The organism is Pedobacter sp. CAN_A7 (assembly GCF_015752175.1).
Lineage (GTDB): Bacteria > Bacteroidota > Bacteroidia > Sphingobacteriales > Sphingobacteriaceae > Pedobacter.
Genome location: NZ_JADOUW010000002.1, coordinates 1 through 57,671 on the forward strand (window position 1 = coordinate 1; position 57,671 = coordinate 57,671).

Genomic DNA, 57,671 nt, shown 5'->3' on the forward strand with positions numbered 1-57,671 from the left:
TTTAGCTCTTCAAATCAACCTTCTCTCTATCCTTTTCCCTGTTTCCCTTCCTCCGAAGCGGGATGCAAAAGTAGGAAAATAATCTATCCCTGCAAAACAATTGTAGCTTATATTTGTATAGACTAGCTAAGTCGCTCTGTTACTGATAAAAGAATTACGGTTTTACATTCTTATAACTGCCTATCGTAGATGAATAAAGTAAATCACTACCAGGTGATAGCCAACCTTTATATATAACTGTATTAATAAGTAAAAAATAATAGGCAATTGACTTACTTATAATAACGTATACCTTTATAATATACTGGCCTTCTACAACAGGCTTGTCAATAACCCATACTATATATAAATCAACACATTTATATCCCATAAGGATTTTTATATGCTTTTTAGAAAAGCCAGGTTAAAGAGACATTAAACACGCATATCTTACGGGAGTTGCCGGATGAAAAGTGTGCAAAAGGTGTCTCTAACAAGTCGCGGATCCGCACTATAGAGAAACCTGATCCTAATTTTTAAACAAAAAAAAGAGCGGCCAATCCTGGAACGCTCATTTTTAACTAACTTATTATTCATAAAAAAACTGGCTGTTGGGGAAGGAGTCGAACCTTCAAGGGGAAGTTAGCCGCAGTTCAAAATTAATTTGTGGTCAACCCATAAACTGTGTTTATCCCATGATCCCCACCACCGAGACAAGAAGGTGTGTCTGCCAATTTCACCACCCAACATTAAATAAAGAACTCACTCTTTAGCTGTAGGGGAAGGAGTCGAACCTTCAAGGAGTAGTTAGCCCTTACGGGTTTTCTATAATCTCCACCACCGAGACAAGGAGGTGCGTCTGCCAGTTCCACCACCCTACATTGTTAAGCTACGTTAAAGAACTTACTTTTTTTCCGTTTGCTTGATACAAATGTAATCGAAACTCCAATACGTTGCAAATATATTAAACAATTAATTTTATTATTAGTAATTTTATAATTAAATTAGCAATTCATTATTATATATTCAAATCATGATTAAAAAAGAAACCCAAAATTCAGAAATTGATAACCTGGATATTGACATCTTAAAGCAACTGATGGTGGATGCCACAAAGCCCTATACCGAAATTGCAAAAGACCTGATCGTTTCAGGAGGCACTATTCACGTTAGGATGAAGAAATTGCAGGAAATGGGTATCATCAAAGGTTCGCATTTAATCATCGACCCACAGAAAGCCGGTTATGACATTTGCGCTTTCCTGGGTATCTACCTGGAAAAAGGGATACAGTATAAGGATGCCGTTGCCCAATTGAGTAAAATAAAGGAAGTTGTAGAGTTACATTATACCACAGGATCGTATAGCATGTTTGCTAAAATCATCTGTAGAGACACTAGTCACCTGCGTCATGTATTAAATGAAGAGATCCAGGCAGTGCCAGGTATACAACGCACAGAAACGCTGATCTCTCTTGAAGAAAGCATAAAACGGCAGATAGAATTATAATTCCACCTGCCGTTCTGTGCCAGACCCTATAAATGGGTTATTTGAATTTATTTTTTAATGCTTCCAGCTTTAATTGCAAATCACCTTCTGCATTTGCTTTAGCACGTTCAGGTTTTGCAGGAGGGCGCGAAGATTTGGCTAAAGGCTTTACCGAAGGTGCAGCTTTAGCCGCAGGTTTATTAAATGACTGCTTGGATGGCTGCGCTGACTTTGCCCTTGGCTCTGTTTTTCCAGTTTTCATCGATAAGGAAATACGCTTGCGGGCAACATCCACTTCCATCACGGTAACCTCAACCTTTTGATGTACTTTAACCACATCATTGGGGTTAGCCACAAATTTATCCGCTAGCTGGCTGGTATGTACCAGACCGTCCTGATGAACACCAATATCTACAAAAGCACCAAAATTGGTAATATTGGTTACAATTCCAGGTAGTTTCATGCCTAGTTTCAAATCTGCAATTTCATTTACCCCATCTGTAAAGCTAAAGACTTCAAACTGCTCCCGTGGATCGCGACCTGGTTTAGCCAATTCCTGCATAATATCTGTAAGCGTAGGTAAACCCACCTGCTCGCTTACATATTGCTGTAATTTAATTTGTTTCTGTTTTTCTACATCTTTAATTAACTCGGCCAGGCTACATCCAAGATCTTCCGCCATTTTGTTGATTAAAGGATAACGTTCCGGGTGCACCCCACTCGCATCTAATACATGTGCAGCATCGCGAATGCGGAGGAAACCAGCCGCCTGTTCAAAAGCTTTATCTCCTAAACGAGGTACCTTCTTCAAACTCTCCCTGTTTTTGAAAGCTCCATTGGTATTTCTATAGGTCACAATGTTTTGCGCCAGTTGCGGACCCAGGCCAGAAACATAGGCTAATACCTCTTTTGAGGCAGTATTTAATTCTACACCTACCGCATTTACACAACTCATCACGGTGTCATCCAACGATTGCTGTAATTTATTTTGATCAACATCATGCTGGTACTGCCCTACCCCAATGGATTTAGGGTCAATTTTTACCAGTTCCGCTAAAGGATCCATTAAACGGCGTCCGATAGATACAGCACCCCTTACGGTAATGTCATGATCAGGAAACTCTTCACGCGCCACATCAGAGGCAGAATAAATGGAAGCCCCATTTTCATTCACCATCACGATGGTTACTTCTGGAATGGATAAACCACGAATAAAAAGTTCTGTTTCCCTGCCGGCCGTACCATTGCCAATGGCAATCGCTTCTACCTGATGGGCTTCACAAAGTTTCTGAATGATTTCGCTGGCTTTTTTTACATTTCCTTGTCCGGTATGAGGGTAAATGGTCGTGTTTTCTAAAAGTTTACCTTGTTTATCCAGGCATACCACTTTACAGCCGGTACGGAAACCCGGGTCAATGGCCATCACATTTTTTTGTCCCATTGGAGCAGCCAGTAGCAACTGGCGGGCATTTTCTGCAAACACACGAATGGCCTCTTCATCGGCTTTTTCCTTTGCCAATACCCGCAGCTCGTTAGACATGGATGGTGCAAGCAAACGTTTATACCCATCCTGTATGGCCAGTTGCACTTGTTTACCTTGTGCGTTCTGCTTTTTAATAAACTGCTTTTCGAGTAAAACCAGTGCCGCTTCTTCAGGAGGCAAGACTTCTAATTTTAATATCGATTCATTTTCTGCACGTCGCATGGCTAAAACGCGGTGCGATGGTGTCGATTTTACAGGCTCTTCCCAGTTGAAATAATCTTTATACTTGATGCCTTCATCTTCTTTACCTGCAACCACCGCTGCCTTAAAGCTGGCTTGTTGCTGGAAATACTTCCGCATGGCAGTTCTGGTTTCCGCATTTTCATTTACCATTTCGGCAATAATATCACGTGCGCCTGCCAGCGCCTCAGTTGCTGAAGCTACACCAAGCTCCGTATTCAGGTATTTAGCAGCTTCCGTTTCCGGATCGGCATTGCCCTGATCTAAAATAGTTAAGGCCAAAGGCTCCAAACCTTTTTTCCTGGCTTCGGAAGCCCTGGTTTTACGTTTCGGTTTATAAGGAAGGTAAATATCCTCGATGGCCTGGATGGTCACCGCAGCATTAATTTGAGCTTCGAGTTCAGGTGTTAATTTAGACAAGGCCGTTAAAGCCTTTAAAATAGCCTCACGTCTTTTGTCCAAATCACGTAATTGCTGGAAACGATCACGGATCGCAGCGACCTGCACTTCATCTAAACTTCCGGTCACTTCCTTGCGGTAGCGGGAAATAAAAGGAACTGTAGCCCCCTCGTCTAATAATCCGATGGTAGCTAAAACCTGTTTCTCGGTAGTCCCTAGTTCCAGGGCAATGGTTTTTGAGTGTTGACTCATATTGATATCTTTTAAAATAAAAAAATCCCGAACGACAGTAGCCTTCGGGATTCATATTTCAGTTTATGACAATAACTATTTTGCTACGTACATTACTTCTTTAACAGCTTTCACTACACGTTCTGCATTTGGCAAACTCGCTGCAATTAGCGTTGGTGCATATGGAAGCGGCACATCGGCACAAGTAATACGCAATACCGGCGCATCAAGGTGATCGAAAGCATTTTTCTGTACATTGAAAGCAATCTCTGAAGAAATAGAAGCCAATGGCCATGCTTCTTCAACAATGACTAAACGGTTGGTTTTCTTTACCGACTCGATGATGGTTGCATAATCGATAGGACGAACCGTACGTAAATCGATAACTTCCACATTAATTCCTTCTTTTGTTAATTCTTCAACAGCAGGATTAACGACACGGGTTAACATTTTACCAAAAGTAACGATGGTTACATCAGTACCTTCTTTAGTAATTCTAGCTTTTCCAAGAGGGATGTAATATTCTTCTTCAGGAACTTCACCTTTATCACCGTACATTACCTCAGATTCCATGAAAATAACTGGATCCGGATCAATGATTGATTGTTTTAATAAACCTTTAGCCTCATAAGGCGTAGAAGGAACCACTACTTTTAAACCAGGACAGTTAGCGTACCAGTTTTCAAAGTTTTGGGAGTGTTGTGCACCTAATTGTCCGGCGTTACCAGTTGGGCCACGGAAAACAATAGGAATAGAAAATTGTCCACCACTCATAGACAACATTTTTGCTGCACCGTTAATTATCTGATCAATAGCAACTAAAGAGAAGTTAAAGGTCATAAATTCTACGATTGGAATTAATCCGTTCATTGCAGCACCGATACCGATACCAGTAAAACCAAGCTCAGCAATAGGGGTATCAATAATGCGTTTGTCGCCAAACTCATCCAACATTCCCTGACTAACCTTGTAAGCACCGTTATATTGGGCAACTTCTTCACCCATTAAAAATACGTTTTCATTTTTACGCATTTCTTCACTTAAGGCTTCACGCAGGGCTTCTCTAAATTGAATCTCTCTCATTGTATATTCAAATGTTAACTGTGGCAAATATAAGTATTGTAATCTAATTAAAAAGTAGTGTTTTAATTACATACCACATAAAGTAACATATGGGGAGTAAGTGAAGCTACTTTCCACTGTAGTGGCCTTGAAGGGCACATTTTGGTCATATAACTGCGACAGTTTAAGGCGAAGCAGCTGTAAAAACTCCTGTTTTACCTGGTGTAGGTGCATGCCGGTCAGCTTAGTTTTCTCCTTACCTTCCATAAACAGGGCACCATCTTTACGCATGTTACGCACGCTGTATATATTGGGTTCTACCCAATCTTTAGCATTGGCGGTTTCATAAACATGGGTATAAAAGAGCGTTTGTACCAGGGCTTTATTTTGTTTTTTACCATCGGTATCAAAAACATCATCAAGACAGCTGTAACGCAAATCATCACTACCCGTTTTATAATCGACAATGCGAATGACCCCGCCTTTCTGGTCAATCCTATCAATAATGCCATGCAGGTAAATGGTTTTCTCTACGCCATTTACCGTAAATTTAAAAGGAATATGGTCTTTCTGCTCTAAAGCAAGAATTTCAAAAGGAGCATGGGCCTCATCATAATCTAAAATAATACCTGCATATTCCTGTACAATGGCCAATACCACTTTCTGCATGCCGTTATGGGCCAGCGCATGGTGCTGGTCTTTAAACACCACTTGCGCAAAAGCACGTTCAGCTAAAGTATCGAGGGTTTTACGGTGCGTTGCAATCCGGTCCTTCGTCATCTCCGGATCCACTTTCCGCAGCTCCTGGTAAAAGGTTTCCAGCACCCAGTGCAACATCAAACCGATGATATTGGCTTCCACATTTTCGATCACCTCTTTAGGCTCTTCAATTTTGGCCACATAGCGGTAAAAGAACTGGAGGGGGCAGTTGATATAGGTAGTGATGGCTGACGCCGAAAGCCGTGCCTCCCCACTAAGGTATTTATTGAGCAGGCTCATCACCTGTTCGTCTTTAACAATCTCTACGGTCACTTTACTTTCAGTCGATATATTCTGCTGGTGCTCCAGGTAGTTAAACTGGTAACCACTTTCATATTCCAGCTGCCTTAAAAAGCGACTAGGTTCGCCGGTATTGGTATCATCGGCCTGTGCGTTATACACCAAACTGATTTTTTCGGCACGTTGAAGCAGGCGGTAAAACATATAGGCCGAAATGGCATCCTGGTTTTCCAACACCGGTAAACCATGTGCTCTGCGGATGCTATCGGGAATAAAACTTGGCGAAATACTCACCTGTGGCAAGATCCCTTCATTTACCCCTAAAATATAAACGGTCTCAAAATCAAGGTTCCTGCTTTCCAGTAAACCCATCACTTGTACACCTTGCAAAGGCTCGCCAGACAAAGGCACCGCAATTCCCTGCACAGCCCGCTGAATTAAAGACAATACAAACGTCAATTCTTTATTGACGGCACCACTTTGAAGGTGATCTTCTAATGCATCATGCAGCTGGTTCAGCTCTTTGATCACGGCCACAAATAAATCTGTTTCAGTCTGTTTAAGTGTTTTTTCTGCCAATTGCTGCTCCAGTACATATTTTAATACACGCTGTAAGGCATTTATAGCTTCACCGGCATCAGTTACTTTGGCAAAAAACAGTTCAAATAATTTCTTTTGTCCCTGCAGGCGCGAAAGTGGCACTTCTACCAGTTGCTCCTCTACCAGCTTTTGCTGTATTTTATCGCGGGTCTTTTCTCCGATGCCTGTGAGGGGATGAGAAAGGAAAGCTTCCACTTCTTTAAAACTAACGGTTTCTTTCTCTCCTTCGCTAAGCTGCGCCTGCACGGATAACCATAAATCCGATAGGCCAAAAATAGAACTGGCCACCAGTGGATAACCCATGGTGACGTTGAGGTCTATAGGAAAAGTGGTTCCCCCATCCTGATATTGAGTGGGGATGGTTTGCAAAACCGGCAACAGCAAACTCTCGTCGGCAAGGATAATGGCCATTTTACCGGGTTCATCAGCCGCACTCAACTGTGGATAATCGGCAGCCAATGCAGACTCCAGAATCTTGGCTTGCGCTGTTTGCCCCTGTGTCTGGTACACATCAATAGTTTTAACAGCGCTTTTGATCAGCGGCCTGCTGGCACCCAAAGCATTTATTAAACCCGTTTTCTCAAGGTTTTTACGTAAGAACAAACCTGCTTCCTGGGTTTTATCGTCTATATAATAAGTATCAGTATCAAAATAGAATAAGGCCTTATCTTCTTCCTGCCAACGTTTAAATACCCTGGCTTCGGCCTGAGTTAAAGCATTAAAACCTACAAACACCAATTTACCTTGTGCAAAAGCATTCGTAAAATCAGGTTGTGAGGCCGTTCCTTCTGCCAGCTGGCGATACACCTGCCCCATGGTAATCATCCCCTTTTCTTGCAAGGCGGCATGGTAACGATAGTAAAGGGTGGGCATACGGCGCCACATTTTGATAAACTGTTCCTGCTGTTTCTTTTGCTGCCCCTCGTTATACGATTTCCAGAAATCTTTTAAAAACTGCTGCTGCTCATCGGTCAGGTAGTCGAACTGGAAATCGATCTCTGCGATGTCTTTCAACTCCTGAAACAACTTTTCTGCGTTCACCAAGTCGTTATCAATTTGCGAGAAGTCGCCTAATATAATTCTGGCAATGGGATAAAACTGATGTAGTGCCATCCCGGAACCACCCTCTTCTAGCAGCAATTTATTGTATTGCTGGAACAAGGTAAAGAACTGGGTATAGGGATCGGCAATCTTTAAATTGGTAGAACGGCCAAAAAACTCCTGGATGGTAAAAAAGGAAGGGCTCCAAAAAGGTTTCTGGATAATGTTGGCCAGGTGACTTTGCAAATAGGCGGCTGGTCTTTTATTGTTAAATATAATGGCCGACTGTTGTAATTGACCGTCAAACCGCGTCACTAAATCTTCAGCTACTTCTTTTAAAAATGGTTTCATATAGGGTATAGATAGCGTATTGCGGATTAAACTGCTTTTAATTTACCGGTTACGGCATAAAACAAATAGGGGGTGACCTGCGGATAGCCCATGGCCAGCAACAGACTTTTGTAATGGTCTACCTGCTCCATATGTTTATCGCTTTCCTCCAAAGTAAACTTATAGTCGATGATGATCACCCCCTCTTCCTTCACCAATACCTTATCCGGGCGATAACTTTTGCCCTTAGTATCAATAATGGTTTGTTCGATTAAACTGTATTTGGTATCGCGCAACACATTTTGCAAGTCTTCGTTTTCCAATACCGCCAATGCGCGTTTTTTTAAGGCTGCAATTTCATCCTGTTGGAATAAACCTTCAGCCTGCATATCGCTTAATACCTGGTCAACTTCTTCCTTATAGGTAGCCCTGGCCAGAACTTCGTGCAAAATACTACCCGTACGGCCAGCATCGGGACCAATCAGCAATTCCAGGTTCTGACGTTTTAAACCTGCATCAAATATTTTAGTGAGGCGGTTAGACACCGGATATTCCTGCAATTCGATAATACGCTCTTGTTCTGCTGTCGATTCTTTTGTTAACACCGGTTCATCTAACACATACTCTTCCTCATGACTGATCTGTTCGCCAAGCGACCTGATCAGCAGATCACCGATATTGGTCATGGAGTCAGCCTTTTTCCAGGGTGCACTGATATATAGGTATTCTTTAGAACGGGTGGTGGCCACATATAACATGTTCAAGGCATCCATATTATTATACAGGAGCTCTTCGAAATACGACTTCGCTACGGTAGAGTTGCCAAGTTCTTTATTGTATTTTAAAGGAATGCTGTTTAAATGGTGATAAGGTGTGCCTGCTGCAGGTACCCAGAATATACTGTTTGTTTTACCATTGATGTCCCAATTGCAAAAGGGTACCATAACCGCTTTAAAGGCAAGGCCCTTTGATTTATGAATGGTCACCACTTGCACGGCATCGGCACTGTCTGATGAAGGCAAGGTTTTTTTAACGCCTTCTTCTTCCCAGTAACGTAAGAAAGCCGTAATCCCCTTCTCCCCCTGACGGGCGAAGTTACCGGCAAAGTCGCGCAAAGCAAACAGATAAGGCAAATGTGCTTTCATGACGTTCAAGCCATAAGCTTCCATAATTTTCTCGAGCAGCTCAGGCAGGGGCTGTTGCATCCAGTGCTGCCAGTTAAGGCATAAATCAGGAGGCAACACTGCAGTCAGCTGCGAAAGCTTTTTAAACTTTAAGCCGAAATAATGATGGGTGGCTACTTCCCTTTGTTGTAAGCGGTTATATAAGCTTATGGCATTGGCTTTATATAAAGCGGTATTTTCAGGCAAGCCAGCCAGCACCTGCATGGTATTTAAAATTAACTTCACCGCACTGTTATTGGCAATAAGCAAGGCTTCGCCAGAAATCACGTTGATGCCATTTTCTAACAGGGATTTCACCGCAGCAATGGCCTCCGAGTTTTTACGAACCAAGACACAAATGTCTTTACGTTTGTATTTTTTCACCTCCAGCAACCAGGTAATTTCTTCCATCATCTTCTGAATGGCCAGTTCGGTAAAAGTCAGCTTGCTCTCCCCCTCTTCATTTTTAAGCACCAGGCATTTAATCGTTCCACCTTTTAATGTTTTAGGTGTTGACTTTTGTGTGGCACCGCTATATACATCATTAATAATATGGTCAAAACCTTGGTCCGTCCACCAACCCTGAATATCATTGCTGGTTTCCTGGGCCGCTATGGTTTGGTTTAACTGCATTTGCAGCAAGGCTGGCAATTCTTTATATAAGTTATTGTTAAAATCTATAATGTTTTCGGTACTGCGATAGTTTTCTTCCAGGCTGTCGTCCATAATATGGTGTGCACCCAAATCAGTTTTCGCCTGCTGGTGCAGGATGTTCCAATCGCCGTTACGCCAGCGGTAGATCGACTGTTTGGTATCGCCTACAATTAAATGATCAATCAGCTGCTCACTTGGTGCCGCCATGGCATTACTGAGTAAGGACTTGAAACTACCCCACTGGTTGGCCGAGGTATCCTGAAATTCATCAAACAGAAAGTTCTTGTAAAAACTCCCCATTTTTTCCCAAATAAAGGAAGGGTTATCATCGGCGTCATCGGTAATGCCTTTAAGAATGTTCTGTGCGTCGCTAATTAGCAAATTCGGACTCTCCTCACGGTAGCTTTTTAGCAGGGCGGCCATTTCCTGCATAAGGCGTAAGTAATAAAGGTTTTTGTTAAACCCTTGCGCCAACACATATGCTGCAAGACCATCCTGATAAAAAGTGATCAGATCTTTTAATACCGGATTTAGCTCCTCATACAGGGTACTGCTTTTCCCTTTCTGCAGCCACTCTTCAGGTTCATCAATTAACTTCCCAAATTTAGGAATGACTGAGAAGTCGCCATTAACCACTTTTTGCAGGTTATTTAATGGTGATCGTGATTTCCCTTTTAAAATTGCCGGATCAATATCAAGAACCTGGTAAATCTCCCAGGCATCTTTTGCTTGCTGCAATAAGGTACTTTCAAATAAATCAATTTGCTGGCGGGTAAGTACTTTGTAATCATTGAATAAATCATCGAGGTTAACTGACTGACTTAAAGTTTCCATGGCCATTTCAAAGGGCTGATAGCGTTCCTTAAAAATCTCACTTGTTAATTCAAGCAACTCCCTACGGTAGTTCCAGCTTACATTATTTTGTATGCGGTCTTTTGCCAGGTTAATGATCCATTGTAACAACTGTGGCTGATCGTCCAAAGCCTTGTCCAGTTTATCGGCAAGCTCATTTTTAACTTTGTCGTAATTCATTTCCAGGCCGTATCCTGCATCTAAACCCAATTCGAAAGCGAAACCCCGGATTACCTTTTGCACGAAACCATCAATGGTACTTACTGAAAAGCGACTGTAATCATGTAAAATTTTACGATAGATCACATCAGCCTGTTGTTTGAGTTGTTGGGCGTTTAGTTGAGGGTGTGCCTGCAGCACCAGCTTCCTATAGTCGTTGATTTTATTGCTTTCATCTCCAGTAGCTAAACCCCTTAACACTTCCAGTATTCTGGTTTTCATTTCTTCGGTAGCCTTATTGGTAAAGGTAACCGCCAGAATTTCCCGGTATTTGGTTTCGCCACTAAACAGCAGGATCAAATAATGTACGGTTAAACTGAAGGTTTTTCCGGAGCCAGCAGAAGCTTGAAGTATTTTTAAAGGTTTTAGCATGAGCGTCAAGTTAACAGGATAAATATCCAACTTATGGGCAATTGGCTATATAAAGCTTATAGATTACCCTTTTTAAGCATTTTTAATGGTTGCAATAAAGGTATTTATATATTTAAACTAATGCTATACCTACAAAGATTAAACAGAACCTATAGTCCTAAACGCAAAAAAGACCAGCTTGATGTAAAGCTGGCCTTTTTTGCTATGGTTATTGATGGTTATAGGCCATCACCATATTTATAAAATCCATTTACAGAAATTGGAAGTCTGCCAGTTGCAATCAGTTCATTTGTAAAAACCTTTGCTGCAGCTTTCTGCATAAAATCTTCTTTTTGGTAAGCCACTAAAAGTGCTTTGCTGTTTTCCAGACCTGCCCATTGCGACAAGTTATATGGATTAGCAAATACCGCGAAGGCAGCATTTTTCTTAGACATGTCCTTAATAAACATTTTCAGGTCTGCACTAAGTACCATACCATTTCCAGGGCGTGTACGAGAATCGTGTATACCAATAATTACTTGATCGAATAAATTAAGCTCTCTTAATACCTTGGCAACAGCATTGGCGTTGGCGTTTTTATCAAGCGTGAAAAATACCGAGTTTTTATAATAAGCACCTAATTCCTTTTGAAAAGTAGTGGCTTTAGGGGTGCCTATGCTAATGATAGCCGTTCTTTTACCTTTTGCTAAGGTTTTGATGTATTCTCTTCCTTTCAGCATGGTCATAGAGGCATCGGCAAGTTGCTGCACTAAGGCATGGCTCTCCGGTCGGTTAACTTCTGCCGCTACATTTCTTTCATCAAGTGTACCCCTTTGGTGTAAACCCGCATAATATTTGGCCATCAGGATTTTTTTAACGCTATGGTCAATTTGCTCCATGCTGATTCTTCCTGAACGAACAGCCCTACGCACTAAACGAATGGCACGTTCACTATTTTCTGATAACTCCAAAATGTCGTTGCCAGCAATAATACCCATCACATCAGCTTCACCATCTTTAAAGTGTTTCACCACACCTTTCATTTCCATGGCATCAGAGATAATCAGCCCCCTAAAACCTAACTCTTCTTTTAAAAGACCAGTTACAATGGGTTTAGACAAAGTAGATGGCATGTTAGGCGTAGCATCTAAGGAAGGGATATTCATGTGGGCAATCATAACACCTGACGCACCCTGCATAATCAACTCGCGGAATGGGAAGATTTCCAAGCTATCCAGGCGTTCTTTTGTGAAGGTTAGCTGTGGCAAATCGTAGTGAGAATCTACGTCCGTATCACCATGACCGGGAAAATGCTTAATACTTACCAATAAACCACCGTCTTGCATGCCCTTCATGTAAGCAGCACCTTTGGTGGCTACGTTATATTTATTTTCGCCAAAAGAGCGGTAATTGATTACCGGGTTCTTTGCATTGTTATTTACGTCAACATCTGGCGCAAGGTTCATGTGCATGCCAATCCGTTTGTAGTCTTTAGCTACTTCCAATCCCATTTTATAGATAAGATCTGTTCCCTGAATAGCACCTAAGGCCATTTGGTATGGGTAAGAAATGGTGCTATCTAAACGCATGCCCAGTCCCCATTCGCCATCGCTGGTCATCAGTAAAGGTACTCTGGACAAGTTTTGGTATTTGTTGGTGAGGATTGCCTGACGGCCTGGGCCTCCTTGAAAAAATACAATTCCACCGATTCTTTCTTTCTGGATCACCCGCCCGATAGAATCTTCATACGCTTTTGTCGAGTTTGTTAGTCCCCTAACAAAGAACATCTGCGCAATTTTGCCACGTCTGCTTAATTTATTAAAAACTGAGTCTACCCATTCATTGGGTTCAGACAAGCTTTCGATATAAGATTTTTGTTGAGCATTTACAGTAGTGAAGGAAGCTACGGCGGTAAGCGTAGCGATAGCTAATAATTTAATGTTCATTCTTAGTGTGTTCGTTTAACGGCTTATTTCTTTTGGTGTCGGCGCAAAGTTAGTCAAAAGAGTCTTTAACTAAATTATAATTTCCGGCTTTAAGAGGTTTGCTGGTGCTACAGGGTGTTCTGCGACTAGAAAGCCCGCAGCTTAATCGTTTAAGGCGGAGCAGCGGAGTAAAAGCTACCTTTTAAGTGATAATGTATCAAATTTAATACAGTTTTAATATGCTGTTTAAATTAAAACCATAATGAGCTGCTGTGTGGAGAGAAATATGGAAAGTGCTGTATACCAACAGATCAACTAAATAAGCAGGGGTTAAAACGCTTACTTTCCGTTAATGGCACATTTATTTCAAAGGGGATGATAACAATTAGATGAAATTATGAAAAAGATATTCTTATTAGCCGCTGGCTTATTATTTACAGGTTCTATTTATGCACAGAGCCCAGTTCGTTTCGGAATTAAAGGTGGTTTAAACTTGCCTAACATTGTTCAAAGCGACAATAGTGATTTTGATACGAAGATCAATCCAGGTTTTAACGTGGGTGTTACTGTTGATATTCCTTTAACATCAGGTATAGCTTTCACACCGGAAGCTTTATATGCAACTAAAGGTTATAAATTAACTTCAGGAGCAGGCGAATTTACACAAACCACTAATTTTATTGATATTCCAATTTTAGCGAGTTTCAAAATTGCTGGTAGTGGTTTAAATTTAGTTGCTGGTCCGCAAGTGTCGTTTTTAATGTCGACTAAAAACAAGTTTGAAAATGGTTTTGGAAGTGTTGAGCAAGAAATTGTTGAAGATGATTCAGACAGATTCAAGAAAAGTTTATTCGGTGGTGTAGTAGGTTTCAGGTATGATGTAACCAGCAACATTGATTTACACGGACGTTATGCACTTGATTTCCAGAAAAACAATGAAAATGGAACTGAGCAAACACCTGAATTTAAAAACCAGGTATTTTCTATCGGTTTTGGTTACAAATTCTAACCAAAGCGTTTAAATATTGAAAAAGCACCATTCTTACGGAATGGTGCTTTTTTTTGTCCCTGATTTTTCGGTTATTAAAAATTAAGTCTGTTTACTTTTTCCTGTTCCTTCAGGTATAGGGGTAATGCTGCAGGGCCATACCACTTGTATAAGTCTACGGCTAATAAATTTGCACTAATCGCAGGATCGGTATTCACCAGTGCCTGCGCCTCTTCCACTGTTTTTACATTCAGAATAAAAATGCCACGGTAAGCACTTTCGTTTTTTCCAATCGGTCCGGCAACCAGCAGTTTACCTTCTGTAGCAAGGCGGTCAATGTTTTGCATATGCCCCTTAAATAAACTATCCACTGTAGCTTTTTCAGGGATCTTAGCCGTCCCGGTTTTTAAAATCACCAGCACGTATTCTTTCATGCCATAATCATCAGCACCCAAGGATGTAGCCAGGTTCTTATCATAAGCCGGATTGGTGGATTGTGCACTTAAAGTAAACGTGCCAAAACTGAGTAAAATAGCAAGGAAAGCAGCATAAATTTTCATATGTAAATATATAAAATTATCAGGTTACATCTCAGCTAATCTAACGTAAACAAATATCTTGTTGTTCAACAAGTTAACCTCAAAAATGACTACCTAAAAATTACTCAACATTGAGTATTGATGTCACAAAAACAGCACAATATCTTTGTAATAGAACCTATAAAAAACACCCAACCTCACACTTAAATTTTGAATTATGAAATTAAAATTATGTTTAGCTGTTATATTGTTAACAGTAACCGGTCTCCTGCAGGCACAAGACCGGCCAACGTATCGCCCCAGTTACTTACGCCTTGGCGTTAATGCCGTAGGCAATCAGCTTGATGAAATTCTTTCGCCCAGAGAGAATATTCTTGATGGCCGGTACGGAAGTGTAAATGGCTTTGTATTGGATGCCGGAAGGATCTATTATTTTGGCGGAAAACACAGTGAAAGCTTCCTGAATTTGGGCCTTGATTGGACGGTGCTCTCATTAACATACAACCAATTAAATGAGTGGAAAGCCTATGGACAGCATTCAGGTGCTCAAAACGTCATGATAGATGGAACAAAAGTAATGGCCAGCGCTTCTTCTAAACTTGGGCCTGTACTATCACTCAACCTCATCGAAAAAGTAGTGATTGACGCACGATTCCAGCTGGCACCTACATTCAGGTATATAGACCTCAATTATTACGAAAACGAAGGCCAGCCTGATGAACGTTTTATTTCTTTCATTAGAAATGGAAAAAGATATTTTAACGAGAGCTTTGACTTTGATGGCATAAAAGACAGGGTTAACTTTAGTGTAGCCAAAAGCCTGGGCGTGACTTTACGCCGCAATACCTTAGGTTTATCGGCCGATTATATCTGGGGCGATGTCAAAACTTATTTTGAAACGATCAGCGGAAGCAATGGACAAATAGCTGGAAAAGAAAGTGTTCCGGTAAGCACCTTGCAGCTGAAATTAAATCTATCATTTTAGTGTGTGGTGATGGAGAACGGCCTAACCTCTGTGTTATAAATGGGGTTGGGCTTTTCTAATACCTTATACCAGGTTATAGGCTTGTGCAAACCGCACGGTATCATAGTTATTTTTCAGGCATAATTTACTTCTCAGGTTTCTGCGGTGGGTATCCACTGTAGCAGGAGATATAAACAGGCGGCTTGATATTTCACCGGAGTTCATGCCTAGTGCAATACACCGTAACACTTCTTTTTCGCGTTTGGTTAATTTAAGAAATAAGGGGTTATTGGCTTGTAAAAAGCTCATCTCATCAACCATACGTATTATTTTGGGGCTAAAATGCTGCACCTGTTCCAGGTTATTGGAAGTGGTAATGATATGGCTCACCTCACCAGACGCATTCCTGCAAAACACTTTGGTATTACTCACAAACAGCACCCAGGTCTTTGAACGCTGGTTTCTAATCTGCTGAAAATAACATACTAAGTCGTCCGTATTATTTTTTATTAAACATCTGATTTGTTGCAGGTAATCCAATCGTTCTGCAGCCATATAGAAACTGGATTGATGGGTATCGCCATTAAGCTCGCGAATTTGGTTGCTTTCTATGCCCAGGGCATCCAATGCAGGCTGATTCATGTATACCACATGTAAATCAGCCGCACGGTGGACTATAATTGCAGCAGGAAGTTGATCGGCGACAAGCTTGAGCTTCGCTAGCCGCTTTGTAAAATCCTGCTGGAGAGCCACGCCTTGTTTCATCAATTAGAATCTCTAAAATAGAAAGTTTTAATTACTTCCTAATCATATTTTTAATACAATTAAATTAAGCAATTAATTTGGTAATTATAAGGGCAATTTGACTGGCTACAGGTACACAACAACAAATTCGCCCCTAGAAACCTCTATTTGTTTCTAAGGGCGATTTATACGTATTAAAAACCGGTGTTTATTCTTTTGTGAGCTTCCAGTTATCTTGCCATTTGATGACCGGTTTTCCATCTTCTATGGTCATTGGCAGCCATATATACCGCCCATCAATGGCGTTTTCAGGTGTCCAGCGATCAGCCATGAAAATATAAGTATCTTTTTTTCCGGCAACGGGTAAAATAAAGGTGCTTTGCGATTTGAAGGTCAGGTCAGCACCCTCCCCTACACATGGATTTCCTAAGGATTTCCAGGGCCCCCAGATGGAATCGGCAACAAAAGAGCGGGCAGCATTTGGATCCCAACCTGTGCACCCTGAGGTAACCAGGTAATATTTTCCCTGATGTTTTATGATGGCCGGAGCTTCATTGTGACCTCCGGGTTCAATGGTGATGTATTTACCAGTAAAAGCCAGGTAATCTGCTGTAAGTTCTGCCAGGTGCAGGGTCAGGTTTTCTTCTGATGAATAAATATGGTATGCTTTACCGTCATCATCTACAAAGAGGGTCATGTCGCGTGCCATCTGCCCCTTTTGCAAGTCGCGCTTAACAAACAAACCTTCTGCAACTTCTTTGCGCCATTCATCTGTCCAGGCTTTTAAATCCGCTTCTTTAACAGTTTTGTTTTTCCAGGCATCGTTAAAGTTCATTGGCCATATTCCTGCATTGGGCCTGAATGATTTGACATATGTATATGGGCCTGTCACCTTATCGCTTGTTGCAACGCCTGTACGCGCGGCATTATAACTTTGATTTTTTAACTCCAGGTGAAACCACATCACAAATTTCTTTGTCTTAGCGTTATAGATCACCTTTGGTCGTTCTATAATACTGCCTTTTTCGATTTCTGATCCGGAGTTTTCTTTTGCGACTTTTAATGCAATGCCTTCATTATTCCAGTTATAAAGATCTGCAGAGGAGTATACTCCAACACCTACATTGGCGCGGTTACCTGATTTACCTTCAGTTTTATGTTCGCCAAACCAATAGTATTTTCCTTCATGGAACAAAACACCACCGCCATGCGCATTAATGTGTTTACCCTGCTGGTCTGGCCAGATCTGCCCTGGGCTAATAGAAGATAAAACTTGTGCTGAGGCATTTTGAATAAAACAGGTGCAGATTATAGCAAGCACTAATAGGTTTTTCAGGTTCATGATGAAAAGATAGAAATTATGTGGTGCCTAAACAAATTCTAACAAATAAGGTACAATTGGTTATCATTGCGGGAACGGATTAATGGTGATTTATGAGTACAGAAAAAGAAAAAATGTTGGGTGGTGAGCTTTACAATCCATTTGACAGCGAATTAAGTAAAGACAGGTACCATGCTAAACAAGCGTTACATGCTTATAATAAGCTAGGGCCTGCTGATGCGAAGGAACAGAAAAAGCAGATTAAAGCGCTTTTTGGGACTGTAGGGAAACAGTACCAGATCGAACAACCTTTTTTCTGTGATTATGGGTATAACATTCATATTGGGGCCTTTTTCTTTGCGAACTACAATTGTACCATTCTGGATGTGGCTAAAGTAACCATAGGCGATCATGTAATGTTTGGTCCGAATGTGGGCATTTATACCGTGAACCATCCGCTAAACTCAGAACGCAGAAAAACAGGCCTGGAGCATGCGCATCCGGTTACCATTGGAAACAATGTATGGGTGGGTGGTCATACGGTTATCCTGCCGGGGGTTACCATCGGCGAAAATTCCGTGATTGGTGCGGGTAGTGTGGTTACTAAAGACATCCCTGCAAATGTGGTTGCCGTTGGGAACCCCTGTAAGGTATTAAGGGCGATAACAGCAGACGACATTTAATTTTATATCAAATATTTATCGAAAGCTAACCAGGTAACAAATGAAATTGCCAGGACGCCGTAAGCAATACCAATCGGCTTCATTTTTTTTAACCGTTCACGCCCAGGGACACCTGTTATGATCGCGAATAATACTTCTAATATGGCTTCCATTAGGTTAGGTTATTAGTTAATACTAAGCTAAATAAATTAATGATATATAACAGTATAAGTTGGTTCGCCTTTTTTCCTTTATTAATATGGTAACTCTTCACAGTCGTAACCTCTGTCATCTAACAGCTTGATCACAGCATGTGTATTTTCCGTCTGGCTGTCGATTCGTAAGATGCGATCACAATCGTCGAGGTCAAAGTTCCATTTTGCCTGCGGCAAGAGGTTATCTAAGCCTATCTTTAATTTCCAAATGTCTTGTTCAGTTTCCACTGAAGTTTTAAATACATAAATCATCTTCTCAAGTTTTTTAAATTACAATCCATTTTTACCTTCAAGCCAATAACCTTGAGAAAATACCTTCCCACTGGTGGTATTTTTTAATACGCTTCTAAAGGTCTGGACAGATTTTACATTTCCTGTTAAAATATAATTGGCGGCTTGCCAGTCAGCGGTTTTGAAAATGGGCAAATCATGGACCCATTCTTCGTTTATAAAAGTGCCATTTTTGGAAAATACGGTGTAGTTTTCTAATCCCAACAGCTCAGGCACAGCTTTATTTTTGTCGTGTAATTCAAAATAGAATTGGAACTGATGATGATTACTTTTTAACACCTCATAAAACGAACAGGCAAGCCCTAAAGAAGTTTCGTCGCCGAAAATAAGCTGGGTCTTTACGTTTGGATCGTATACTTTGCGCCCTCTCGCACTGCTGATGTAAATTTCATCACCTATGGTCAACGTATCAATAAAGTCACTTCCCACACCGTTGCTGTGTACATGAAATACGATATCTGCTATTCCCTCTTTTGCATCATAATGAGCCACAGTATAATTTCTGTATTCGGTTTCACTCACCCGGATGACGTTAGCATAGCCAATCTGGTAATTCATTTTTGACAACACTCCCTGAAAACGTATTTTCTTTACCTGTGGGCTAAGGAGGGAAATTTTTAAAACCCTGGCATTTGGCCGAAGTGCCCCTTCAAGTAAATTCCCTATCCACTTTGGTATGGTTGATATCATATTTGCCGATTTAATATATTCCAAAGGAACGAGGAATAGCCACGGCAAACAATGGCTTGAAGGCTGTAAGTATTGGACTAATCGAGGTTTTTATTTCGGAAGGATAATGCAGACATGCCACTGACTTTCGTAAACAGCCGGGAGAAATAAGGATAATCGTCGTAGCCCAATTCACTGGCAATTTCCTTTACAGATTTATCAGAATGATATAACAAACGTTTTGCTTCTAAAATAATCCGTTGCTGGATATGATAGGAGACAGAATGGCCTGTGGCATTTTTAACACACTCGTTCAAATAAGGGGTTGATATATTAAGGACTTGTGCGTAAGCCGCCGGGGTTTTGACCTTAATAAAGCTTTGTTCCAGAATGACCTTGAAGGATTTATTGATGGTCTCAAACCTTGAAAGCGTATCTGCCGATTTGGAATGTTGTAAGTACTGCGACAGAATTAAGCCCACCAGGGTATTACAACTGCCCTTTAATAAAGCCTGATATAACTTTTCGTGTCTTCTCTCTGAAAGCTTGATGCACAGTGAAGTCGCTTCGGCAAAAACAGCATAGGTTTCGTCATTTAAAAGCAAAGGTTTTGCAGGCACAATGTCTTCCAATAACTTTAAATATTCTGGATTCAGGCATTCGTTGGTAATCGTCCAACCGCAGGCCGTCACCTTTTTGAAAGCACCACGCATACGATGTACCTGGCTAGGGTGCATATATATTATGGAGGGTGAATTTATTTGATAGGCTTGAAAGTCAATTTCCATAGTAATGGAGCCCCTTTCCAGCAAAAAGAACAAGTGAGCATCATGGCGGTGTGCATGCTCCAGGCCTTCAATGCTGCTTGAATCCTCAATTGATGCTTTTAGGATCGAAACACCTGCACCAAATTCATCAGCAATGGAGTTTACAGGAATGGTTTTTACTTTTTCAGGCATGTAGTTAAGATCTGGCGACACAAATGTAGGTTTTGGAATTTAACGGGAATACCTAATGGTTAAATTCATTGCAGCCCATTTAGCCTAATTGCTTATGTTTAGGGATATTGGAAAAGTCTGCATCATTTTTACTGCCCTTCCCTTTTGACGAGCTGGTTGCCAACCTTTTTGTGCCTTTATTACCCGGATAGCTTCTGATGCTAATGCAGTGTGGACGTCATTTATAACATGAACATCACTTATTTCACCGCTAGTAAGAATTACAAAATTGACCTGAGCGACACCCTGAATGCGTTGTCTTACCAGCTCTCGAGACCGAAATCCCTGTAATACCTGCCGATAAAATAATTTCATGCCCCCTTTGAAGTTTGGTTTTACGTCTGAGGTGGTATAATGGTACACATTCCCTTTCCCATCATTACTGGTTCCCGAAATCATTTTACCTTCGGCATAGACTTCTTTATAATGTAGGGTATCCTTTGTCCTCAATTCACCTGTCCACTCGCCATCGTATTTGCCATTTTTCACATTTCCTTTTCCAGTAATGTATTTGAAATCTTCGTCGTAAAGCACCGCATAACCATTTCCATCGGTTACCATGGCGGCCCCTGTAGAATCGTTGACACCTTTAACATAAACAATACTACTGTCCCCACTTGGTTTGTAAAGTAGCGTACTATATACCTTCCCATTCGGGAAATAGTTAAATGCAGTATCGATTATTTTACCTTTAACATAGTTTTTATACTGCTTTTTCTTTCCATTCTCAAAAAAGGAAAGAAATGTCCCTTCATAAAGAGGTGGATCTATCTTACTGGAATACCCATAACTTTTCCGCGTTCCATTCATATAGAATTCTTTTGTTGGATACAGATTTGAGCCTTTCTCGGGTTCTTCCACACTTCGGATAAAATCTGCGCTATCGGCATTTTTCACATAATCGCCATTATTTTTCAGGAGATAAACATTTTTCTTTTGGGCGGAAACATGCAGCCCCACGAATAAGAGGCTGGAAAATAATAAGAATACAAAGTATTTCATAAGAGAGTTAATTTCCGACAAGATAAAGAATGTTTTTAAATTCCTTTTTTAAGAAATTTTTTATGCTCAATTTGTAAGGAATCCATTCCGGTTAACTCCATTGAATCTATGGCTTTACAAGCAATTAAAAACAATAGACACGAATGAAAAAGACAAGAGTTACTATCCTGGGTGCAGGGTTTATTTCTGATATTCATGTAGAAAGTTATACCCGCTTTATTCCAGAAGCAGAAATAGTTGCCGTTTATGCGCGTGATGCCAAAAAAGCGAAAGCCTTTGCAGAAAAACATCACATTCCGAATTGGTATACGGACATGGAAAAAGCAATTACGGAGACTTCATGTGATGTAGTGGACATATGTCTTCCTAACTTTTTGCATTGCAAAGCAACCCTTATTGCTGCAAAAAATCAAAAACATGTAATTATAGAAAAACCTTTGGCGGTTACTTTAGAAGAAGCTGATGAAATGATTGAGGCTTGTAAAGCTAACCAGGTCAAACTCATGTATGCAGAAGAACTTTGTTTTGCTCCTAAATATGAGCGTGCCCGACAAATGGTTAAAGAGGGCGCTGTAGGCAATATATATATGCTAAAGCAGGCTGAGAAACATTCAGGTCCTCATTCAGATTGGTTCTACGACATTGATCTGGCAGGTGGCGGCGTATTAATGGATATGGGTTGCCATGCTTTTGGTTGGTTCAGGTGGATGCTTGGCAATGCGAAGGTTAAAAGCGTTATGGGAACGATGAACACTTTTTTACACCAGGAAAGAACAAAGGGAGAGGACAATTCGGTTATTATTGTAGAATTTGAAAATGGTGTCATTGGTGTAGCAGAAAATAGCTGGGCAAAACAAGGCGGAATGGACGACCGGTGCGAAATTTACGGTACAGATGGCGTAATCTATGCAGACTTGTTTATGGGCAATGCAGCATTAGCTTATAGTAAAAGTGGCTATGGTTATGCTGCCGAAAAGGCCGATACGACCCAGGGATGGAGTTTCCCGATCTTTGAAGAAGTATTTAACCAGGGTTATCCTCATGAACTGAAGCATTTTATAGGCTGTGTTCGGGAAAATACAACACCACTTTTAACTGGTGAAGACGGCAGAGCGGTTTTAGAGATCATTTATGCTGCCTATGCGTCGACTGGAACGGGAAAGAAGATCAACCTGCCTTTTAACCCTGTTGTAAAAAAACCAATCGATCTTTGGCTTGATCAGAAATAATACCCGATGTTATGTTGCCCAGGCCTTTTCTCCTGTGCGATATGGGATGCAGCCTACATACTTGCCAGGCACTGGAATATACCGCAACGCTTTTGTACAACCCACTTCAGAAGTAAAATAGCCAAGCAAAGTGAGTTCTTTCATCATTCTAAAATAGTGAACTGCATGCTGGTTATTTTTTGCTTCTTTCTTTTGTTCCTGATCAAGAACTGTTAAAAGCTCCGTCCTTTGTTTGGCAGTAATCCCCATAAAGTCTTTGCCATATTGTTCTTTACTCCGATCATTAAGTGCGGTAACGCCATTGGTAAATATTTTCTGCTCTTCAGTCGTATAACAATCATTGACCATCAACGCCATAAACGCCCCAACATTAACCATTTTTGCTCCTGGGGTAGCGGTTTCTGGCAGAATCGTTTCTCCTATTTCATTAAATAGCGCCATATCATCTTCAGTAATAAGGTTGTTTATTTTTGTAGGGTCAGATTTACATCCCGACAAAAAGAATTCTGCGCCAATTATAGATCCGCCAAGCATTAAGCCCAACCTCCCTATCACCTCTCTCCTATTCATATTTTATTGAATTAATGGTTATTTATAAGTTGCCTTCTTTCATTTCCTGAACGGCATATGTAGCTGCCCTGGCGGTAAGTGCCATATAAAGCAAAGAGGGGCTTTGATTGCCGGTGGAGGTCATGCATGCTCCATCGGTAACAAATACATTTTTGCAATGATGTAACTGGTTCCATTCATTAAGGAGGGAGGTTTTGGGATCTTTACCCATGCGAACACCTCCCATTTCATGAATATCCAAACCAGGAGCCTGTTTATTATTGTACGGGATGATATTTTTGCAACCAGATTTTTCTAACATTTCCTTACTTTGAGTTAAAAAGTCCTTAATCATCCGTTCGTCATTCTCATCATATTCCACGGATGTGACTAATAGGGGTATTCCCCATTGATCTTTTTCTGTTTTACTCAAACGTACATGATTGGATTCCTTTGGCACCGTCTCCCCCTGCAGGTACATGTAAACATGCCATCCACCCGGCTCCGATAGACTATCTTTATAAGCTGCACCAATTTGTCCTTCAGCGGTTTCAGCGGGATGCTGATTGCGGTAAGCATTCATAAAAGTGGTAAATCCCCCATAATAATCTGTTTCCTGTTTTTCCAGGTTCCGGTAATTGACAAGAATAAGATCTGTAGGGTTCCGGCCGTAATAATATTGATCCAGGTAACCATCAATGGTTGCACTGAGGGACGCCCGGTAATTATGAAATGCAATATACTTACCGAGTAAACCACTATCATTACCCAGGCCATTGGGAAAACGGGTTGATGTGGAATTCAATAAGATTAAATTGCTGTTGAGTGCGGAGGCATTTAAGAATATGATACGGGCAAAATAATCAGTCACTTCCTTGGTATTGGTGTCAATTACCCGCACGCCAGCTGCTTTTCCCATTTTCTCATCGTATATAATGGAATGAACAACGGAAAAAGGCCGGATGGTTAAGTTTCCGGTTTTTTGTGCCCAGGGCAATGTAGAACTCACGGAGCTAAAATACCCACCAAAAGGACAGCCCCGCATACACAAATTACGGGCCTGGCATTTACCACGCCCTTGTTTCAAATGGGTATCACGGGTTTCTGTAAGGTGTGCCCAGCGTGCATGAACAAGGTGTCGGTCCGTATAATTTGCTTTCCATTTTTGTTTGATGTCCTGCAAGACACAGTTCATTTCAAAAGGCGGTAAAAATTCACCGTCGGGCATCGCAGGCAAATTATCTTTATGGCCACAAATGCCTATAAACTTTTCTACATGACTGTACCAGGGTGCAACATCATCATAGCCTATGGGCCAGGCTATGCCATAACCAAAGCGCTCAGGAGCGGTAAATTCAAATTCACTCCAGCGCTGCGTAGCCCTGCCCCAGGTAAGTGATTTGCCTCCTACCTGATAGCCACGGATCCAATCAAAAGGTTTTTCCTGTACATACGGATGATCTTCATCCTTGATAAAAAAATGCGCACAATCTTCACCATACCCTGCAGATTTGGTGATCAACGGATTTTCTTTATAAAACGCTTTGCTCATCCGGCCCCGGTATTTAAAATCCCAGGGATCCAGGGTTGCGGTCGGATAATCTTTATTATGTTCTATGTTACGGCCCCGTTCCAACACCAGGGTTTTTAACCCTTGTTCGCAAAGCTCCTTGGCGGCCCAACCACCACTTATTCCAGACCCGATCACGATGGCATCAAAGGTGTTAGCTTCGCTGTTTTGATTTTTATTCGCAGTCATTAGCTATTTGGTTAGTGTTAATGCTTAAGTTGAAGTTTGATCAATTAAACAGGTTACTGCCGGATGCAACCATAAAAAGGAAGCAGGTAAACTGGTGGTAATCTTTGCGGAAAGAAATTCTTGTATGATGTGCTGCTTCCCTGCCCCACTGATGAGCAAGATGATTTTTTTTGATTGAAGGATCTCTGCCATGCCTAACGTTAATCCGAAAGTTGGCTTCTGCTCCATGCCCTCGGCCATGGAATGCTGCATAGAAGTTGAGGTAAGGGCGGTAACATGACATTTCGCCTGCAGGAAAGGAGCTGGTTCATTAAATGCAATGTGACCGTTTAACCCTAATCCTAATACACAAAGGTCAATCGGCCCTTCAGTTTCCAGGTAGGCACTTGCCTTTTTACATTCTTCTGCTTGATCAACAGGCCAACTATCTAATGAAATAAACCGCGATGCCTCCATGTTTAATGGACCTAATAGCTTTTCATTTAAGAAGGTTTGACAGGATTGTGGGTGATCTAAAGCGATACCACCCCATTCATCCAACTTGATCATCCTGAATTTTTCAAAAGCAAAAGCATCGGTTTGATACTTTTCTACCAGTTTGGTATAGGTGCCCAGCGGAGATGAACCCGTTGCCGCACAAAACAACAAATCTTTTTTGGCTATGAGTTCGGCATGAATCATATCTGCCGCTATGACACTCATAGCATCATAATCATCGAGGTATTCTATCTTCATCACTAAGCAATTTATATCCTTTTCAATAAAATCTGTGATTTAACGCCACCCAAGGCTTTAAGGCTTTCTGTTCCACATTGCACACCACGATACAAGCAGGTGTTGAAATCTTGTCCAGCTAACCATTCGAATATAAAGCCCGCATCAAAATTGTCACCAGCACCCGTGGTATCGACAATATGTAAATCCACCAGCAAATCTGCCGGGATTTTATATTCAATCACCTCATTCCTTGTAAATAATAAAGCACCATCAGCGCCATTTTTAATGACAACCAAAGGGCATTGAGAAACTAAAAATTGACCTGCCTCCATAAGATTGTCTTTTCCGCTAATGGCGAGCGCCTCGGCCTCGTTAGGCAGAAAAACATCGATCAGCGGCAAAATTTGATGCACGCGCTCCCAATTCTCCTCAGGATCCCAGTTGGTATCCAGTGACACCGTAATCCCAGCCTCTTTTAATTTTTTAATCCAGTCTGGCCAGGCCGGGATAAGGTTGTTTAACAAGAAATAACTTCCAATGTGCCAGTGAGCAGCCTGATTGACTAAATCTGGTTTAAATACTGAAGGTTCGATGAGTTTAAGGGTACCGAGATAAGTGAGCATGGCCCGGTCGCCCTTACACGATAAGTTCAGGCCCATAGGCGTTTGTTCATCAGGAATAATTTCGACTAAAGAGAGGTCTACTCCAGCTTGTTCCAGGGTTTGCAGGATGATTCTACCTTGTGGATCATCCCCTATTTTACTGATCAGACCGATGGAACCACCAAGTTTAGCGATCTGCGATGCAAAGATGCCAACTGAACCTCCCAGGTCAATAGCGTACTGATCTGCTAATTGTTCAACCTGCCCATATTCGGGTTTTACCTGTGCATCAATGAGGATATCAATACATAAATCGGCAATAGCAATTAGGTCAAGTTTCATTCGCTAAATATTTGGTAAGCACCTAAGAAACAGATGTGCTAACTAAAATACAAGTTTTTTAGTCTATTGACATATTTAAGTGGGGTTTAATTTGGCACAAAATGCTGAGGTAGCCTAAAACTAATCCTCACCCAGCCAACTCTTTAAAATTTGTTGTTGAAGCTGATCAGTTTCCTCCATTCTACTCATCTCAAAGGATGTCTCACTTTTAGTTTGCAAAATAACAGGGCGGTCCGTTTTCTTACCATCAGTTAAAATACCTAGTCTAACAATATCTCCTGCCTTATATGATTTTGAAATTGAATCCAACTTCTCTAGGCTCGCTGGCGCTCCATTAATTGCAACAATTACACTATTTCTTCTAATACCTTCTTTCCATGCAGGAGACTCCCACTCTACCTCTGTTATACTCAAGGCACCATTTTTAACTGCAGCTTTCACACCCAACCATGCCCCTGGCACAATCTTAGGGGTCAAGTCAATATCAAGACCTGCATAAGCGAGATACTTCTTGTAATCGGGCGTACCTACCGTATACACATAACTAAAAAATTCATCCAGCTTCACTCCTGCTACTTGCTCACAAACAGTTTTGAATTCCGCCTCTGTATAACCCCTATTTAATTTTTTATAAAAATTAAAATATAATGCACGCATCACATCATCTAATGTCTTTTTGTTAAGTGTTTCATGCCTGATCTTAAAATCCAGCATCATGGCTAAAACAGGTCCTTTTTGATAATAGGAAATAGTTTTATTGACTTCATCTCCCGTTCTGCCGAATGGCCCGTCAGACCAGGTATCATAGCTGGCCTGACTAACGGATTGGAAGAACCTGCCGGGAGAGGACTCATATGCTTTTATAGAAAACTGAAAGTTTTTTAAAATATCTTCACTGCTTTCCAGGCCTGCCCTTCTAAGAAGCATTTCATCGTAGTAAGTTGTAACGCCCTCCGCCACCCAAAGCATATTGGTACGGCTACCGTTATCGTAATCAAAAGGCCCAAGCTCAATAGGCCTTATTCTTTTTGCATTGTAATGGTGAAAATATTCATGACCTAAAAAGCTAAGGACTGTTTTCCGTCCCTCTGGCGTATTTAACGCTTTGCTTCCGGAAAAAGCAACAGCGGTCGAATTCAGGTGTTCAATTCCACCACCGCCAGGACCAATTCCAATAAAGGTGTAATCCTTAAAAGGTATCTCTCCAATCACATCAACTGCAGCTTCAATCACTTTTTTAAGCGATTGCATAAATTCTACTTTATCAAAATCACCAGGTTTGTATGCTATAAAATAATGGGGCACCCCGCGGACAGAAAAAGATGGAAATTCTTCAATATTCCCCATGAGCATGGGGCTATCGTACAAAACATCAAAATCGGGGGCATAAAAAGAAAACGCTTTTCCTTTAATTTTTTCCAGTCCGGTGGCTACTTTTCCCCAGCCGGGAGAAAGCTTTAAGTTGACGGTAACTGGAACATTTAGCCTATCCGCTACATGCAAAAACATGCCGGTCGGAGCAATAAAACCACGATCAGCATTTAAATAATTAGTAGCCACGAATGACCGGGAAGTTTTAACATGATAGGTAATCAAGAGCGTGGATTGCTGTTTATTATAAACCCTCCAGGTATTGTGGTTTGCTCGCTCCCATGGTATAGTATTGCCCTTCAGGTCTTTAATCGTCATGTTTTGGACATCATCAGCATAGTTCATGATCTGATAATAACCGGGCATCCATACCGGCATTTTGAAATCATTTTGCCCTTCTTTAAGCCCCTCACATCGAAGTTCGGCCTGATAAATCCCTGATGCCGGGTTATCCATAGCTATAGTGAATACCATTTTTAACTGTTCCGATGCTTTCACATCAAACAAGACAAATGTCAAAACTAAACACAATAATACAGGTCGCAGGATTTTTTTAATGCACATATGCAATTATAAATATTATTTCCGGCAATCCTTTGGTTTCCAATAACCTGCAGAAAGCATTTCCGCTTCCCCCTTGGTTAGCAACCGCTCCTTGGTGATATCGATAAAATATTCGTTCTGCCATTTTTGTGTCTTCAACGCTTGGCTGCTTACAGGAATATCCCATGCAGGATAGAGTCTAAAACCTCGTTTACCCGCGCCATGACATGATGATAGTATTCCCATTGTTGCTAATACCGCTTTTGGGAAAATAAATATACCCGTTAGATGCGCATCGGAGGTCATGATGATATAGAAATCAAAATCATCTTCTATGTCAAAAGGAATGGTTTGACCGGTAAGGTTCCTCTTCCACAAGGTCACAAATTGTCCCACTTTTTTGGGAGTTTTCTTGGCTTTTCGAAATTTAATAGGTTGGCTTTTGAGTTGAAAGTTAAAACCAAAATATTCACGACATTCTTTGTCTTCATTTATGTTGTCCAATTCGATTCTTGTAGCATCGAAGATCAACTTTTCCAGGGTGCTCAACTCGTTAATCAGGTTTATTTTCAATGCCGTGTGATTATTTATATGGCCAAAGATATTGTAATACTTCGTCTTTGAGTAATTATAGCACAAGGGATAAATTGTATAAATAAGACGATTAAGCCATAAGTGTAACTCAGGAAAAGATATTGAGTCTTATTAATAACCTCCCCTCATTTAATCCACTTCGTATGAAAAAAGCTAGCAAACTGATACTCAAGTTAAATCTAATGATTGCTATCCTTTTTTTCGTCCCTAAAGCTCTTTGCGCTCAACAGGTGGGAAACACCACTTACCAGGTAAAGGGACGGGTATTAGGCCTGGACGGTCGCCCTATACCCCTTGTTACGGTTAGCATCACCTCTACTCCACCTCGTGCTTCAAAGCAGGCAAAGCTGACGGATAGCAACGGCCTTTTTGAGTTTTTGATTAACCAGCAAGGAAATTATCAGATCCGTCTTAGCTCGGTAGAATCTGACACGACCACGCTGAATATCACTTTAGCTACTAAACAGCCGATGGAGCTTGGTGACATTACCCTAAAAGCAACTTCCAGGAACCTAAATGAGGTTAAGGTGGTCGGGAAGAAGGACTATATAGAACAGCGAATTGATATGACCGTACTCCATGTAGAGAACAGCAGCCTCGCCGTGGGAAACTCGGTATTAGACGTACTACAGCGTGCACCAGGCGTGTATGTTGCTAATTATGGCAAAATAGATTTGAAAGGAAAATCCGGCGCAAGTATTCTCATTGATGGTAAACCTACCTATCTTGCCGGAGATCAGCTGATCGCTTTCCTTAGGTCCATGCAAAGTTCCGCTGTGCGTAACATAGAATTGATTACAAATCCATCGGCAAAGTATGATGCTGCCGGGTCCGGAGGAATCATCAACATCCGCTTAAAGAAAAACAACGCTTACGGCTTAAACGGCAATGTTAACCTTGCTGCAGGGTACGGCAAAAGTTTCAAATCTAGTGCTGGTACCAATTTAAACTATAGGGCGACTAAACTAAACGTCTATGGAGATTTTTACCTGAACTACAATAATCGGCTTCGGGATCTCAACATAAACCGTGTTAGTCCGTCCAACACAGGTAACACTTTTTTTGATCAACATACAGAAGCTGTTATAGATGACAGGAACCATTATTATAAAGCTGGATTGGATTATTACATCAACGACAATAATGTGATTGGGTTTTTATTTAACGGCCACACCAATTCGGGAGATGATCGAACCGTAAATCACACCCGGATATCTAGTGATGGGATTGGGTTGGATTCTTTAGTTACCGCAGATAACCCCACGCACCGGAGCTACCATTACGCTGCTTTTAACCTGAATTATAAGTCGACTATCGACACGTTAGGCCAGGACCTGAATATTGATCTAGACTATGCATCGTATGACAACGGTATCCAAAATGATTACGATAATCATTTTCTGGATCCCGTAGGCAATGAATATAAATCACCATTGATCTTTAGGAGTAATGCGCCTGTAAAGGTTAACATCCTGTCTGCGAAAGCAGATTATACCTACCCACTAAGCGAAGATTCCAAATTATCGGCTGGTATAAAAAGCAGTTATGTAAAAACAGAAAATGATATTGTGTTTGAAAATTATAATGTAGATCGTTGGGAAAATGACCCGAACAGGAGTAATCAATTTCAATACACGGAAAACATCAATGCAGCTTATCTCAATTTACAGATGAAACTGAAAATCGTGGAAATACAGGTAGGTCTACGTGCTGAACAGACGAACTCAAAAGGGAATTCTATTACTTTAAATGAGGTTGTTCATAGGGACTATATCAATTTGTTTCCGACGATTTTTATTAGGAAAAAGCTATCGGAGAACCATAATGTCGGACTGTCTTATTCCAGACGGATCGATCGCCCTAACTACGTGACCTTAAATCCATTTGTATACAACATTGACCTCTATACCTTTTCCAGAGGAAATCCATATTTAAGGCCTCAATTTACAAATGTCGTGGAATCATCTTATGTTTATAAAAGCAAGCTATATATCACGCTTGGCCATAGTTCGACCAACGACGCGATCACTGAAGTAACGTTACTAAACTCAGAAGACAAGACGCTGACTGTAGGGGAACAGAACCTTGCCAAACAGAAGGTCATTTACATGAGCATGAGCTTTCCATTGAAAGTTAGCGAATGGTGGACGATGAATAATAGCGTTAACGTTTCAATAAACAAGTTCAGCACGCCAAACCTGATGGGATTTCCTTTTGAAAGTGGCAAAACCGCATACAATTTTAATATCAATCAATCTTTCAACATAAGCACCTCCACTACAGCTGACTTATCCTTCAATTACCGTTCGGCAAATGTACACGGTACTTATTTTATCAGGCCTATGTATAGCACAGACCTGGGCATTAAAAAGACCATTGCGGATAAGAAGTTAACCATCTCCCTTGCGGCAAATGATCTTTTCAACACCTATAAAGAACGGATCAAAAGTGTAATCCCCGGTCAGGACTACCGAATTTATCAAAAATATGAAACACAAATTTTTCGCCTTGGGCTTTCTTACCGTTTTGGAAGTAAACAGATCAAATCTGTACGTGAACGGTCGAAAAGTTCGGACACTGAAGAGCGGCGGGTTAAGAATTAGGTGAAAGCACAGTTAAACGACGGTGGCATACTTACTTGCTGTAATGTTCTATGGCTTATAGGTAATCACCCTCAAGTAATTAACTTTGAAATATAGGGGACCTCATTACGGAGTAACATCAGGTAATAACCACCTTCCAAGTTTTTAATTAATCAGCCCAAATGAAAGTACATTCCTTAATGTTTAGAACGGTGATCTTTTTTTGCTTAACCGTTTTTATTACGCAAATATGCCTAGCCCAATCAGACCAAAAGCAATATCATAAAGTTGCAGACTTGATCCGTACCAAATATAACGATGGGCAAGCTCAGGATATTTATGCCATGACTGCTGAAGTGTTTAAGAAGAAAATGACTGTTGATCAATTTGTTCAGGGCATGAGTAAATTCAAAGCAAAGTCTGGTGAATGGCATAGTTTGACTTATCAGCTAAGCAATGACAAGGACGTGGATTATCTATGTGAGTTTGCAAATGGGAATCAGATTTTTTCTATAAAGATGGATTCCGATGGAAGAATTAGCAGGCTCAATTTTGCAGCTGTTCAAGTTGTTATCAAGAACAAGGATTACCAGGTAAGATCCAATAACCCTTTGAAAGATTCTACTGACATGTTAGTTGAAAAGCTGGTGCGGCCTTACATTCAGAAAGGAAATACTTCAGGGCTGTTGGTCGCCTTAATTGAAGGCGGGCGCGTGCGACGATATAGTTACGGCAGTATTAGTAAGACTCAAGAAGTGCTTCCAGACCCTGCCAACACCTTTTTCGAAATTGGCTCAGTGACAAAAACCTTCACTTCTCTTCTGTTGGCTAAACAAGTTATAGTTGGAAAAATGAAGCTTGAAGACCCAATTAATAAATACCTTCCAGACTCTATACCAGCATTAACAATTGGCGATACACCATTAACACTAAAGCATTTAGCAAATCATACGTCTGGTTTACCAAGATTACCTGCGAATATATTCAATGAGAAGGTAAACCCCAAAGATCCTTACAAGCACTACCTTTCTGATTCTCTTTATCATTTTATGAAAACGTATCAGGTAAAAGAAACCCCGGGTACTAAATTTTCTTATTCTAATTTAGGTGCTGGATTGCTGGGGATGATTCTTGAACATACAAGTGGAAAAAGTTTCAACCACTTGATCGTTGAGGAAATCGCGCATCCGCTGGGAATGTTCGATACTAAAATTGAGTTAACCAAGATGGATGAAAACAAATTTGCTCAGGGTCATAATGAGCGAGGGCAAGCTACAGCACCATGGGATTTAGCCTCTTTAAAAGGTTCCGGAGCCATACGCTCCACCCTAAATGATATGGTGATATTTATACAAGCCCAATTGGGGCAGGAAAACCCATTGAGCAAAGCGATTGAATTAACCCATAAAAAAACGTTTAGCAGCATAGAACAAGATATGGGTTTAGGTTGGCGCATCAATAAAAATGAAACATCATCCTATTTACATCACTCTGGTGGCACAGGTGGTTTCAGGTCATTTGTAGGATTCGATAAGCACCGACAGATTGGTGTAGTGATTCTCTCTAACGCGGCTGAGGAAGTGACCGAAATCGGTGAATATATGCTAAATAGATAAGTATCGTTCGCTCTGGTATTAAAACAAAAAGGAAGCCGTCTCACTATCAATGTGTATACATGCCCCATTCAGTGGGCAGTACTACAGTTTTGAAACTGATATTTTCATGTTTGGATGTTTTAAAATTGCCATCATAGTCAGTTTTAAGTGACTTAATTTTATTTGTGGTGTAGCTCTTCTGTACCTTAACCAGATCTTATTGTGATTGGCATTGGTGTCCGGTGCTGGACCCGGCCTCGTATGCACCTCGGTTCGGTTTTGTGAAACAAGGTGCGAAGGAGGTGCAGGGCAGGTAGCTCTGTGGACGGCATATTTTATAAGCCGTAGCCAAGTCCTATTCAGCATCAATTTTCCGTTTTCTTTTTAGATTAGCATTCGAAGGTAATAGATGGCATTGAAGAAACCTAGGCGGCGTGAGGTTATGACCGGATTTGTCCGGTACAAATCTTTAAGTATTAAACTTACTAACGATATGTTCGTTGATATCGAATAATAGGAATTCTCGTTCTTAACGAGGCTGATGTAATAGTTATCAAGAGTTAGTATTTAAAGCCAATAAAAGCTGTAATTCGATTTAGCAATTTAGCTACTATTGATTAATTGCTTTACTTTATTCTCTAACTGCTTTTGGTCGTGTAAATATAATACGTTTTTCGAAATGAGTATCAACTTGTGTACTCCTCAAATTATACTTATTTTCCGGAGATTCAAACGGCCTGTTGTAGAACTGGACATCAACGGATTGAACTTAATTGGCACTACACCTCTAATGAAGAAATTAATTACTATCCTGACATTATTCATATTTGCATCCTGCGGGCAGAGAACAGCTATAAAGCCATTTAAGTTGACAATCTACAACTCTGATTATTCTTTAGCATATACTCTTAAGTACGTATTGACAGACCGCGACCTTCAAATAACCTTTAAAGGAGAAATAGCAGGTGAAAAAGATTCAACTCTTTTCACAGTTGCCTTGAAGCCAAGTTATGCTTTGCACAAATTGTCTAATATTAATGTTAGTAGTTTACAGGAATACTATGAAAATCCATGTATTAGAGACGGTTCCCAAATAATTGTCGAATTCGATAAAGATTATAAAAATAAAACAATCCAATTAAGCAATTTCTATCAAAAAGATATTGGGTTAGCGATTGAATTCATTAACAGTTCGACACCGAAAAGATATAAGATTTGGTACGACAAGACTACATTGCTGAAAGGTCAGCAAGATTGCAAATAGGTACTGTTATTGTATTCTCGCTTATATCACTTGTCTTAAGACTTTTATTAATGAACTGGCCACGGGTCAACGGCATAAGACAAAACTTCGTTTTTTGAGACAAATTAGGAGATGAGCTATCTGACGTTAGCTTTGAAAGCCTTCTTGAAATTACAAGATTAAATGATAAGAGAATTGCAAATGCAACACTCAGCTTGTATGCGCCGCCAAAAACAGCAAACCCTTAGGCGTATACATTTTATTTAATATCATTTTTATCAATTAAAGACAATATTTCAACTAACTCAAGCAAATATTTTTGCGTTAGATCTAAAAATCTAAAAACTAGTTCCTTGTCAATAATATAGAAATCTCCACTTTCCTCATTCAATTTTATTTCCGGCTTAAGTGAAATCAACATATATTTTGATTGTGATGCTATTGGTAAAACATCATTCTCAATCAAATTAGCGCCATTATGAACTATAAGATTTCTAATCTTCCTAAATTCATCTATCGCTTCCCAGGTATTTTCTATTGAGCTAAAATCTAGATCGGTCATTGCATAAATATTATTTTTTAAATTTTCGGCGTAACTCAAACTTGAATTTTTACGGAAAGTGCCTCTAATATTGATAATAAATCGAAATAATGTATTATTAAGATCCTTTAGTTGATGCTCGAAAAAAGAGTAGGCGGTTACCAGTAGTCCGTTATTCGCCAACTCAACATATTTCGAATCATAAGTATGATATTGATCAATATAGTTCTCGTATATATCCTGGGAATTTTCTGGACTTTCTTTTACCATTTCCTCTACCATTTTTTCAAGTTTCTGCTTTTCTGCTTTAGCTAAGTGATTTATATCAAAAAGAAATTCCTTGAAATTAAATATCTCACCAACTATGGAGCTGCGTTTGAACTGGAGTAGGATGGGTAATAATTTCATGTTAAAGATTTCGTGTAAATTGTTATTGTTCATAACTATGATAGTTGTGTTTGTTCGTTTTATGAGACGATTTTCTCGATGCCATGCATCTTGTAAAAAAAATAAATGGGAAAACTTTTGAATGTGGAATGATCAGATACCAAGCGGTTTTCAAATGGAACTAAAACTTTCGAGTGTTTTTTCTATTTTCAGCCAGTTATTTTTTGCAGTAGTGTCATTTCTCACTCGATTATAATCCAGATAGGTTCTTTTTTCGCCTTGCTTTGGACTGTTGATAAAGCGTTCTAAAACCTCCTGAGAAGTCAAAATGAAAAATTCAGGCTTATCTTCTATTCTATCTACGTGAAGGTTTACCAATACGTACATAATATTAGGTTTAATTTTAGTTTTGTCTATGTTCCAGCATATAGATTTAGTTCTTTGTATACCTTTTACTTGAATAGCCAAAGTTTTGTCGTCTTTCTCAATCAAGAGATCTATGCTTTTTGTATTACCAAATGTCAGGGACACATTGTAGCCCAATCTTGATAATTCTCCGGCTACATAATATTCGCAGGCAATTCCTGTTTGTTGTTTTTCAAGTAGTATCATTAATTTAATCTAATTTTCGCCTACCTCCATTTTCGTATCCTTTCGCTGCCTCGTTCTCCATTCTTCTTTTGAGGTGATAACAGTAGTCGACGTACACATATTTTGTCAAGGTATATTGCGGTAATCGCTATCGATACTTTGGCGTTTATGTTCTTTTAAGTCTGGAAGTGAACTGTAATTCAAGGAACAATACCTTAAGAATTGCTCTGTGTATTCTCTTCAATGTCAATATGGTGATAAATGGTGTAATAAGTTAGTTTAAGTATCAGTTTTGTTGATTCTTCCAGATTAATGGTGTTTTGCGGCAGCTCCCAGTCTAAGTCGCCGTGTCTACTTTGAAGGCCGAGCAAACCGAAATTATTTGCCGTTCCTGTAAATGCATCAATTTGCCTTTCGGTTATATTAGACTTTTGTAAAAGATAAGTCTTTTTTTTATTCCTGGTTGACTTGGCTAATTTTCTATCATCGATTTTTGGAAACCGTAACTTTGTTTCGATAGTATCAAGTATCGAGTAGAGGGAGATAAAGGAGTATTTCTGGCTACTTAGTAGCAGTAAAGACCTTATAAAGCGATCATATTTTGATAGGTAGATTGCATAGTCTATAAAATTTCTCTCCCTAATTTGTTTTGCTTTGTCCGCGTTATAGATTTCGCATAACGTTTGAAATGGATTTTCTGGAAGGATTAATTCGGGATGATCGATATTTACACGCTGTTCTTTTTCCCAATCTATCATCCAATCTAAGGTAAGCTCAGCTGCGATCGCTTTTTCGTGCGATGCAATGTTAAAACTGCCGCCAATCAGCATTGCTAAATATTTAGTTTTACCATATATCTCATTGGGAGTGTCATTATCGTTGTCTAAATAAGGTATGAAGATTATATCATCGGGAACTTCTGATTTGTGATCATGTTGGAATTTAAAATCTTCATGTTGTTTGTTTGATAGAGCTACTGCAATTTGGCGGTTTCCGGATGGAGTAAAGTAATACTTTGGCATAATAATTTATTTGAGAAAACTTGATAATGGCTAATGTTGCCAACAAGCTAAGGTGATAATAAACAGTCACACCAAAAAAGTTTTTGATGTAACCTTTACAGCTGCAGTTGGATATGAACAAGAATGCTTTAGGATGTGTAAAGAGAATAGGGAACTCTTTGAAACATTCTAAATGAAGGTTAGCTTCAATGAGACGGCTTAATATGAAGGTAACAGGTAAACTACCTTTTTTGAGATAAATACTACTTTTCTAAACTGACAATTTCTTTCTACAGCCGCTCACTATTCTTGAAAGTCCATTTGATACACAGTGTGTAGGAGTTCGGAAGTCTATCAAACTAAAGAAAAATATGAATACGTGGATCCTTCGTTTTTTGAGACAAATTGTTCTTTTCGCAGTTAATGAAGATAACTGATATTTCAATTCCACATCTGAAAGATCTTTAAATAAGCAGCCTGGCTTACTTGAGCTAACTGTGAGAGACAATGATTCGACTATTTGATTCAACAGTGACGTTTAACGTTATCATCCTATCAGAGATTACATAATCTTCATCAAGGAATAATCTTAAACCGTTAAGATATACAGCCACAGACGATTCGTTACTCGTAAAATTTAGGCAATGTTGATAATGGTCTGTAGCTTCATTTATTTTAATATAATCTGATCTCATTGCAATATAGTTTCGGGTAATATAGTAATTGCTGCTTTGTGTAGCATAGATATTTTTTAGCTACAAATACGCTTTTTAAAGCTTCGGTCTTTTTTGGAAGCCTGTAATTTTGGACAATATATTGATTCATATACGTGTATTATTGCAAAAGTGACGGAGGCGACAAATCCCTTAATGTAACCATTGTTAAGTGCTGATTGTTGCGAATGGAGTCAATTGTCTTTTCGAAGTCTAATTTGTCGTTAAGATTTACCCTGTTTTTTTCCATTTTAAAGAATCTTAAGGTTTGTTCCGTTAGATCATATTCGATATGATATACTTCCTCTAAATTACAATTTTGAGCTATTACGAGCTGGCATGGTTCGAGAGCAAAAAGTTTAACATCGAAAAGTAGATAACCTTTAACACTGTAAATAAAAATGCTATGGCAATTTTTATTTTGGCCTGTCATTATCGGAAATCCTGAAATGTTCTTTGCTGGTTTTACATAACAGACCCATCCGGGTGGTGTCAGCCGATTTACCAAATAGCCTTTTCCCTCAATAAACGGAACGATAATCTTATCAAATTTGGCATTCTGAATTCCGTTCTTAAAATCGTCAAAACGACGGTGTTGGCTGAATTCCTGACCAATTATCTGGCTAAGAAATTCAAAACCGATCTTAGCGCATAGTATGAAATACCTTTGAAGCGACCAGCTATATTGTATTGACATTTTTTCAAGAACATTGGGATTAAGATGCGTAAGCTGGAAGTCGGGCGATTCCGCATCATCTTCGGCTAGCTTGCTGACTAACCGTGCTTTGTCATCAAGAGTACGGGTAGTCAAGATGAGTTTATCTTTGTAGATTAAAAACCGGGGGCTAAAATTCGCGGGAAGCTTATGGTCCAGATAGTCCGAAAATTCGCCGTTAATCATCCTGTCCTTAATTGATAGGTTGATTTTAACAACATCCTTAACTTGTTTCGCCCCACTGTGATCATAGTGGAACGTCAATAACTTATTTTCAGCGTTAAGCAGAAGCTGCGTAGCGAGTATGTCTTCCACCTTGTCATGATGAATTACAATCCATTCTTTTATCTGATCGTTCCAAAGAAAGTTAGGTACATATTTTAAGTTGCTTAATATCTTGCCTGCTGGTCGGTTCAAATGATTGGCCCAGGTACCTAAGGGAGAATATTTATAAAACCAGTCTTCTATCTTGTTCCCTAAATAACTGTTGCACTCTGTACATACTGACCGTTTGAGAACATTTGACGGGTGATTGTTTCTAATGATTTTTTTGGATAAAATGTGCGCGGTATTAAATTTGCGTGTTTTGTTGCACCAGATGCATCGACCGTTTCCTGGATCTTCCTTTACGGATATTTCTTCAAACCCGATGATGTATATACTTTTTGGTTCTTCCAACGCTTGGTTTTTTTTGTTTATATGATACTTAAGCAAAATACGTAAGTTGATCGAATTGAAGTGTATGAATGAAAAAATGGCGGAAAAAAAATATTCGTATCTGAAATGCCTACTTTCTTTTTGCCGTACTTGATGGATTTAGAATTTACCGCTTAAAGAAAAATACCCATATGGATTGACACCTTCATTTTTGAGAAAAATAGATCTGTTTCTTATCCTATCCCTCAATTCAGCCAATTATTTCGGCCTTGAATAAATTTAAATTTGATTAATGGATATTTTTTATTTGTTTTGTGGCAAGCTTTAAACGGAAGCTTGCCATTCGTCTCAGTAAAGCACTCCACGCACCGTTAGCAATTAATTACTTATCGAAACTCAATTCTCGTTTCGAAAGGCGGTAGACGAATGACGTTTTTCTACGGGAGTTTAGAGTAACGATGAAAATCAAAACACCTGGCCCAAGTGCGGCATTTTTAAAGCGTAAAGCTAAATTTTTAAAGAAAACATTGGGAATCACCCATGTTACTTCATTGGATCTTGTTTCCAAACAATATGGATTTAAATCTTGGAATGACTACTATGAACACAGTATTATAATCCCAGTTGTAAAGAAGGTTTTTAGTCGGCCCCAAGCTCCACATCCTTTAGTTCTTGACTATCATAACATTTGGACTGGTGCTGTTATTGGACAGCATCCCAATGTGAAAATGTCTAAAAGAGGACATAAACAAGTTGGTTACTTGCTACAGGATCTACAGGGAGCAGTTGAATATCATAAAGTAGCTAAAAGAGTAATTAGGGAAATCATTTATATTCTAGACACTTGGCTAGGATGTGAATATACTGAGGCTGAAATGCAAAATGAAGAATTCAACTCTATGTACTACAATAAAGAGAAGGAGTACTTGGAAGTTAGGCCAACACAAAGGCAGCAGCAAAGATACAAGCGTTGGCTGCGTAAAGCAAAGGAACTCATTAATGAAAACTACCATGACTGCAAACCTTTGCAAAAGTTGCATGAGCGGTTTGAAATGGCAGCTAAAGCATTGGATAAATGGCCAAAGAAGCTGCCGGTTCCAACATCGCTTCGCCGCCGGAGAAAGCTTTCTCCAGGGACATTCGTTCGCTTAATAGGAAAAAATCAGATTGGGGTAGTATTCAAACATCCGTATGGCGATGATTCGGTTGTCGGATATGCTGATGGAGGAAGTTTTCATGTGGGACGGAATGAAGTGCGTGTGCTTAGAAAGCAGTTATTATTAAATGATTTTAGGCCAATGCGATTAACGCTTCCTTATGGTAAATGGACAGGCGATGGGGGTCTGGAGGTATTGTTTAACCGAGATTATACTCCAATTTGGACGCGTAAAACAAATGAAAGTGCCGAAAGCATAAATCCTGCCACACGTGTTACGCATACGGAAACAGTTTTTTATTACGATGATGCTACCGCACCCTATTACGGGAACGCTAAAACGCATGAAGCCTGCTTATCAGTTTTAGAACACTGGGGAGTGTCGAAGCAGATGCCGAAGGTTATGGAGCTGTTGCCGTTTGCCTTAACATCAGGTGATGCTAAATTGTTAAGCCCCAAAGGCATTTCCTAACTTAATTTTCAAAGTAACAGTAATAGCCACCTTTTGGGAAGCGGCTATTACTGTTTGTTCATTTATAAGATGTTATTTTTTTTAAGTGATCAATCCCAAAGTTTATGGTTAAAAACTGTATGCTATTATAAGATCCCAGTTCTAACCAAATATAATTAATTAAGCAAGAGCTTTATTCAACTCAATTTCCAATTCTTCGATGTGTTTCCATTCAACGCAATTTTTCGGCACTGGCTTATCATGGTTCAGCAAGGCATCTAATAGCTGTCTAACTACATCAAATTTTCCTTCGTCCTGAGAAAGTGTTATAATAGCATTATATGGCTTTTCCTTCGTTACCTCCATGTCAAAGTAAGCCTGCTCAAAATTTGGGAGTGATGCGAGCAAGCGGACCTTTGTATCTCCTGGCTTTGCAGATATAGATTCCAGGATATTCGGATTGTTCCCCCATGCTGGATTTTTTTTATCTCCGCCCTTGGTCATTGGCATATCGCTATCATGCAGAACGGAATAGCTAGAGCCAAAATGATTAAGAATCTTAATCAATGAAACAATTGTTGCTTTTCCTCTCGCCCTGATAATGTGCAAGTCTTTATATTCTTCAGGAAATCTTGATCTGACATAGTTAAAAGCAGTGTATTCAGTGTCACCCTCCACAATTATAACTTTACCACCAAAAAGAAATTCCGCAACATAGGGATCACAAATATTAAGCAGTTTAAGATTAGTCTTATCATCATCATCTAAATTGGCCTTATCTGGTCTGAATATCGTAGATCCTTCTACATCTCCTTTCAGATTTCTTTCAACTCGGACGATGGTGGTATTATCTCTTGAAAAATCGATGAATATTGGTGAATGCGTCGTAACCATTACTTGCCAATTCCCGAGAGTTGGGAGGTCATAGAGGACTTTACAGGCTTCACGAATAGCATTCGGATGAAGGCATATTTCGGGCTCATCAATTAAAAGTATGTGAGGCCGGGTAGGCGAATCTCCATCCGCCGATGGTCTTGTTGTTTCAGAAATGAATTTCAATGCCGTCCAAAGCAATGTCCTTCTTGCCCCACTACCCTGTTTGTCAATAGTGCTCATAAATCCATTCACAGGTCCCATTAATAGCTCTGAAGTCCACTTAAACAAGACTGACTCAGCCTTGTTATCAGGCTGCGCATCGAAATTGATTTTATAATTTGGAAACACCTTGTCAATTAGCTTACTTAACTCGGTATTAGCGGAGTCAATTTGGTCCCTAGTCTCTTCAATAATTTTCATTTGCACTCCTCTTACAGACTCCAACATTAAATGATAATCATTTTTTTCCTCATCACTTTTCATCTGGTTTACTTTCTCCTGAATGCCTGCTAAAAGTAGTTTTTTTATCGCTTCTGCTTGCTCCTCAGGCTTACTAAAAGCATCTACCTTATGAGGTTCTGGCCGTCGTGAATTCGCAACACCAGCAGGCCCGAATGGAGCTTTTGATGGATGCCAATCATTTAACGTGACATCCCAACCACGCCGCTCAGGCTTACCGATTGCCCTCCATATCCATCTTTCCTTTACCAAAAGTTCATTTTTTTCGGTTTTTTCAATCCAGTTTTTACCTACCCTTTCCTCGTAAACAATAGTATGGAGCTCAATCTCTGGAAATTTGTTGGGGTCAATTATATTATTTGGAAAGTCATCCTGTTTAATCAATCCATCGTTGGATCCTTCGGACATTACGAGTTCATATGCTCTCAATAATGAGCTTTTTCCGGCATTATTCGAACCAACGAGTACAACTATATCATTCAAATCTATATGTACGGGTCTTTCCCCAATGCATCTGAAATTCTTAACGATAAGTTTTACTAATCGCGGATTAGGCATTGTAGCTATTGCCTCTTCTTCTTCACTTAATATTACGGATTTAGTTGCCTTTGTTTCTTTAGCTTTTGCCATTATTCCTGATAAATTTTGATGTATGAGATACAAAACAAGCAATAAAATACTGATTTCTTTTACTGCTTTCCGTAAGAATGGTAGTTATCGTTCATATTCTACCAAATACCTAAATGTAAACTCATGAACTTAGGCTCAACTCAAGTCGGAATAGTATAATGGCATCCTCATATAAGCACATGGCGCCCTAACCAGTGATTAAGGCTAATAATTAAGGCTTCCTTTTTTGAGACAATATAATGTCTTGACCTTTAATGTAGTTAATATTTTTGTTCATATACAATCAAGTTCTTTGAGACTTCATGTGGCACAAGGGTAGCGATGTCGCCTAGAATGGCCTCGTTATTAACTGGAAATAGTGAGGCGACTCTCAAAATTTGGAGATTCTCTTTAAGGCCTTTTCGTTGGGTATAAGTCCGATCGAGGTATAGTTGATAATATTCCTTTTTAAACCTGAATGATATGGCTTTATTAATGGGCTCTGTGATGTTAATATTTTTTTTAGTAATCCAACCCAGAACCAAGACAATTATCCTATGAACAGAGTTGAAATGAACGTCTGGGCAAAAAAAAGATTGGTCAGGCATGTACTGTTTTTCGCCTGCTGCATAGTGCCGAGTATAAATATGAGAAAGCGAAACGTCGTTAAATACTACCTCGCCAAATTTTGAAGGTATGATAATCTCAGTACGTTTCATCCCAAGAAAATAATCATAAACTATTTTAAAATGGATATACCTAGACATCAGCATAATCTTTTTAAGTTTATGCTCGTACCTCCTATTCTTTACTAGGAATCCGTTCTGCAAAAATTCAGGAAGCATTTTTTTAATTTCATCTCTTGCCTCTTTAGCAATATGCTGTAGGGTTTGGGAGGAATGGTTAGTCACTAAAACAACCCGTGCATACCAGACTTCAGCAAATCGATCTAATTCCTCATAGTCACCTTTGGACATCTTCAAATGTTTTGGTACAGGTTGATAATCTAGGTTTCTAAAATAGTAATCGCGAAATCTGTATTCGTCGCAAAACCTAAATTGGTGCCTAATGTCCCTGGTAATACTGGTACAGAATATCTCGACTTCAAATGGATTTGGCTTCCCGCCTTGTTTCAACTTATCAAAAATACAATGCATGATTGCATCATGTTCATCTTGAGTTGTAGGTTTAAGTTTCATTGATCGTAATCAGGACTGGTTACGCTTAAATACATTCATTTTATAAGGCTAAATTTTATAATAAAAAGAAAATAATATTGGTATTTCCGTTATCTGCGAGTAGGTGTTTAAATGTTCCAGAGGACAACTAGAGTAAAAAATAGAATTATTTAAGAAAGATCTTTTGGAAAGTGTCCTTAATTAATTCGTAAAGAAGTTTTGCATTATCCTGTGTCACACCAAGCTGAATTACGATACTAATAATAGTACCTATCATTAAGTTTTGCCAGTCAAATTTATTAAGTTCACTTGTTAACTCTAGTAAGTGATCAAGTTGATTCTTAATGGCAGAATTTTGTTCTTGTAATAAAGGAATTCGGTCTAACGATGATTTTATAGTGTTTATTTGTCTAGATATTAATAAGTATTCGTCATGGGTAAAGTTCACATTTTGATTAATGGTTGTTCCTATCAGATACCGAGCTTCATCAAATACACGTCCCCATTTGTCCGGAGATGAAACTTCTCTCTTTAAATAATTTAGCCATTTTTTAAAATAATCTATTACCTCTTTCCAACCAATAGAGGAGGATGCATCTCTATAAAGTGTTTCTCCAGGGGAAAAATTAACAATCAAGGAATTAGCATATCCACTATCATCAAATATCCTAAAATAAAAATTCGTACCTATTAATTGAAAGTCTGTTCCGGCTGCAGACTTACTAAATTGAGTAGGAGAAAAGTACTCAGAATCAGTTATTAAAGTGTAAAGTTCATTAAGTTGAGAGCGTAATAATTCCATGCGTATTAGGTTTTTTTAATATATAAGAATTTGAAAGTTAATCAATTCATTAATGTTTTGAGCATATATAAAAAAATTCTTAATCTTGCTAATCTTCGTTTATTGAGACCAAAGTTTCTTCTGTTGCAGCTAAGTTTTTGATTCCAAAATTTTCGACTTCGACACCTTACCGCTGATCTACTTTTCTGGATTGCTGATTGTCTTTACCTTGATTTTGGAAGCTTTTATCTTACTTATTTTATGAACGCGCCTATAATAGTTAATGGTGCCCTTTGCATGAGGTGTTTCTTTATCTTCAAATTCTTCAATCTTCTTTTTATAGGCGTCTGGAAGTCTGATATTGTTATTGTTGACAATGACGTTGGTTACCTTAGGCTGCTTTGTTTGATAAAATGTTTTGTTGTGGCTTATCTTAAATCCCTTGGAGGTGATAATGGCTAATATGTCGTTAACTAAGGGCTTAAAATCTGTTTTTGAGGAGATGGTAATATCATCAACGAAAGTGGTAAGCATTAATCCGTTTTTTTTTGCCAATGCTTCCAATTCTAGGCCGGCAGTTACAAAAACGAGATTTGCTAAATACGGAGAAGTTGGTGTTCCTTGGGGCAACATCCCTTTATAGGTCGTGAGCTTAGTCAGGATTCTTGATGCTGTCGGCGAAAAATTCCTTTTTACAAACATTTCAAATACCTGATGATGTGTAATGCCTGGGTAGAAATTTCTCAAGTCGGTATTGAAAAAGAACTTGTTTCCTTGATGCATTTTAGCATTCAGAATGTTGTCTCTCTTCGCAATACCGCCAAAAGCGTAATCTGGAAGTTTCATAGTTTTAAGAAGCTGTACGTGTATACGCTTCTGTACTGTTTTCATGAGCCTAAGACTGGGATAGAGATCCCGCGTTCTGGGCTTACCATTCTTGTCGATCAATTGTATACCTTTCTTATCCAGTTTGGGATTGCTGATCAGGTAGTAGAATTTATCTATGTTTTCAAAAAGATGATCTAGCTCTTTCTGGGTAATATGTAGGATCTTTAAAAGTTTGGGAACGTCCAGCATATCAAAAAAATGATTCTATCATGCCTTTAATCGAAGGAAGAATGATCTGAAAGGCCTCCCTTTTTTTTGGATCAATGTCCTCCGCTGTTAACGAGTGGAAAAAAAGCACTGGTAGTGGTGTTTCAAGCACGTCAGCAATCGTTTTGAGTACGCCCAAGGCAGGTTCCTTTTGATTGCTTTCAATCTTTGAAACGTAGGCCTGTGTAAGCTGACAACGCTGGGCAAATTCATTTTGCTTTAGCCCCTTTCTAATTCTTATCTGTTTAATTGTGTTTCCTATGTCCATAACTATGGTTTGATAAAAGTAGGAGTGCCAGATTAAAATAAGTCCTTAAGATGATCATAAATTGAAAAGATACGTACTATCGTTCCCAACACTTTAACAGATGTCAACATACGGCTTTGAATGTCCTGTGCTGTCCTGGATTGCTCCAGCATGTTAATACAATCATTTAAAAGAACTTGCTCTTCGTCTGAAAACGAACAACGGTGCTTTGAAAGGATGACCTTGATACCCAGTATCAGATCTTCACTGTTTTTGAAACTATGTTTTTGCATAATTATTGAATTTAATTAGTAGGCATTATTGCCTGCTTCTTCCAATTATGCTGTAATTAAATTCACAAACGTTGTTCGTTATTCACTCCTACAGAATCCTGCTTCATTTATTATCAAAAAACAGTGATGATTATTACGGATAAATCCGATTAAGTCCAACATTCTCAATACGGTTCGGGGCATTACGGCTTAGCGACAAAGCGGCATGGCGGCAATTCGACGAAAAGGGCATCAACTGACTGGCAGCGAGCTAAACGGCATTCTCAACTTCAGGGCTGTCCTGGCGGTGAGGTGTCGAGGTGAAAAGTGTTGATCATCTTAAGTACCTATATAGGCTGTGTATTGCTACACTTTACGATTTGAATCAATTACATTAGTTTTAAAACCTTTCAAAGAACTATGATACAAACATAAAAAATATTCCTGACAGTACAAAATTTATTTGAAAAAATATTTCCCTGGTTATCGTTTAGCAGATGGATCTTATTTGTTGATCCTAAAATTTGTTAGATAAAGGATCCACAATGGTTATACAGGTCGCATTTACCAACTTACTGGCAAGATCAGACGAACCTTTTTTGTGAAGCCATGTAGTGTAGCTCCTCCTTTATCATCGGTTCGATCCATCGGTACGTTTCTTCGACAGCTTGATTCTCGATAAGGACTGTGCAAGATGGGTCTTTCCACAATGTTTCAGAAGTTAGCACCTTGTAAGTTATTTTATTTTGTAGTGAAATTTAGGTTTGATAGGTATACGGCAAAGACATTAGTACTCAACAGAGCACATTAGTAGTGATAAATTATTATATAATAATTTCACGAATGTAAATCACCTTTGAGGCGATGCAAACTAAATACCAATTTTTAGGCAAAAATTCGGCAGTAATTGATTGTATTTGCCGATTGTTGGAATAATCAGGCCATTTTGATTATGGAAATCTGGTACCAGTAATAGAATGCCTCAGGACTACTTTTCTTTAGTTTATTTAATTTTTGGTTGAAACCCTGATCAATTGCAAAGTCTTTTATCTGATCAATCCCTATATATTTTTCAAACTTTCTTATGCGATACTTCAGAACGGTGGCGATATAGGCCGCTTTTGAAGCGTCAACGATTGCCCGTTCAATGTGATAGCTTTCTGAAAAGATAAAATTCTTGACAGAAAGAATTCCCTGACTTAATGCCTTAAAGTCACCTTTGCCATCGGTACCTCTGCTACAGATATGTAACGCTGTATCATAGATGTCGTCAAGAACTCCGTTTGCATCTGTATCACACTTACGGTAACCTATCTCTGTATTTGCAAAAATATCGAATGTTTTGGCTATGATAGCAACATCTTCTGCAGGATCTAGCAAACTACCAATATCGTAGAGTTGCTTCATTATTTCCATTGCGCGAAGATCTTCTCCTTTATAGTAAGGAATGCCAGTGGTGTTGGGCGCAAAAGCGGTAAGCTTGTCTCCTAGAATATCTTCATAGCTTGGAACGTTTACATTGATGGGATCCCCATCCTGTTGCAAAAAAGTGGAATCTATTGGCCAGCTGATCACTTTCGCATAATGCGGCTCTTCAAAAAGTATGTCTAATAAAATATAGTCTTCAGTTTTATTGTATTTGTGGACTGGGGTATAAAAGAATTTATAGTGTGCTTTTTTGATATTTGTTTCCGTGCTTCTTTCGTGAAGTTCGAAACGGTTGAAGCCTTGTGCTTCCATAAAAGTCTTAAATAGGCTTTCGAGTTCTTGGGGAGTACTTAATATGATATCAATGTCAATCGATAGTCTCTTGGTACTTCCAATTAACAACATCAGCGCCGTGCCTCCATTGAAGACAAACTTAACCTCTGCCTTGACCAGGCCCTCAAGCAAAAGCAACGCACGGATAACTTTTTCTACGAGTAAAGAATTGTTTTGAAAGACTGTTTTTAGTGCTTTGAATCTTTATCATTTACACATCATCAAAAACTAAGAATCCTATTTGAATAGTGGAATGAGTTCTTGATAATGGGATAGATACAAATTTTCCCAGGCGATGAGAACGGGAGGGGCATTTGCTTTGAATAACTGCCAATGAGTATCTTAAAAACATTTGGTTGTTAATTTTATCTAAACACAATTCTCACCTAGACATGTGTGACTAAATTATTTGGTCGAAATGCAACATTAAAATGCTAAATTATATAATATTTTCACGTTGTTAGGATGTGGGCTAGTTGATCTTTTGAGAGAAGCTAAAAATCAAAATTGTTATTTTTTTGGAATGTTTAATAATTATTTATAATATGGATAATACCGTTTCACAAGAAAACACTTTCCATGCTGGAATATGCATGGCAGGGGCAATATCAGCTGGAGCTTACACAGCAGGAGTTATAGATTACCTTATTGAAGTCCTTGAACATTGGGAAAAAGCTAAGAAGCTACAGGATGCCGGAAAACTTGAAGGAGTACCAAGGCATAACTTTGTTATAGAAGTGCTAGGAGGTGCTTCAGCAGGTGGAATGACCGCGGCCATTACAGCCGCAGCCACTCAAGAGTCTTTCGAACCAATTCACCGAAAAGATGAAAATAATCCGGCAATTACCGAAAAAAATCCTTTATATAACTGTTGGGTGAACCTAAAAGAAACAGATGGCATGGACATGATGGATCTTATGCTATCTACTGATGATATTGAAATGGATGGTTTATTGAATAGTAGTAAAGAAGTAAGAGCTGCATTTAATTCAACATTTATCAAAGATATTGCTGATTTTGCTTTAGATGTACGGGTCAAATCAAAGTATAATCGTCCTTATATAGCTACAGATCTTGATGTATTTACTACTATAACAAATCTTAGAGGTTTTTCTTACAATGTGAAATTTGAAACTACTACAGGAGTTCGGGAACACCGTATGAAAATGCATAATGATTATGCCTTTTTCAAATTAAGTGACCAGGATGACGATAATCGAAGTCAGTCACCGACACAAGATTTAAATACGACCTTTTTAAGTAAAGAGATCTCAGAAAATGATGGGCGAATCCCTATCAACTTTAACGCTCCAAATGGCTTGAACACCGAAATATTAAAACAAGCAGCCATGTCAACGGGGGCGTTTCCTATTGGCTTAGAAAGTCGAGATTTAAGTCGAGATAGAGCTTACATTGAAAAGAACAAATATTTAAACCTCTTACTGGCAGGACAAGCGGCAAATCAAAATAATGTTAGCTATGAGTTTTTACCAGATGAGAAATACTTATCCCTGAATGTTGATGGCGGCCTGATTAATAATGAACCTTTTGAGATAACACAACAATTATTGGATGATCGCAGAAGAAATACATGTTCTGACGAAAATGAAGCGATTCAGTACAGCCCAAAAACTTCGTCTACCGACTTTGACAGCTTTGTATTAATGATAGATCCCTTTCCTAATGATAATGAACCAGAACCGGCTAATTTTATTATAAAAAAAGCATGGAAAAATGTTGTACCATCAATTATTTCAGCGATGCGCGGACAATTAATGATGAAGGGCGATCAGATAAAGCGAGCTTACTTAAGCGACGATTATACTCGTTTTCTCATTTCGCCAGTGCGGACCCATAATTGTATCGTGCAATCATATTCTATTGCTTCAGGCTCACTTGGTGGATTTGGAGGGTTTTTCTCTAAGCAATTTAGAAAACATGATTTTTATTTAGGAAGGCGGAATTGTCAAAAATTTTTACAGCATCATTTAACTGTTCCGGAAAAAGCAGATAACCCAATTTTAAAATTCGGTTATGAAAGCCTTAGCAACTATGGCTATATATCTAATAATGTAAAATATCTTCCAATTATTCCAGATTTTAGGGTAGATGGAAATGAAGTGGTTGGCTTTAAAATCGTACCGGCTTTAGAAGAGAAAGAATATCCCTACCCTAAAATAAAACTAAGTTACATCCTTGGATTAAGAAACAAGCTTAAAAAGCGAATTAAATGTATTCTAGATAATGTACAAAATGTAGCAGATGATAAATCACCGTTAACTTTAGCTTGGAAAAGCGAAATACTGCCTCGTATTCGAAAGAAATCTTGGCTGAAAAGGAACTTTGATAAGTTAATAAAAAATAATCTAATCAAAGTGTACATTTTTTTAGGAAAGCTATCTGCGAAAGGTGCTATTGCTGATGCCTGCATTGATGCCATAATAATAGATATGGAAAAACGAAGTTTAATAGAAGAAGATAGTAGTAGCTCTAATAAGGTATAATGCCAGTATTAACCGATTTTTACTTACCCAACTTCTACATAAACCTTAATTAAAAGACTTATAAAAACTTATAAGGACTAATTTTTCGATATATTGATTTATCAACTAAATTATCGATTTTTAGATTAGTGTAAGCACAAGAATTAAATAAAAAAAGAAAATTCTTTTCTATTTTCACAACGGAAATTTAATCTTTTTATTTTCGTTGGAATAATTTTTCCCAAATTCCTTGTGAGATCCTGAACTGCCTTGCCTGTTGCCTCTCTTGCATCAGTCAAATGCCTTATCTGTTTCACGTTAAACATCTGATACAGCCTTTCCAGTTGTATTGGTTACATCTTCTAATGCTTTTTTCTGTGGTCTTCTTAAAGTTATTTAATGCTTGTTCCGTCTCTTTACCGATATTTTCTCCTAAGGAGATCGCGGCATTCACGAGAAGGGAGAGGCAACCGGCGGAAATAAGAAAAAATATTATGTCTAAGAAGGAGTTATAAATGAACCACCTAATTTATCCGCAATTACTGGTAAAACAACATCCTTTTTTTCGGCTAATCTACACAGTAAAATATACATATTTGGATTCGTCATCATTGTTTCAATAATGACGCTCATTTTAAGTGTATCAATTTCTCTATCTCTATAAAGGATTATAACTTCTTTACAAGACAAATATTCAGCAATCAGATCATGACTGAATTTAAGTAACCGATCATCAATAGTGCCGGAAACAACTAGGATGCCGCTATGAATAAAATGCTCTATAGCAAGATTCCCGACAAAAATGAAAAAGTTTTTTTCAGGCGTCCATTTAGGTGAAATCTGGTTAACCCCATGATTGCCTGTTAAATCTTTAATAATAGAGAGCAAGTTGGTTGAAATAATAGCGCATTGCCTGAGGCTAATGATTGACTGACTCATATTCTCATCTTTTCGAAAAAGGTCTGCTAAATAAAGCTCCAATAAATCAATTAGTGAGTTGGGGAGATCCGTTTCAAGTGAATTACCCTGATCTAATATCGTGGAGGCTTTTTCTACCATTATTCTGAGGAGGCTTAATGGTAAAGGCTGATTATTATTTTGGCGGTAGAACTCATTAATAACATGTTTAAGCCTCTTTCTTATTAGTTCTCTATGGCTACCAAATCGAAACGCACCTACGTACATGTTTGTAAATCCGTCAAGCAAAGAATCCATATATTCAATACGTAAACCCAGAGGTATTATTTGTATTTTTCCCCAAAGGCGCAATGGTGTTCGTGACGTATAAACAATAAGATGAGCAAATTTGGCTCCTTTCTCTGGATCAATATGTTCCGGTTTTATAAAAGGCATCTCTGATATTCCGTCTACCACTGCAATAATTCTTCTTTTCCTCAAAAGCACGTTGATCAGGACATCTGAGACAAACAATTGCCTCGTAAAACTTTGAACTTTTACTTTACAAATCGTATCAAGGTTGTCATCGACATTATTAATAAACACAGGTAATGCCGGAAGGGACAATAACCTGGAGGTATCAGGTGAGTTGGCCCACATAGCAAGCTGAAAAGCCAGGGTAGATTTCCCGATTCCTCCCTGACCTTCAATGGAGAGGATAACCCGATCTGCTGGCAAAACATGTTTAATTTCAGCTAATCCAGGAACATAATTGACAACAGTTGCCGAATTGGAAAAATCAATGATTTTATTCTGATTTAACTCAAATGGAGAAGCTATCCAATTTGGCCTGCTGGAAACATCCACGTTCCCATGAAAATGGTTATTTGCAATCTGACTATAATAAGTAACGAAAGCATTTAAACTTCTGGGGTGTTCGATAAGATAAAGTACAAAGAATTTGGATAATTTTTCAGCCGATGGCAATCTGGAATTTGATACCGCTTCGTGCCATTGGACGAATGCCAACGGGCTAATCAAAAAAACGATCACAATACAGACAGCATAGATGATTGCAATAAAGCTGAAGTTTATTGCTAGTACCGATAATAAATCTTTTATATCTCCCGGGACTTTATTCCAGTGCATGAACTCTTTGATTCTTTCAAATGCCGTTTTACCATGGACAAATGTGGTAGTATCCTTAATTATGTTCCATCCATCAAAAACAGTTACTTCAAACACATATTTCATACCTTGGCTAAAAATATCAATGGGCCAGGATATTATTGAATCTCTTTTAGAAAAGGGCAGAATTATATTGGCAAAAGAATTATCAGTTCCTTTTCGAAATTCCCCTTGAATCAATCGGATTTGGAATTGATAATTTTCTATGTTAGTTGAATCGGTCAACTCAACATCAAAATCTAAACGGTAACCGCTAGAAGTGTTTGTTAAGGAAAACTTGGATATATTAAAGTTAGTTGAGGAAGGAATAAACTGGACCAAAAAGCCATTGAATCCGGCAAAGGTATAATATCCCAGAGTATTTTGCTGAGCGAAAGTAATGTTGCGATTAGCCAGCTTGGGAGATGTTTTAAACCAAGTTTGACCCGAATTTATCGAACGATAAATATCTCCAAGAACAGAAGTGACAACTACCTCTTTAGTAAGTTTACTAAAAAAAACATGTTGCAAATTTTCATTTTTAGGCAAAGAGCTAACAGTCTCCCAGGTTGTACCACCATTGACGGTTTTAAATAGATGGTGATCGTAAATACTGGAACTACTAGCAATAAAACCCTCTGTTGAACTGGCGTCCATGCTGATAGTTTTAAAATTTTGAGTTGTGTCCTTAAAAGGAATCTGCTTCCAGTGCAATCCTGAGTCTATAGACCGAAAGATGTGACCCTTCCTGCCAACAATAAACCCTTTATCATTATTTAAAAGCACATCAGACAATGCGATATTTTTTTTGGATATTTTTTCTTCTGTCCAGGTATTTCCGAAATCAGTGGTTCTGAGTAGTCTCGCAGATGTGCCTACCGCAATCCCATTTTTACCCGTCCCTAAAAAGTCTACTGAAAATATATGGTCAGACATTTTCTTTTTGTGATGGATCACAAAATCTGTTTTACCGTAACTTAGAGAACCGATAGTAAGACTGTCTCCTGCAACAAATAGACGACCGGTTGCATTGTTAAAAGTTATTGTATTCAGATGGGTTTTAAAGTTTAAAGGAGTTAATCTTTTCCATTTATTTGAATTGTATTTGGAATATTGCACTTCACCATATTCCCCCGCAGTATGTATCTCTCCCTTTTTTGTTTCTAAATAGAATTCAGAAATAGTAGCAATTGAATTTTTAGTTAAATTCCAATGCAGTCCGCCATCGGTCGTAACTAAATAAGTCCCGTTAGATCCAACGACCCGGCCTGTACGTCCGTCTTCAGTAAATGTAATTTTTTTAAAAACAATAGGCGCACCCTGCATGGAAAAATTTACGTCCCAAGTATTTCCACCATCCGTACTTTTAAATATTTCTCCCTGGTCTGTTACCACCCATCCAATCGTCAGCTGATTATTAAACCAAATAGATCGAATTCGATAATCTGTTATTTGAACTTTCTTCCATGTCTTACCCGCATCTTTAGTATGTACTAATGCACCGTAGCTTGAAGATATCCAGATATTATCATTTCCTCGCGTAAAGACAGAAGTTAATGTACCTCCACCGAACTTATCTGATTGTGTCGCACTGAACAGATCAAACCATTCTTTTTTTTTCTCAGTTAACAGCGAAAACTCAGCTCCTGCTACATAGATGTTTTTGTCAATGGTAATTCGTACTGACCATACTTCATATTGCCAGCCTGTATCGTATGCCTCCCAGGTTAGGCCGCGGTTAAAGCTTCGAAGGCCTGCGCCTTTTGCTCCGGCTGCAATACCGACACGTCCGTCAGCCGAAAAATCGACATCGTATAAAGTAAGAGAAGTTGTGTTTTTTATCCTTGACCAAGTCAAACCGCTGTCGGCAGTTCGCATAACGATCCCGCTATCACCTACAGCTATGCTGGTATGGTCATCAATGATCGAAATAGCCCTTAAATTCGCGGTTGTTCGGGTTTTAATTATTGACCACTTTCTTCCCCCGTCAGAAGATCTCCTGATCAGGCCCATATCACCCACGATCAGGCCAAGGCCACTAAATTCATTTATTTCAATGTCATTATAAGAATTGCCAGATCCGATGACATTAGGTTTTGCCCAGCGTGTTTTGACTTGGCCTAAAGTCCATTCGGACTGACCTATCATACTAATAAAGACAATACCTATTAGTGTAAGTAAACGGATACTCATGATCACTAAACTGGTCAATTTTTTTATCTGTTCAGACAGTAAACCAGTGACTTAAGATAATAAATATTACTGGATTTGCCTAAAAGTTTTTTATTAACGAAAGACTTTTCAAACGGTATTTATGAAAGGTTTATTCTATAATAAATAGTACGGTTTAACGTCATTTAAACGGTCGACTTTTAAGACACGGTTAGACATCCAGGAATAATGATAGTGGAAGAGCGGATCATTACAATAATTAGCTACACCGGTAGCCCCAGAATTAGGGTTGCCGGCAAACAGCTACATCGCAGGCTCAGCGAAGCCACCACCAAAAGTTTAAGTCCAGGATTGGCAGTCCAGTGGCGAAATGACAATGATATGTAAATGAGCGCTAGCGGGTGGAAGATGTAAACTGCAAATGCATGTTATGAAGATTATGTCGCAAAAGACGAATTTTCAGTTTGTAACCTGAAGAAATTTAGAGAATTTGTAATACCCAACATTATGAGTGCTCAAAAGCTACTTCACAAATTTAAATAAAAGCGCCCCTAATTATTCCCCTCTAAGATGAAAACAAAAAAGCCTTTAGCATGACACTAAAGGCTTTCTGTATATTTCAGCTGCGGAGAGAGAGGGATTCGAACCCTCGATACCCTTTTGAGGTATACACACTTTCCAGGCGTGCTCCTTCAACCACTCGGACACCTCTCCTTTTCAGGATTGCAAAAGTATAAAAATTTTTGAATCCTGAGCTATATTAATCGATTACAGTGATTTTGACCATATTCGTCTTGCCTTTACGCTCGATTGGAATCGCGGCAGTATTAATAACGATATCACCTTTTTTGATCAACTTCAATTCTTTTAAAATCCTGTTTACATCAAGAATAGTTTCATCAGTACTTTCGAATTTATCGTAATAAAAACCTTGTACTCCCCAAACTAAACTTAGCGTATTCAACAAGTTGATATTACTCGTAAAGATGTAAGTTAAAGCTTTAGGACGGTGACTTGAGATTTCAAAAGCGGTGTAACCACTTACGGTCATCGACACAATACCAACAGCATTGGTTTGCTTAGATAAGTTAGCCGCTGTATCACAGATAGCATCGCTTAAAAAGCTAGCTTCGCTAGTTCTAAGGAACTTTTGAGGGTGGAATGGATAGTTATTGGTTTCAATGTTTTGAATGATCTTCTGCATGGTTTCAATAACGATCAGTGGAAACTCTCCAACAGAAGTTTCTCCGCTTAACATCACTGCATCTGCACCATCCAATACCGAGTTTGCTACGTCATTAACTTCCGCACGCGTTGGTCTTGGCGTAGTGATCATGCTTTCCAACATCTGTGTAGCAATGATAACCGGTTTCGAAGCTGCTCTACATTTGTTTACAATCATTTTCTGCAACAAAGGAACTTCTTCCATTGGCATTTCAACACCAAGGTCACCACGGGCAACCATAATACCGTCAGAAACGGCAATGATTTCGTCGATATTGGCAATAGCTTCAGGTTTTTCAATTTTAGCGATTACCCTTGCTGTTTTACCTCTTTGTTTGATGATTTCTTTTAATTCAACGATGTCAGCAGCGTTACGAACGAACGAAAGCCCGATCCACTCTACATCATTTTGAAGCACAAACTCCAGGTTATCTCTGTCTTCAGGTGTTAAAGAAGGGATCGAAACCTTTGTGTTTGGTAAATTAACTCCTTTTCTGGAAGTAAGGATACCACCATGTACAATTTCACAAACAACTTCGTCATTGTAATTGGTTTCAATTACACGCATCTGTAGCTTGCCATCATCCAAAAGGATAACTTCACCTGCTTTTACGTCTTTAGGAAAAGTGTTGTAAGTGATGTAAATACGCTCTTCATTACCAATACATTCCTTGGTCGTAATAATGGTTCTGGCACCATTTACCAAGTGAATTCCACCGTCCTGAACCATTCCGATACGGATTTTAGGCCCTTGTAAATCGGCTAGAATGCCGACATTGTAACCGTGTTTTTTGTTGAGTTCACGTATGGTGTCTAACGTTTCCTGATGATCAGCTTGTGAACCATGGGAAAAGTTTAGTCTGCAGACATCTAATCCTGCATTAAACATACTAAATAAGACTTCTGGTTTGGCTGATGCCGGACCTAACGTGGCAACTATCTTCGTTCTTGAATGAAAAGGTTTCATTTATTTTGCAATTAGTTATAACTAACCGGTAATGAAGCCACTAGATAAATTCCAGTGACAAATGGCTAATTTTTGTTATTAATATATATTATGAGATCAAATATAGTGTATTTAATACACCTATAATGTAAAAATTACAATATCAAATTTTCTTTTGACTTCAGTTTATAGGGATCAATTTTTGCAGCTACCTGAATATCAGGTAGTTTGTTCAATCCAGAAAGCAGGTAATTTAAATCTTCCTGGTGTAGGTATTGTTTAATCACCATAAAATAATCCACTTTATCGAGCTCTGGAATTAAAAATCCTTCACGATTGCGATTATTCACAATAAAATACTCATTTTCGCCCTCTTCAACAAAATAATAATACTTCGAAAAGGCAAGGGCGGGTTCATCAATATTGAAAAATACTTCATGATCATCCACCTTTTCTAAATTTAATTGGAGCGCGGTATTTATCTTGTGGCAAAGCACATAATCCTTTAAGGATGCGGTGATTGCGAGTAAGATAAAATCAAGATCCAGGGAGAGTTTGAGGTAGGTTTTATTCAAAACAGTTTCTTTATTTTAAGATGCGAAATTATAAAAGTAATTTTACTTTACTGTTTGAAATAAAAACATTAAAATTGATAGTAAAATAAAAACATTTGAAATGTGTTAGTTTTTATTTTTCTTTGCACTGAATTATTTAACCATTAAATTATAACATTATGTCTGATATTGCTTCAAGAGTTAA

43 protein-coding genes and 3 tRNA genes (1 of these 46 running past the window's edge) are annotated in these 57,671 nt (G+C 39.0%); 11 read left to right on the plus strand and 35 right to left on the minus strand.

What is annotated here, in order from left to right; translation table 11 throughout:
• Positions 1-584 precede the first annotated feature (584 nt).
• Together IWX76_RS06245 and IWX76_RS06250 are read right to left on the minus strand one after the other, a co-directional pair.
• Positions 585-728 (minus strand) — tRNA-Asp (locus tag IWX76_RS06245).
• A 24-nt stretch (positions 729-752) separates the two neighbouring features.
• Positions 753-860, minus strand: a tRNA-Asp gene (locus tag IWX76_RS06250).
• A 152-nt stretch (positions 861-1,012) separates the two neighbouring features.
• Here IWX76_RS06250 and IWX76_RS06255 point away from each other — a divergent pair.
• Positions 1,013-1,486, plus strand: coding sequence for an Lrp/AsnC ligand binding domain-containing protein (locus IWX76_RS06255; protein WP_196859060.1), 474 nt, complete (start codon positions 1,013-1,015; stop codon positions 1,484-1,486).
• 37 nt (positions 1,487-1,523) lie between these two features.
• Here IWX76_RS06255 and IWX76_RS06260 read toward each other — a convergent pair whose 3' ends face one another.
• From IWX76_RS06260 to IWX76_RS06280, 5 genes are all read right to left on the minus strand, one after another.
• Entirely contained in the window at positions 1,524-3,839 is a 2,316-nt protein-coding gene (locus tag IWX76_RS06260; protein WP_196859061.1) for a Tex family protein, read from the minus strand.
• Positions 3,840-3,914: 75 nt separating this feature from the next.
• Entirely contained in the window at positions 3,915-4,901 is a 987-nt protein-coding gene (locus IWX76_RS06265; protein WP_196859062.1) for a pyruvate dehydrogenase complex E1 component subunit beta, read from the minus strand.
• A gap of 66 nt (positions 4,902-4,967) precedes the next feature.
• A complete protein-coding gene (locus IWX76_RS06270) occupies positions 4,968-7,871 on the minus strand; it encodes a PD-(D/E)XK nuclease family protein (RefSeq protein WP_196859063.1) in 2,904 nt (967 codons plus the stop codon).
• A 26-nt stretch (positions 7,872-7,897) separates the two neighbouring features.
• Entirely contained in the window at positions 7,898-11,110 is a 3,213-nt protein-coding gene (locus tag IWX76_RS06275; RefSeq protein ID WP_196859064.1) for a UvrD-helicase domain-containing protein, read from the minus strand.
• Positions 11,111-11,328: 218 nt separating this feature from the next.
• Positions 11,329-13,035, minus strand: coding sequence for a glycoside hydrolase family 3 protein (locus tag IWX76_RS06280; RefSeq protein WP_196859065.1), 1,707 nt, complete (start codon positions 13,033-13,035; stop codon positions 11,329-11,331).
• A 376-nt stretch (positions 13,036-13,411) separates the two neighbouring features.
• Between IWX76_RS06280 and IWX76_RS06285 the strand changes: the two genes are divergently transcribed.
• Positions 13,412-14,023 (plus strand): porin family protein, encoded by a 612-nt coding sequence (locus tag IWX76_RS06285; RefSeq protein ID WP_196859066.1) that lies wholly within the window; start codon positions 13,412-13,414, stop codon positions 14,021-14,023.
• Positions 14,024-14,097: 74 nt separating this feature from the next.
• On the opposite strand, the gene IWX76_RS06290 is transcribed toward IWX76_RS06285, so the two are convergent.
• Positions 14,098-14,562 carry a YciI family protein gene (locus IWX76_RS06290; protein ID WP_196859067.1) on the minus strand — a complete coding sequence of 155 codons (465 nt, stop codon included), beginning with the start codon at positions 14,560-14,562 and terminating at the stop codon, positions 14,098-14,100.
• 196 nt (positions 14,563-14,758) lie between these two features.
• Here IWX76_RS06290 and IWX76_RS06295 point away from each other — a divergent pair, with 196 nt between their 5' ends.
• Positions 14,759-15,526, plus strand: a complete 768-nt coding sequence (locus tag IWX76_RS06295; protein WP_196859068.1) for a hypothetical protein — start codon at positions 14,759-14,761, stop codon at positions 15,524-15,526.
• Between the two features lie 63 nt (positions 15,527-15,589).
• Here IWX76_RS06295 and IWX76_RS06300 read toward each other — a convergent pair whose 3' ends face one another.
• Complete coding sequence (locus tag IWX76_RS06300; RefSeq protein WP_196859069.1) at positions 15,590-16,270, minus strand: response regulator transcription factor; 681 nt, start codon at positions 16,268-16,270, stop codon at positions 15,590-15,592.
• A 187-nt stretch (positions 16,271-16,457) separates the two neighbouring features.
• Positions 16,458-17,591: a glycoside hydrolase family 43 protein gene (locus tag IWX76_RS06305; RefSeq protein ID WP_196859070.1), complete on the minus strand. Its 1,134-nt coding sequence runs from the start codon at positions 17,589-17,591 to the stop codon at positions 16,458-16,460.
• Between the two features lie 92 nt (positions 17,592-17,683).
• Here IWX76_RS06305 and IWX76_RS06310 point away from each other — a divergent pair, with 92 nt between their 5' ends.
• Entirely contained in the window at positions 17,684-18,253 is a 570-nt protein-coding gene (locus tag IWX76_RS06310) for a sugar O-acetyltransferase (protein ID WP_196859071.1), read from the plus strand.
• Positions 18,254-18,255: 2 nt separating this feature from the next.
• Here the strand turns inward: IWX76_RS06310 and IWX76_RS06315 are convergent, their stop codons facing one another.
• From IWX76_RS06315 to IWX76_RS06335, 5 genes are all read right to left on the minus strand, one after another.
• Positions 18,256-18,405, minus strand: a complete 150-nt coding sequence (locus IWX76_RS06315) for a hypothetical protein (RefSeq protein ID WP_196859072.1) — start codon at positions 18,403-18,405, stop codon at positions 18,256-18,258.
• Between the two features lie 81 nt (positions 18,406-18,486).
• On the minus strand, positions 18,487-18,699 hold the full coding sequence (locus IWX76_RS06320) for a hypothetical protein (protein WP_196859073.1): 213 nt from the start codon (positions 18,697-18,699) through the stop codon (positions 18,487-18,489).
• A gap of 18 nt (positions 18,700-18,717) precedes the next feature.
• Positions 18,718-19,428 carry an FAD-binding oxidoreductase gene (locus IWX76_RS06325; RefSeq protein ID WP_196859074.1) on the minus strand — a complete coding sequence of 237 codons (711 nt, stop codon included), beginning with the start codon at positions 19,426-19,428 and terminating at the stop codon, positions 18,718-18,720.
• Positions 19,429-19,505: 77 nt separating this feature from the next.
• Positions 19,506-20,366, minus strand: coding sequence for a helix-turn-helix domain-containing protein (locus IWX76_RS06330; RefSeq protein WP_196859075.1), 861 nt, complete (start codon positions 20,364-20,366; stop codon positions 19,506-19,508).
• Positions 20,367-20,450: 84 nt separating this feature from the next.
• Positions 20,451-21,407 (minus strand): energy transducer TonB, encoded by a 957-nt coding sequence (locus IWX76_RS06335; RefSeq protein WP_196859076.1) that lies wholly within the window; start codon positions 21,405-21,407, stop codon positions 20,451-20,453.
• A 143-nt stretch (positions 21,408-21,550) separates the two neighbouring features.
• Here IWX76_RS06335 and IWX76_RS06340 point away from each other — a divergent pair, with 143 nt between their 5' ends.
• Positions 21,551-22,636 carry a Gfo/Idh/MocA family protein gene (locus tag IWX76_RS06340; protein ID WP_196859077.1) on the plus strand — a complete coding sequence of 362 codons (1,086 nt, stop codon included), beginning with the start codon at positions 21,551-21,553 and terminating at the stop codon, positions 22,634-22,636.
• 9 nt (positions 22,637-22,645) lie between these two features.
• On the opposite strand, the gene IWX76_RS06345 is transcribed toward IWX76_RS06340, so the two are convergent.
• The 6 genes from IWX76_RS06345 to IWX76_RS06370 all read right to left on the minus strand — a co-directional run bounded on the left by IWX76_RS06345 (position 22,646) and on the right by IWX76_RS06370 (position 29,092).
• Positions 22,646-23,206: a gluconate 2-dehydrogenase subunit 3 family protein gene (locus IWX76_RS06345; RefSeq protein ID WP_196859078.1), complete on the minus strand. Its 561-nt coding sequence runs from the start codon at positions 23,204-23,206 to the stop codon at positions 22,646-22,648.
• Positions 23,207-23,228: 22 nt separating this feature from the next.
• On the minus strand, positions 23,229-24,944 hold the full coding sequence (locus IWX76_RS06350; protein WP_196859079.1) for a GMC oxidoreductase: 1,716 nt from the start codon (positions 24,942-24,944) through the stop codon (positions 23,229-23,231).
• Positions 24,945-24,968: 24 nt separating this feature from the next.
• On the minus strand, positions 24,969-25,679 hold the full coding sequence (locus IWX76_RS06355) for a galactosamine-6-phosphate isomerase (protein ID WP_196859080.1): 711 nt from the start codon (positions 25,677-25,679) through the stop codon (positions 24,969-24,971).
• Positions 25,680-25,690: 11 nt separating this feature from the next.
• Entirely contained in the window at positions 25,691-26,605 is a 915-nt protein-coding gene (locus tag IWX76_RS06360; RefSeq protein ID WP_196859081.1) for a carbohydrate kinase family protein, read from the minus strand.
• Positions 26,606-26,725: 120 nt separating this feature from the next.
• Positions 26,726-28,540, minus strand: a complete 1,815-nt coding sequence (locus tag IWX76_RS06365) for a M61 family metallopeptidase (protein WP_196859082.1) — start codon at positions 28,538-28,540, stop codon at positions 26,726-26,728.
• Positions 28,541-28,555: 15 nt separating this feature from the next.
• The gene (locus IWX76_RS06370; protein WP_196859083.1) at positions 28,556-29,092 is read right to left on the minus strand and encodes a MepB family protein; all 537 of its coding nucleotides are present in this window, start codon (positions 29,090-29,092) and stop codon (positions 28,556-28,558) included.
• A 164-nt stretch (positions 29,093-29,256) separates the two neighbouring features.
• On the opposite strand from IWX76_RS06370, the gene IWX76_RS06375 reads away from it, so the two are divergent.
• The 3 genes from IWX76_RS06375 to IWX76_RS06385 all read left to right on the plus strand — a co-directional run bounded on the left by IWX76_RS06375 (position 29,257) and on the right by IWX76_RS06385 (position 34,554).
• The gene (locus IWX76_RS06375) at positions 29,257-31,716 is read left to right on the plus strand and encodes an outer membrane beta-barrel protein (RefSeq protein WP_196859084.1); all 2,460 of its coding nucleotides are present in this window, start codon (positions 29,257-29,259) and stop codon (positions 31,714-31,716) included.
• Between the two features lie 161 nt (positions 31,717-31,877).
• On the plus strand, positions 31,878-33,311 hold the full coding sequence (locus IWX76_RS06380) for a serine hydrolase (protein ID WP_196859085.1): 1,434 nt from the start codon (positions 31,878-31,880) through the stop codon (positions 33,309-33,311).
• 769 nt (positions 33,312-34,080) lie between these two features.
• A complete protein-coding gene (locus IWX76_RS06385; protein WP_196859086.1) occupies positions 34,081-34,554 on the plus strand; it encodes a hypothetical protein in 474 nt (157 codons plus the stop codon).
• A gap of 238 nt (positions 34,555-34,792) precedes the next feature.
• Here IWX76_RS06385 and IWX76_RS06390 read toward each other — a convergent pair whose 3' ends face one another.
• From IWX76_RS06390 to IWX76_RS06405, 4 genes are all read right to left on the minus strand, one after another.
• On the minus strand, positions 34,793-35,482 hold the full coding sequence (locus IWX76_RS06390) for a hypothetical protein (protein WP_196859087.1): 690 nt from the start codon (positions 35,480-35,482) through the stop codon (positions 34,793-34,795).
• A 150-nt stretch (positions 35,483-35,632) separates the two neighbouring features.
• The gene (locus IWX76_RS06395; protein WP_196859088.1) at positions 35,633-36,073 is read right to left on the minus strand and encodes a hypothetical protein; all 441 of its coding nucleotides are present in this window, start codon (positions 36,071-36,073) and stop codon (positions 35,633-35,635) included.
• Between the two features lie 194 nt (positions 36,074-36,267).
• Entirely contained in the window at positions 36,268-37,074 is an 807-nt protein-coding gene (locus IWX76_RS06400) for a hypothetical protein (protein ID WP_196859089.1), read from the minus strand.
• An 813-nt stretch (positions 37,075-37,887) separates the two neighbouring features.
• Positions 37,888-39,159, minus strand: a complete 1,272-nt coding sequence (locus tag IWX76_RS06405) for a hypothetical protein (RefSeq protein WP_196859090.1) — start codon at positions 39,157-39,159, stop codon at positions 37,888-37,890.
• Positions 39,160-39,596: 437 nt separating this feature from the next.
• Here IWX76_RS06405 and IWX76_RS06410 point away from each other — a divergent pair, with 437 nt between their 5' ends.
• Positions 39,597-40,766 carry a DUF5623 domain-containing protein gene (locus tag IWX76_RS06410; protein ID WP_196859091.1) on the plus strand — a complete coding sequence of 390 codons (1,170 nt, stop codon included), beginning with the start codon at positions 39,597-39,599 and terminating at the stop codon, positions 40,764-40,766.
• Positions 40,767-40,925: 159 nt separating this feature from the next.
• Here the strand turns inward: IWX76_RS06410 and IWX76_RS06415 are convergent, their stop codons facing one another.
• The 6 genes from IWX76_RS06415 to IWX76_RS06440 all read right to left on the minus strand — a co-directional run bounded on the left by IWX76_RS06415 (position 40,926) and on the right by IWX76_RS06440 (position 48,161).
• Positions 40,926-42,710: an ATP-dependent nuclease gene (locus IWX76_RS06415; RefSeq protein ID WP_196859092.1), complete on the minus strand. Its 1,785-nt coding sequence runs from the start codon at positions 42,708-42,710 to the stop codon at positions 40,926-40,928.
• Positions 42,711-42,970: 260 nt separating this feature from the next.
• Complete coding sequence (locus IWX76_RS06420; RefSeq protein ID WP_196859093.1) at positions 42,971-43,666, minus strand: hypothetical protein; 696 nt, start codon at positions 43,664-43,666, stop codon at positions 42,971-42,973.
• A gap of 367 nt (positions 43,667-44,033) precedes the next feature.
• Positions 44,034-44,669, minus strand: a complete 636-nt coding sequence (locus tag IWX76_RS06425; RefSeq protein ID WP_196859094.1) for a hypothetical protein — start codon at positions 44,667-44,669, stop codon at positions 44,034-44,036.
• Positions 44,670-44,846: 177 nt separating this feature from the next.
• Positions 44,847-45,725: a reverse transcriptase family protein gene (locus tag IWX76_RS06430; RefSeq protein WP_196859095.1), complete on the minus strand. Its 879-nt coding sequence runs from the start codon at positions 45,723-45,725 to the stop codon at positions 44,847-44,849.
• Position 45,726: 1 nt separating this feature from the next.
• Positions 45,727-46,011 carry a helix-turn-helix domain-containing protein gene (locus tag IWX76_RS06435; RefSeq protein WP_196859096.1) on the minus strand — a complete coding sequence of 95 codons (285 nt, stop codon included), beginning with the start codon at positions 46,009-46,011 and terminating at the stop codon, positions 45,727-45,729.
• A 1,187-nt stretch (positions 46,012-47,198) separates the two neighbouring features.
• Positions 47,199-48,161, minus strand: coding sequence for a nucleotidyl transferase AbiEii/AbiGii toxin family protein (locus IWX76_RS06440; protein WP_196859097.1), 963 nt, complete (start codon positions 48,159-48,161; stop codon positions 47,199-47,201).
• Between the two features lie 407 nt (positions 48,162-48,568).
• On the opposite strand from IWX76_RS06440, the gene IWX76_RS06445 reads away from it, so the two are divergent.
• Positions 48,569-50,527: a patatin-like phospholipase family protein gene (locus tag IWX76_RS06445; RefSeq protein WP_196859098.1), complete on the plus strand. Its 1,959-nt coding sequence runs from the start codon at positions 48,569-48,571 to the stop codon at positions 50,525-50,527.
• Positions 50,528-51,004: 477 nt separating this feature from the next.
• Here IWX76_RS06445 and IWX76_RS06450 read toward each other — a convergent pair whose 3' ends face one another.
• From IWX76_RS06450 to IWX76_RS06465, 4 genes are all read right to left on the minus strand, one after another.
• Complete coding sequence (locus IWX76_RS06450) at positions 51,005-54,763, minus strand: YCF48-related protein (RefSeq protein WP_196859099.1); 3,759 nt, start codon at positions 54,761-54,763, stop codon at positions 51,005-51,007.
• 605 nt (positions 54,764-55,368) lie between these two features.
• A tRNA-Ser gene (locus IWX76_RS06455) sits at positions 55,369-55,456 on the minus strand.
• A 46-nt stretch (positions 55,457-55,502) separates the two neighbouring features.
• Complete coding sequence (pyk, locus tag IWX76_RS06460; RefSeq protein WP_196859100.1) at positions 55,503-56,933, minus strand: pyruvate kinase; 1,431 nt, start codon at positions 56,931-56,933, stop codon at positions 55,503-55,505.
• Between the two features lie 134 nt (positions 56,934-57,067).
• A complete protein-coding gene (locus IWX76_RS06465) occupies positions 57,068-57,487 on the minus strand; it encodes an IPExxxVDY family protein (protein WP_196859101.1) in 420 nt (139 codons plus the stop codon).
• A 158-nt stretch (positions 57,488-57,645) separates the two neighbouring features.
• On the opposite strand from IWX76_RS06465, the gene IWX76_RS06470 reads away from it, so the two are divergent.
• Positions 57,646-57,671 carry the beginning of an acyl carrier protein gene (locus IWX76_RS06470; protein WP_031266521.1) on the plus strand. The gene runs 211 nt beyond the window's last position, so the window shows 26 of its 237 coding nt (coding positions 1-26); it begins with the start codon at positions 57,646-57,648; its stop codon lies beyond the right edge, outside the window.

Bases quoted from the DNA above. Each gene is read 5' to 3' on its own strand.
- IWX76_RS06255 (WP_196859060.1), top strand. From the start codon at position 1,013: ATGATTAAAAAAGAAACCCAAAATTCAGAAATTGATAACCTGGATATT.
- IWX76_RS06260 (WP_196859061.1), bottom strand. From the start codon at position 3,839: ATGAGTCAACACTCAAAAACCATTGCCCTGGAACTAGGGACTACCGAG.
- IWX76_RS06265 (WP_196859062.1), bottom strand. From the start codon at position 4,901: ATGAGAGAGATTCAATTTAGAGAAGCCCTGCGTGAAGCCTTAAGTGAA.
- IWX76_RS06270 (WP_196859063.1), bottom strand. From the start codon at position 7,871: ATGAAACCATTTTTAAAAGAAGTAGCTGAAGATTTAGTGACGCGGTTT.
- IWX76_RS06275 (WP_196859064.1), bottom strand. From the start codon at position 11,110: ATGCTAAAACCTTTAAAAATACTTCAAGCTTCTGCTGGCTCCGGAAAA.
- IWX76_RS06280 (WP_196859065.1), bottom strand. From the start codon at position 13,035: ATGAACATTAAATTATTAGCTATCGCTACGCTTACCGCCGTAGCTTCC.
- IWX76_RS06285 (WP_196859066.1), top strand. From the start codon at position 13,412: ATGAAAAAGATATTCTTATTAGCCGCTGGCTTATTATTTACAGGTTCT.
- IWX76_RS06290 (WP_196859067.1), bottom strand. From the start codon at position 14,562: ATGAAAATTTATGCTGCTTTCCTTGCTATTTTACTCAGTTTTGGCACG.
- IWX76_RS06295 (WP_196859068.1), top strand. From the start codon at position 14,759: ATGAAATTAAAATTATGTTTAGCTGTTATATTGTTAACAGTAACCGGT.
- IWX76_RS06300 (WP_196859069.1), bottom strand. From the start codon at position 16,270: ATGAAACAAGGCGTGGCTCTCCAGCAGGATTTTACAAAGCGGCTAGCG.
- IWX76_RS06305 (WP_196859070.1), bottom strand. From the start codon at position 17,591: ATGAACCTGAAAAACCTATTAGTGCTTGCTATAATCTGCACCTGTTTT.
- IWX76_RS06310 (WP_196859071.1), top strand. From the start codon at position 17,684: ATGAGTACAGAAAAAGAAAAAATGTTGGGTGGTGAGCTTTACAATCCA.
- IWX76_RS06315 (WP_196859072.1), bottom strand. From the start codon at position 18,405: ATGGAAGCCATATTAGAAGTATTATTCGCGATCATAACAGGTGTCCCT.
- IWX76_RS06320 (WP_196859073.1), bottom strand. From the start codon at position 18,699: ATGATTTATGTATTTAAAACTTCAGTGGAAACTGAACAAGACATTTGG.
- IWX76_RS06325 (WP_196859074.1), bottom strand. From the start codon at position 19,428: ATGATATCAACCATACCAAAGTGGATAGGGAATTTACTTGAAGGGGCA.
- IWX76_RS06330 (WP_196859075.1), bottom strand. From the start codon at position 20,366: ATGCCTGAAAAAGTAAAAACCATTCCTGTAAACTCCATTGCTGATGAA.
- IWX76_RS06335 (WP_196859076.1), bottom strand. From the start codon at position 21,407: ATGAAATACTTTGTATTCTTATTATTTTCCAGCCTCTTATTCGTGGGG.
- IWX76_RS06340 (WP_196859077.1), top strand. From the start codon at position 21,551: ATGAAAAAGACAAGAGTTACTATCCTGGGTGCAGGGTTTATTTCTGAT.
- IWX76_RS06345 (WP_196859078.1), bottom strand. From the start codon at position 23,206: ATGAATAGGAGAGAGGTGATAGGGAGGTTGGGCTTAATGCTTGGCGGA.
- IWX76_RS06350 (WP_196859079.1), bottom strand. From the start codon at position 24,944: ATGACTGCGAATAAAAATCAAAACAGCGAAGCTAACACCTTTGATGCC.
- IWX76_RS06355 (WP_196859080.1), bottom strand. From the start codon at position 25,679: ATGAAGATAGAATACCTCGATGATTATGATGCTATGAGTGTCATAGCG.
- IWX76_RS06360 (WP_196859081.1), bottom strand. From the start codon at position 26,605: ATGAAACTTGACCTAATTGCTATTGCCGATTTATGTATTGATATCCTC.
- IWX76_RS06365 (WP_196859082.1), bottom strand. From the start codon at position 28,540: ATGTGCATTAAAAAAATCCTGCGACCTGTATTATTGTGTTTAGTTTTG.
- IWX76_RS06375 (WP_196859084.1), top strand. From the start codon at position 29,257: ATGAAAAAAGCTAGCAAACTGATACTCAAGTTAAATCTAATGATTGCT.
- IWX76_RS06380 (WP_196859085.1), top strand. From the start codon at position 31,878: ATGAAAGTACATTCCTTAATGTTTAGAACGGTGATCTTTTTTTGCTTA.
- IWX76_RS06385 (WP_196859086.1), top strand. From the start codon at position 34,081: ATGAAGAAATTAATTACTATCCTGACATTATTCATATTTGCATCCTGC.
- IWX76_RS06390 (WP_196859087.1), bottom strand. From the start codon at position 35,482: ATGAAATTATTACCCATCCTACTCCAGTTCAAACGCAGCTCCATAGTT.
- IWX76_RS06395 (WP_196859088.1), bottom strand. From the start codon at position 36,073: ATGATACTACTTGAAAAACAACAAACAGGAATTGCCTGCGAATATTAT.
- IWX76_RS06400 (WP_196859089.1), bottom strand. From the start codon at position 37,074: ATGCCAAAGTATTACTTTACTCCATCCGGAAACCGCCAAATTGCAGTA.
- IWX76_RS06410 (WP_196859091.1), top strand. From the start codon at position 39,597: ATGAAAATCAAAACACCTGGCCCAAGTGCGGCATTTTTAAAGCGTAAA.
- IWX76_RS06415 (WP_196859092.1), bottom strand. From the start codon at position 42,710: ATGGCAAAAGCTAAAGAAACAAAGGCAACTAAATCCGTAATATTAAGT.
- IWX76_RS06420 (WP_196859093.1), bottom strand. From the start codon at position 43,666: ATGTCCAAAGGTGACTATGAGGAATTAGATCGATTTGCTGAAGTCTGG.
- IWX76_RS06425 (WP_196859094.1), bottom strand. From the start codon at position 44,669: ATGGAATTATTACGCTCTCAACTTAATGAACTTTACACTTTAATAACT.
- IWX76_RS06430 (WP_196859095.1), bottom strand. From the start codon at position 45,725: ATGCTGGACGTTCCCAAACTTTTAAAGATCCTACATATTACCCAGAAA.
- IWX76_RS06435 (WP_196859096.1), bottom strand. From the start codon at position 46,011: ATGGACATAGGAAACACAATTAAACAGATAAGAATTAGAAAGGGGCTA.
- IWX76_RS06445 (WP_196859098.1), top strand. From the start codon at position 48,569: ATGGATAATACCGTTTCACAAGAAAACACTTTCCATGCTGGAATATGC.
- IWX76_RS06450 (WP_196859099.1), bottom strand. From the start codon at position 54,763: ATGAGTATCCGTTTACTTACACTAATAGGTATTGTCTTTATTAGTATG.
- pyk (WP_196859100.1), bottom strand. From the start codon at position 56,933: ATGAAACCTTTTCATTCAAGAACGAAGATAGTTGCCACGTTAGGTCCG.